Genomic DNA, 56,047 nt, shown 5'->3' with positions numbered 1-56,047 from the left:
TTGGGGATGCGCTTGTGGATTTCCTTGATGCGGTCGATCGCCAGCACGTCGCCGGTAGGCGGCTTGGTGACCTTGTAGGCGCCGTGGCTGGTGCCGAGGGCGATGGCCAGCGCATCGACTAGGGTCTTCTTGACGAAGTCGGCGGCTTCTTCCGGGTCGGTCAGCATCTGGCTGTGGTCCAGCACGCCTTCGGCGCCGATGCCGTCTTCTTCACCGGCCATGCCGGTTTCCAGCGAACCCAGGCAGCCCAGCTCGCCTTCGACCGAAACGCCGCAGGCGTGCGCCATGGCCACGGTTTGTTGGGTAACGCGGACGTTGTACTCGTAGTCGGTCGGGGTCTTGCCGTCTTCGCCCAGCGAGCCGTCCATCATGACCGAGCTGAAGCCCAGCTGGATCGAGCGCTGGCAGACGTCAGGGCTGGTGCCGTGGTCCTGGTGCATGCACACCGGGATGTGCGGGAATTCTTCGATGGCGGCCAGGATCAGGTGGCGCAGGAATGGGGCGCCAGCGTATTTGCGGGCACCGGCCGAAGCCTGGACGATCACGGGGGAGTCGGTCTTGTCGGCCGCTTCCATGATGGCGCGCATCTGCTCAAGGTTGTTGACGTTGAAAGCCGGAACGCCGTAACCGAACTCGGCGGCGTGGTCCAGCATCTGGCGCATGCTAATGAGTGCCATTGTGTATCTCTCTCCCGACAAGCGTCGTTTGTTTCGTGCAAGCCTGCCGCAGGGGCGGTTGCTGTTCAAGTAGTGTGGGCCACCAGCGCGGCCCGGCCATTCACGGTGCCTTGCAGCCCCGCCCAATCAGATCGTCTGTTGCCACCCAGTACACCAGGCCTTCGTCGCCCTTGGTGTGCAAGGCCAGCACGCCATCGCTGTACATCGCGCCTGAAGCGCTCGGCTCGGATTTGAGCCGGTAGACCTGGTCGCCGCCGCCGAGGCGTACGTCGACCGCGTCCTGTTGCGCGTCAGCGAAGCGCCATAGCACCTCGGTCTGGCTGTCGCAGACCCAACGGGTCCAATTGTCTGCCGGGGCGGGTTGCGCCGGCTGCAGCAGCGAGCATCCTGCCAGTGTCGCCAGGGCCACGGAGGCCATCAGCGCTTTCATTACATATCCTCTAGATGACCACACAACGCTCGCTTGGTTGCCCGCGCCGACCAAATGCATCGGTCAAGGGCAACCCGGCGCTTTGCGCTGGTGGTCTTCGTCATACTTTTCCAGGCCTTCCGGGCCCACGCGCTTATTGATGACCGGCACGGTTTCAGCCTGCCACTCGGACTGGTAGCAGCCGCCCTTGGGCGGCTGCGCCGGATCATCCGAGGACGGGCTGGCGGAGCAGGCGCTCAGCAGACCGGCCAGGATCATCACAGGCAATTGCTTGACCATCAGGTCGCTCCCTTTGCCAGGCGCTGCCATTGTCAGGCTTTTGCCCGCTCTTCCAGGATCGCCACGGCCGGCAGCACCTTGCCTTCGACGAACTCGAGGAAGGCACCGCCACCGGTAGAAATGTAGGAGATATCCTTGCTGACGCCATATTTGTCGATGGCCGCCAGGGTATCGCCACCACCGGCGATGGAGAACGCGGCGCTGTCGGCGATGGCCTTGGCCAGCACTTTGGTGCCGTTGCCGAACTGGTCGAACTCGAACACACCCACCGGGCCGTTCCACAGGATGGTTTTCGACGATTTCAGCAGTTCGGCGAAGTTGGCTGCGGTCTGTGGGCCGATGTCCAGGATCATGTCGTCAGCGGCAACGTCGGCGATGGCCTTGACGGTGGCTTCGGCACTTTCAGCGAATTCTTTGGCGACCACCACGTCGACCGGCAGCGGCACGTTGACCTTGGCGGCGATGGCCTTGGCGGTGTCGACCAGGTCAGGCTCGTACAGCGACTTGCCCACCGGGTGGCCGGCAGCGGCCAGGAAGGTGTTGGCGATGCCGCCGCCGACGATCAGCTGGTCGCACACCGAACTCAGGCTGTTCAGCACGTCCAGCTTGGTGGACACCTTGGAGCCGGCAACGATGGCGGCCATCGGCTTGGCCGGGGCCTTCAGGGCCTTGCCCAGGGCGTCCAGTTCAGCGGCCAGCAGCGGGCCAGCGGCAGCGACCTTGGCGAACTTGGCAACACCATGGGTCGAGCCTTCGGCGCGGTGGGCAGTGCCGAACGCGTCCATGACGAACACGTCGCACAGGCCGGCGTACTTCTGCGCCAGCTCGTCGGCGTTCTTCTTTTCGCCCTTGTTGAAGCGCACGTTCTCGAACAGCACCAGGTCGCCGGCCTTGACCTCGACACCGTCAAGGTAGTCGGCGACCAGCGGCACGTCACGGCCCAGGGCCTTGCTCAGGTAGTCGGCGACCGGCTTGAGGCTGTTCTCGGCCGAGAACTCGCCTTCGGTCGGGCGGCCCAGGTGCGAGCAGACCATTACCGCCGCGCCCTTCTCCAGGGCCAGCTTGATGGTCGGCAGCGCTGCCAGGATACGCGCGTCACTGGCTACCACACCGTCCTTCACAGGCACGTTGAGGTCTTCGCGGATCAGTACGCGCTTACCTTGCAGGTCGAGGTCGGTCATCTTCAACACGGTCATGAATGCAGTCCTTCAGGGCTGTTTGGTGCGGGTTGGGTGGACGACGCGCAGAAAGTGTTCGGCAACGTCGAGCATACGGTTGGCAAAACCCCATTCGTTGTCGAACCAAGCCAGCAGGTTCACCAGGCGGGGGCCTGAAACGCGGGTCTGGCTGGCATCGACGATCGCCGAATGCGGGTCGTGGTTGAAATCACAGCTGGCGTGCGGCAGCTCGGTGTAGGCCAGCAAACCTTTCAGCGGGCCGTCCAGCGCCGCCTCGCGCAATACCCGGTTGACTTCGGCCGCGCTGGTGTCGCGGGCGGTCTGCAGGGTGATGTCCAGGCACGAGACGTTGACCGTCGGTACGCGTACCGCTTTGGCCTGAATTCGCCCGGCAAGTTCCGGCAGCAGACGCTCGATGCCGCGCGCCAGACCAGTGGACACCGGGATCACCGACTGGAAGGCCGAGCGCGTGCGGCGCAGGTCTTCGTGGTGATAGGCGTCGATCACCGGCTGGTCGTTCATCGCCGAGTGGATGGTGGTGATCTGCACGTACTCGATGCCGAACGCCTGGTCCAGCACTCGCAGCAGCGGTACGCCGCAGTTGGTGGTGCAGGAGGCGTTGGACACCAGCTGTTCGGTGCCGGTCAGGCAATCCTGGTTGATGCCGTAGACCACCGTGGCATCGACATCGGCCTCGCTGGCCATAGGCTGCGAAAACAGCACGCGCGGGGCGCCGGCATCGAGGAAACGCTGGCCATCGGCGCGGGTGTTGTAAGCACCGGAGCACTCCAGCACCAGGTCGATGTCCAGGGCAGCCCAGTCGACGCCTTCGGGGGTGGCACTGCGCAAGACTTTCACGCAATCGCCGTTGATATGCAGACAATCGCCGTCGACCCGCACTTCGCCGGGGAAGCGGCCGTGGGTGGAGTCGAAGCGTGTCAGGTATTCCACGCTGGCCTGGTCGGCCAGGTCGTTCAGCGCGACGATCTCGAAGCCGGCCTTCGCCCCACGCTCGAACAGTGCGCGCAGGACACAGCGGCCGATGCGGCCGTAACCGTTGAGTGCAACTTTGTAGGGACGCGGGTGGGGCATTCGTAGGCTCGCTAACGCATGATGGTCGTGGGGCCGCGATGCGGCCCATTCGCGGCACAAGGCCGCTCCCACAAGGTACGGCGGCGTACACATATCCTGTGGGAGCGGCCTTGCGCCGCGAACGAGGGCGAAAGGCCCTCGCCTAACGCCTGTATCAGTCTTCCAGCAGCTCTTCGGCGGTACCGAGGATGTTGTCCAGGGTAAAGCCGAATTCCTCGAACAGTGCGCTGGCCGGAGCCGATTCACCGTAGGTGGTCATGCCGATGATACGGCCTTCCAGGCCGACGTATTTGTACCAGAAGTCGGCGTGGGCGGCTTCGATGGCGATGCGCGCACCGACTTCCAGCGGCAGCACGGACTGCTTGTAGGCAGCGTCCTGGGCGTCGAACACGCTGGTGCTCGGCATCGACACGACGCGCACCTTGCGGCCTTGCTCGCTCAGTTTGTCGAACGCCTGCACGGCCAGGCCCACTTCGGAACCGGTGGCGATCAGGATCAGCTCAGGCTCGCCAGCGCAGTCTTTGAGCACGTAACCGCCACGGGCGATAGCGGCGATCTGCTGGGGGGCGCGGTACTGATGCTGCAGGTTCTGGCGCGAGAAGATCAGCGCCGACGGGCCGTCCTTGCGCTCCAGGGCATGCTTCCAGGACACCGCCGATTCGACGGCGTCGGCTGGGCGCCAGGTGTCCAGGTTCGGCGTGCTGCGCAGGCTGGCCAGCTGCTCGATTGGCTGGTGAGTCGGGCCGTCTTCGCCCAGGCCGATGGAGTCGTGGGTGTAGACGTGGATCACGCGCTGTTTCATCAGGGCGGACATGCGCACGGCGTTGCGCGCGTATTCCATGAACATCAGGAAGGTCGCGCCGTAAGGCACCAGGCCGCCGTGCAGGGCAACGCCGTTCATGATCGCGGTCATGCCGAACTCGCGCACGCCGTAGTACATGTAGTTGCCGTTGGCATCTTCATGGCTGACGCCCTTGCACCCTTTCCACAGGGTCAGGTTGGAACCGGCGAGGTCGGCCGAGCCGCCGAGCAGTTCCGGCAGCAGCGGGCCGAATGCGTTCAGGGTGTTCTGGCTGGCCTTGCGGCTGGCGATGGTTTCGCCCTTGGCGGCGACTTCATCGATGTAGGCAGCGGCTTTTTCGGCGAAGTCGGACGGCAGGTCGCCGCTCAGACGGCGCTTGAGCTCACCGGCCAGTTCCGGGAAGGCGGCGGCGTAGGCGTCGAAACGCTGGTTCCAGTCGGCTTCGGCCTTGGCGCCAGCTTGTTTGGCGTCCCATTCGGCGTAGATGTCGGCAGGCACTTCGAACGGGCCGTGGTTCCAGTTCAGCTCTTTACGGGCCAGGGCGATTTCGTCGTTGCCCAGCGGAGCACCGTGGCAGTCTTCCTTGCCCTGCTTGTTCGGCGAGCCGAAACCGATGATGGTCTTGCAGCAGATCAGGGTTGGACGGTCGCTCTTGCGCGCGGTCTCGATGGCGGTGCGAATTTCATCGGCGTCGTGGCCGTTGACGTTGCGGATCACCAGCCAGTTGTACGACTCGAAGCGCTTTGGCGTGTCGTCGGTGAACCAGCCTTCGACTTCACCGTCGATGGAGATGCCGTTGTCGTCATAGAAGGCGACCAGCTTGTTCAGGCCCAGGGTGCCGGCCAGCGAGGCGACTTCGTGGGAAATGCCTTCCATCATGCAGCCGTCGCCGAGGAACACATAGGTGTTGTGGTCGACGATGTTGTGGCCGTCACGGTTGAACTGAGCGCCCAGCACCTTTTCCGCCAGGGCGAAGCCCACGGCGTTGGCCAGGCCCTGGCCCAGCGGGCCGGTGGTGGTCTCGACACCTGGGGTGTAGCCGAACTCAGGGTGGCCCGGGGTGCGGCTGTGCAGTTGACGGAACGACTTGAGGTCATCGATGGTGACGTCGTAGCCGGTCAGGTGCAGCAGCGAATAGATCAGCATCGAGCCGTGGCCGTTGGACAGCACGAAACGGTCGCGATCGGCGAAGTTCGGGTTGCTCGGGTTGTGTTTCAGATAGTCGCGCCAAAGCACTTCGGCGATATCCGCCATGCCCATGGGGGCACCTGGGTGGCCGCTGTTGGCCTTTTGCACGGCATCCATGCTGAGGGCACGAATGGCGTTGGCACGTTCACGACGGCTGGGCATCGCTTATCTCCTGGGGCTTGAATAGGTGGTGTTACGAAAAAAGGCGACCATTTTCGCCCACTGCGGGGGCCGGGGGCAATGACGGATGGTCGCAGTTGGAGGAATTTCCTGTGATTGGCTACCAATCTGGAGGAAAAACCGGTCAAGTACCCCGCCCATCAGCCAATATCAAAACTTTTTGATATTGACCTTGCGGGTGCCGCCTTGCCTGTCTAGACTGCCGCCCCATGAACCTCCGTGCGCAACCCATCCCCCAGCAAAGCGACACCCTGGCCGCCCTGTGCAAAGCCAGTGGCGACGAGTTGCGCCTGAACGTGTTGCGCGCGCTGGCCAGCGACTCGTTCGGCGTGCTGGAGCTGGCGCAGATTTTCGACATCGGCCAATCGGGCATGAGCCACCACCTCAAGGTGCTGGCCCAGGCCGAGCTGGTGGCCACGCGTCGGGAAGGCAACGCGATCTTCTACCGCCGCGCCCTGCCCGACTACCACCGCCTCGGCGGACGGTTGCACACGGCGCTGCTCGAAGAGGTGGACGAACTGAGCTTGCCGCAGGACGTGCAGGCGCGTATTGCCCAGGTGCAACTGCGCCGCGCCGCCACCAGCCAGGACTTCTTCCTGCGCGTGGAAGAGAAATTCCGCGCCCAGCAGGACCTGATCGCCGGCCTGCCACAGTACCGCGAAAGCCTGTTGGCCTTGCTCGACACGCTGAATTTCGCGCCGAGCGCCAGCGCGCTGGAAGTCGGCCCCGGCGACGGCGGTTTTCTGCCCGACCTGGCCCGGCGCTTCGCCACCGTCACGGCCCTGGACAACAGCCCGACCATGCTTGAACTGGCGCGTCAGGTCTGCGAACGCGAACAGCTGAATAATGTAAACCTGCAGTTGGCCGATGCACTGGGTGCAACGGATGTGGAAGCCGACTGCGTAGTGCTGAACATGGTCCTGCACCATTTCAGCGACCCGGCCCTGGCCCTGCGTCAGCTGGCCAAACGGGTGAAAGCAGGCGGCAGCCTGCTGGTCACCGAACTGTGCAGCCATGACCAGGGGTGGGCGCGGGAAGCCTGCGGCGACCTCTGGCTCGGTTTCGAACAGGACGACCTGGCCCGTTGGGCCAACGCTGCCGGGCTGGCCCCGGGGGACAGCCTCTATGTGGGCTTGCGTAACGGTTTCCAGATCCAGGTCCGCCATTTTCAGCGGACGGCTGGCGACACACACCATCGGTAAATTTTAGGAACCCGTCGAGATGAGCGAATACTCCCTTTTCACCTCCGAGTCCGTGTCCGAAGGGCATCCGGACAAGATCGCCGACCAGATTTCGGACGCGGTCCTGGATGCCATCATCACCCAGGACAAATATGCCCGCGTGGCCTGTGAAACCCTGGTCAAGACCGGTGTCGCCATCATCGCCGGCGAAGTCACCACTTCGGCCTGGGTCGACCTGGAAGAGCTGGTGCGTAAAGTCATCATCGACATCGGCTACAACAGCTCCGACGTCGGCTTCGACGGCGCCACCTGCGCCGTGATGAACATCATCGGCAAGCAGTCGGTGGACATCGCCCAGGGCGTCGACCGCTCCAAGCCGGAAGACCAGGGTGCGGGCGACCAGGGCTTGATGTTCGGCTACGCCAGCAACGAAACCGACGTGCTCATGCCGGCGCCGATCTGCTTCTCGCACCGCCTGGTCGAGCGCCAGGCCGAAGCGCGCAAGTCCGGCCTGCTGCCGTGGCTGCGCCCGGACGCCAAGTCGCAGGTCACCTGCCGCTACGAGAACGGCAAGGTCGTCGGCATCGACGCCATCGTCCTGTCGACCCAGCACAATCCTGAAGTCTCGCAGAAAGACCTGCAGGAAGCGGTGATGGAGCTGATCGTCAAGCACACCCTGCCGGCAGAGCTGCTGCACAAGGACACCCAGTACCACATCAACCCGACCGGCAACTTCATCATCGGTGGCCCGGTGGGTGACTGCGGCCTGACCGGCCGCAAGATCATCGTCGACAGCTACGGCGGCATGGCCCGTCACGGTGGTGGCGCGTTCTCCGGCAAAGACCCGTCCAAGGTCGACCGTTCCGCCGCCTACGCCGGCCGTTACGTGGCCAAGAACATCGTCGCCGCCGGCCTGGCCGAGCGTTGCGAGATCCAGGTGTCCTACGCCATTGGCGTCGCCCAACCGACCTCCATCTCGATCAATACCTTCGGCACCGGCAAGGTCTCCGACGACAAGATCATTCAGCTGGTGCGCGAGTGCTTCGACCTGCGTCCGTACGCCATCACCAAGATGCTCGACCTGCTGCACCCGATGTACCAGGAAACTGCTGCCTACGGCCACTTCGGCCGCGAGCCGCAGCAGAAGACGGTCGGCGACGACACCTTCACCACCTTCACCTGGGAGCGTACCGACCGCGCCCAGCAGTTGCGTGGCGCTGCCGGCCTGTAATTTCCTACAGCGGTAAACGAAAGCCCTTGCCGAGTGATCGGCAGGGGCTTTTTTGTGACATATCGGCTGACAACTGCGCAGGGCATGGACAGTTTCATTTGCCTAGGCTGAGGCTTCCACTCTGCCACGCAAGGATGCTGGCCATGCCGTTCGTACTGCTGATGCTGTTGTTATTCCTGAGCTCCACGGCCCAGGCCTTCGAGTGCCCAGCGTGGCCGCCGGCCCGGGCGCAAATGGAGGTCAGCCAGCTGCGCGAAACCCTTGATCGATGGGACGACCACTACCATCGCCTGGGTGAGTCTCCGATCCCCGATGAGCTTTACGACCAAAGCCGCCAGCGCCTCCTGCGCCTGCAACGCTGCTTTGCAATCGATGGCGAGCTGGATTCACTGGCCAGCGCGCGCGGCCCGGTTGCCCATCCGGTTGCGCATACGGGCGTTGAAAAACTGCCTGACGACAAGGCGGTCAATCGCTGGCTGGCCGGCAAGCAAGACGTGTGGCTGCAGCCGAAGGTCGACGGCGTAGCCGCCACGCTGATTTACCGGCAAGGTCGGCTGGTACGGCTACTCAGCCGTGGCGATGGCATTCACGGGCATGACTGGAGCCGCCACCTCCCCGCGCTGGGCAGCATCAACCAGGAATTGCCGCAATCGCTCGACCTGGTGCTGCAGGGTGAACTGTATTTGCGCCTGGAGGGGCATGTGCAGGGCCAGGCTGGCAGCGCCAACGCCCGTGGCGGGGTGGCTGGGCTGCTGGCGCGCAAGCACCTCAGCCTTGAGCAAGGTGCTGGCATTGGCCTGTTCGTCTGGGACTGGCCGCAAGGCCCCGATCATCAGGCCGAGCGCCTGGCACAGCTGGCTGCCTTGGGTTTCCCCGACAGCCAGCAATACAGTGTCGCCATCAGCAAAACGGACGAGGCCGAATACTGGCGCCAGCACTGGTACCGCACGCCGCTGCCCTTCGCTACGGACGGCGTGATCCTGCGTCAGGACGGCCGCCCGGCCGCTGAACGCTGGAAGGCCAATACGCCGTATTGGATCGCCGCCTGGAAATACCCCTTCGCCCAGGCACTGGCCGAGGTACGCGACGTACACTTTCGCATCGGCCGCACCGGCAGAATCACCCCGCTGCTCAAGCTGCAGCCGGTCACCCTGGATGATCGCCGCATCAGCCAGGTCAGCCTCGGCTCGATGGCCCGCTGGCAAGCGCTCGATATCCGCCCGGGTGATCAGGTTGCGATCAGCCTCGCCGGACTAACCATCCCTCGCTTCGACCAGGTGGTCCACCGCGCCGTCGAGCGCCAGCCCCTACCTGCTCCCGACATGGAACGCTACGGCCCACATACCTGCTGGCAAGCCAGCGAAGGCTGTGAAGAACAGTTCATCGCCCGCCTGGTCTGGCTCGGTGGCAAGCAAGGGTTGGCCTTGCCAGGCATCGGCCCAGGCACCTGGCGGCGGCTGGTAGAGGCCGGGCTGGTGACCTCGCTGACGGACTGGTTGGCACTGGATACCGCACAGCTGGAAACGGTACCCGGCATCAGTGAGAAAAGCGCCACGCAACTGCGGCGCAGCTTCGACATTGCCCACAGCAGGCCTTTCGCTCAATGGCTGAAGGGGCTGGGCGTACCCGCCCCTGCTCAGGTGCCGAAGGGAGAAAACTGGCTAACGCTAGCCAGCCGGTCCAATAGCGATTGGCAGGCGTTGCCTGGCATCGGCGCAACACGCGCAGATCAACTCGCGATGTTTTTCAGCAATGCGCAGGTGCAAGGCTTCGCTACGCTGCTGGGCACCCGTGGAATTGATGGTTTTCAGGTGCAAAGCGCAATCGGCTCGCTTGAAAAACCGACCAAGGGTTTATAAATCGGCAAAACCAAGGCAGGATTTCTCCACTTTTTGCTGCCGCGCCCCTTTCAGGAGGCTTTTCATGAAACGCATTTCCACCCTTTTCCTGCTAGCAACGCTCGCTCTGTCGGCGCATGCCGCCGAAGAACAACCAGGCCTTACCGGTTGCGCCGCCAAGCGTCAAAACATCAGCGAACAGATCGAACAGGCCAAGGCGCACGGCAACAGTGAACAGCAGGCTGGCCTGGAAAAGGCCCTGAGCGAAGTGGAGGCTAACTGCACCGACGCCGGCCTGCGCAAAGAGCGTGAACAGAAGGTGCTGGAAGCGCGCCATGAGGTCAATCAGCGCACCAAGGACTTGGACAAGGCGATGAAGAAGGGCGACCCGGAGCGCATCAATAAGCGCAAGGACAAACTCGCCGAGGCGAAAAAGGAATTGCAGGAAGCCGTAGACGATCTGGAACGTTGACAGCAAGTTATTACTCAACTTGGCTTGTAGGACTTTTCTGAAGTTAACCACCGAAGGGTTCACTAAGTTGTAGGAAGGGGGCACCATCGCAGCACTTACTGCCATATGCCCCTACAAGGAGGCTCCTATGAAACTCGTTTCTTCCGTAGTCATGCTGGCCGTTTTGGGGATGAGCACTTTCGCAGTACAAGCTGCTCAGCCAACTCCAGGTTTGACCGGCTGCGCAGCCAAGCGCAGCGCCATCGAAAACCAGCTTCAATATGCCAAGGCGCACAACAACGCGGGTGAAATCCGCGGCCTGGAAAAGGCCCTGCAGGAAACCACCGAGCACTGCACCGATGCCAGTTTGAAAGAAGAGCGTGAGCAGAAAGTGCGCAAGGCCGAAGCGGAAGTCAGCGAGCGCGAAGCGGACCTGAAAAAGGCACAGGCCAAGGGCGACACAGGCAAGATCGCCAAGCGCGAACAGAAACTGGCCGAATCGAAAGCAGAACTTGACGCCGCCAAAGCCGAACTGAGCAAGTGACCTGAAACTTCAGTTATGCGTTCCAGCCAGTGCCCCACAAGCCACTGGCTGGCGCATCAGTGATTGCGAAACTCCGTATGGCAGGCTTTGCAGGCCGCCTCGACCTTATCCATCGGTGCCTTGAGCATCGCCGCATCCAACGGCTGCTTTCGTGTAACCGCCAGCAGTTCCCCCGTCACCCCTTCCAAATCCCGCGCCAGATCATGGAAACGCGCCTGGCGTTCCCAGACCTCAGGCCGTGCACTACTTTGACCCTCATCCTTGACCTGCGGGAAATGTTGCCAAGGCGCATGTGCCAGGCCATCAAGCTTCACGGCGCCCTCGGCGAATTTCACTCCATCGAACGGCAACCGCCCACGCAGCATGCCGCCCATGTCTTCGCTGGTCTTGAGCATCTGCTTGAAGATCGCCTTGCGCTGCCCCAGCGGTGAGTTAGGATCGACACGGTCGCAGGCCACCAGGGACAGGCTGATCAACAGCACGGCGGTGAAACATTTGAACATCACGGTCACATTGGCAGCCCAAAGGGGCCACAGTATCCTCGCCTGCTCGACAAAGACCAATACCCTTACGAACGCTACGGGCAACTTTCATCTTTTGCCCTCCAAGGATTCATTCATGAAATCTGCTCTGCGCCATCTCGCCTGGGCGCTGCCGGCATTGGCCTTGCTGGCCGGCTGCAATGGCGGCGAAAACGCCAAGCCCGAGCCTCACGCCATCGCAACCTATGCCCCCGCCACCTGGCAAGACCTGCCTGCGGTCAGCGACGACGATCTGCTGGGCGGCTTCTACGCCTGGCGCAGCGGTTGCGAAAAGCTCAAGCGTGACCCGGTGTGGGCAGCCACGTGCGAAGCGGCCGGCAGCGATACCGCAAGCGCCGATCAGGTGCGCACGTTCCTTGAACAGAACCTGCAGGTGTACGGCCTGCGCTCGGCCGAGAACAACTCCACTGGCCTGATCACCGGCTACTACGAGCCGGTCTACCCCGGCAGCCTGCAACGCACCGACGCCGCCCAGGTGCCGGTGTATGGCATCCCGGACGACATGATCGTGGTCGACCTGGCCAGCGTCTATCCCGAGCTCAAGGGCAAGCGGCTGCGCGGGCGCCTCGATGGTCGGGTGCTCAAGCCCTACGACACCGCCGAAACGATCTACCGCGATGGCGTCAAGGCGCCGGTACTGGCCTGGCTGACTGACCCCATGGACCTGCAGTTCCTGCAGATCCAGGGCTCCGGGCGGGTCGAGCTGGAAAATGGCCGGCAACTGCGTCTGGGTTACGCCGACCAGAACGGCCACCCGTACCGCCCGATCGGCCGCTGGCTGATCGAGCAGGGCCAGCTGAAGAAAGAAGACGTAAGCATGGGCGCCATTCACGCCTGGGCCCAGGCCAATCCACAACGGGTGCCGGAACTGTTGGCCAGCAACCCCAGCTACGTATTCTTCAGCACCCGCCCGGACAGCAACGAAGGCCCACGCGGGTCGCTCAACGTGCCGCTGACCGCAGGCTACAGCGTGGCCATCGACCGCAAGGTGATTCCATTGGGCAGCTTGTTGTGGCTGTCCACCACCCGCCCTGACGGCACCCCGGTGGTACGGCCAGTGGGCGCCCAGGATACCGGCGGTGCGATTACCGGCGAGGTGCGCGCGGACCTGTTCTGGGGCACCGGGCCTGAGGCCGGTGAACTGGCGGGCAACATGAAGCAGCAGGGGCAGATCTGGATGCTGTGGCCAAAAGGCAAACCCCTGCCTGAAGTGCCAAAGGTCCCATGATTGACCGCTGCCCTCTTCGCCTGAAGAGGGCAGCCGGACTTCAGACCGAAACCACGAAGAACGACACGATCAAGGCCAACCCGGCAAACCAGACCAGCGAGCGCAACGCCGCCCAGTCCGCCAGGTAGCAGATGATGTAAAGCAGCCGGCTGGTGATGTACATCACCCCTAGCACGTCCTGCGTCACCTGCTCGGCATTGCCGACGATATCCGCCACCAGCACCGCCGCCGCAAACGCCGGAAACGCTTCGTAGCTGTTCTGCTGCGCAGCATGGGCGCGGCGCGGCAGGCCCGACAGCGTGTCAAGGAAAGCACGAGGGTCGTGATTGTCCTTGAGGCCGAAACGGCCGCTGGACACCTTGGCAATCAACGCACAGAGCGGCGCCAGCAACAATGCAATCAGGATGCACCACAGGGCAACGGTCATGGACAGGACTCCTTGTTCAATCGAGAGGTTAGAGCTTCATCACCAGCATGCCTGCCAGCACCAGCCCGCAAGCTAGGAGTCTCGGCCCGCCAAAAGGTTCTTTGAGGTAACGCATGCCCAGCAGCACCACCAGGATCACACTCACCTCACGCAAGGCCGCCGCCTCGGCCACCGAACCCAGATGCATGGCCCATAGCACCAGCGCGTAGCTGAACAACACGCAAAAACCCACCCCCAGCCCCAGCCGCCACTGCGTGCGCCAGAACAGCACGAACGGCGCCCGCCGCGCCACGCCGGCCAACAGCGGAAACGGCCAGGCACTGAGCAGGGTCAGCCACACCAGGTAGTCCCAGGGTTTGCCCCACAGACGCACGGCCTGCCCGTCGAACCAGGTATAACAACCAATGCAAAGGCCGATCAGCGCCACCACCGGCAGCATCGACCAGGGCAACCGATCGCCCCCACCGCCCTGCCACAGCAGGCACGCCATGCCACAAGGGATCAGCAGGATGCCGATGATCTGCTGCTGGCTGAGCGACTCGCCAGCGAACGCCAGGGTCAACCCCAGCACCACCAGCGGCGACAGCCCGCGCATCAGAGGATAGACCAGCCCAAGATCACCGACCCGGTAGGCCTTGATCAGCAGGACCCGATACAACTGCTCCGCCAGCGCCGAGGCGATCAGCCAGGGCCAGATCTCGGCAGGTGGCAGGTCGACGAAGGCCACGGCGAGCACGGCGAACGCCAGCGCCACCAGGTCCATGCTGGCGATGACCAGCAGGCGCTCGCCACTGAATTTGATCAGGGTGTTCCACGTCGCGTGCAGCAGGGCGGCGACTAATACCAGGGAAGTTGCCAGCACGGCTTTGGGGGTCCTTGTGTATGTCGAAAGTTTTTTGGCGCTCTTGAGATCGAGCGCCGCGCGGGCGGCGCTCGATCTCAAGGGCGCAACAAGGCTCAAGACAAGCAAATGGAACATTCCCACTAATTCCAGTCAAATCCTGTGCCCCGAACCACTCGCCAGGTCATCAAAGAACTGCCCGAGCCATTCGGGTTACGACTTGGAAGCCATTTGTACAGGACCTGGGATGCTTGAATTAGTTGCCGCGTTTATCTGCCTCACCACCCTCCTCACCTACGTAAACTACCGTTTCATCGGCCTGCCCCCCGCCATCGGCGTGATGGTCACCGCATTGCTGTTCTCGCTGATTCTGCAGGGCCTGAGCCTGATCGGCTTCCCTGGCCTGGAAGAACGCGTCGAAGGGCTGATGAACCAGATCGACTTCAATGACCTGCTGATGCACTGGATGCTGGCGTTCCTGCTGTTCGCCGGCGCACTGCACGTCAACCTCAACGATTTGCGCAGCTACCGCTGGCCGATCGGGCTGCTGGCAACGATCGGCGTGCTGATCGCCACCGTGGTGATCGGCTACCTGTCGCATTGGGTGTTCGGCCTGTTCGGCTGGAACGTGCCGCTGATCTACTGCCTGCTGTTTGGTGCTTTGATCTCCCCCACCGACCCGATCGCCGTGCTCGGCGCGCTGCGTACCGCCAACGCTTCCAAACCGCTGAAGACCACCATCGTCGGCGAATCGCTGTTCAACGACGGCACCGCAGTGGTGGTGTTCACCGTGCTGCTCGGCATCATCCAGTTGGGTGAAACGCCCAGCATCTCCGACACGGCGATCCTGTTCGCCCGCGAAGCCATCGGCGGCGTGGTGTTCGGTGGCCTGATCGGCTACGCCACCTATCGCATGATCAAGAGCGTCGAGCAGTATCAGGTTGAGGTCATGCTGACCTTGGCATTGGTCATCGGCGGCTCGGCGATGTGCTACGAGCTGCACGTTTCGGCGCCGATCGCGATGGTCGTGGCCGGCCTGATCATCGGCAACCTGGGACGCAACCTGGCGATGAACGACATGACCCGTCGCTACATGGATGGTTTCTGGGAGTTGATCGACGACATGCTCAATGCCCTGCTGTTCGCCCTGATCGGCCTGGAACTGTTGCTGCTGCCGTTCAACTGGCTGCACCTGGCGGCAGGCAGCGTGCTGGCACTGGCGGTACTGCTGTCGCGGCTGCTGACCGTGGCCCCGGCGATTCTGCTGCTGCGCCGCTGGCGCAGCGTGCCCAAGGGCACCATCCGAGTGCTGACCTGGGGTGGTTTGCGGGGTGGCGTGTCGGTAGCGCTGGCGCTGTCGCTACCACTGGGTGAGGAACGGGACCTGTTGCTGTCGATCACCTACATCGTGGTGCTGTCGTCGATCCTGGTGCAGGGGTTGAGCGTCGGCCGCGTCGTGCGCAAGGTCAGCGCGCAGCCTTGAAAACGCTGGGGCCGCATTGCGGCCCCAGTGTTCTTACTCCACCGCCGAATCCGGGAACTGGTCCTGCACGTACTTGATCTCGGTCCGCCCGTGCGCCGCCGGCATGCCATCCTCGCCCAGGTTGACGAAGACCATCTTGTCGACCGTCAGGATGCTCTTGCGGGTGATCTTGTTGCGCACTTCGCACTTGAGGGTGATCGAGGTACGGCCGAATTCGGTGGCGGTGATGCCCAGTTCGATGATGTCGCCCTGGCGCGAGGCACTGACGAAGTTGATCTCCGACATGTACTTGGTCACCACGCGCTGGTTACCGAGCTGGACGATGGCGTAGATCGCCGCCTCTTCGTCGATCCAGCGCAGCAGGCTGCCACCAAACAATGTGCCGTTGGGGTTGAGGTCTTCGGGCTTTACCCATTTGCGGGTGTGAAAGTTCATCTGTACTCCTGACCGGCTTGGCTAACGTGCAGTAATGATGGCAGAGCGGCCGGCGCCGCTCCATTGAACATCGACTATCGTCTCGATTAATCGACAGAAAACCTTGGGCGATGACTCACCCCGAGGCTATAATCTGCGCCGATTCACATGGCCACCCGCCGCGGTGCCATGCCCGCCACCTGTCCGAGGGGCGCTGCAGCAGGGTCACCCTGTCAGGCTCGGATGGGGCGTTGTCCGCTCCTGCGGGCGCTTAAACGCACAACGGCGCCCATTCGCACACTACGAATGGAGGCTCTCATGAGCGCTGTAAACACGCCTGCAGGTTTTACCGATTTCAAAGTCGCCGACATCTCCCTGGCCGCCTGGGGTCGTCGCGAAACCATCATCGCCGAATCGGAAATGCCTGCCCTGATGGGCCTGCGTCGCAAGTACCTCGCTGAGCAGCCGCTCAAGGGTGCGAAGATTCTGGGCTGCATCCACATGACTATTCAGACTGCCGTGCTGATCGAAACCCTGGTTGCCCTGGGTGCCGAAGTGCGCTGGTCGTCCTGCAACATCTTCTCCACCCAGGACCAGGCCGCAGCCTCCATCGCCGCCGCCGGTATCCCGGTTTTCGCCTGGAAAGGTGAAACCGAGGAAGAGTACGAGTGGTGCCTGGAGCAGACCATCCTCAAGGATGGCCAGCCATGGGACGCCAACATGATCCTCGACGACGGCGGCGACCTGACCGAGCTGCTGCACAAGAAATACCCGGCCGTCCTGGACCGCGTCCATGGCGTCACCGAAGAGACCACCACTGGCGTGCACCGCCTGCTGGACATGCTGGCCAAGGGCGAGCTGAAAGTCCCGGCGATCAACGTCAACGACTCGGTCACCAAGAGCAAGAACGACAACAAGTACGGCTGCCGTCACAGCCTCAACGATGCCATCAAGCGCGGCACCGACCACCTGCTGTCCGGCAAGCAGGCGCTGGTGATCGGCTACGGTGACGTGGGCAAGGGCTCGGCCCAGTCGCTGCGTCAGGAAGGCATGATCGTCAAGGTCACCGAAGTCGACCCGATCTGCGCCATGCAGGCCTGCATGGACGGCTTCGAGCTGGTTTCGCCGTTCATCGACGGTATCAACGACGGCACCGAAGCCTGCATCGACAAGGCGCTGCTGGGCAAGATCGACCTGATCGTCACCACCACCGGTAACGTCAACGTCTGCGATGCCAACATGCTCAAGGCCCTGAAGAAGCGTGCCGTGGTCTGCAACATCGGCCACTTCGACAACGAGATCGACACCGCCTTCATGCGCAAGAACTGGGCGTGGGAAGAGGTCAAGCCACAGGTGCACAAGATCCACCGCACCGGCGCTGGCGACTTCGACCCGCAGAACGACGACTACCTGATCCTGCTGGCCGAAGGCCGCCTGGTCAACCTGGGTAACGCCACCGGCCACCCAAGCCGCATCATGGACGGCTCGTTCGCCAACCAGGTACTGGCGCAGATCTTCCTGTTCGAGCAGAAGTACGCCGACCTGTCGGCCGAGAAGAAAGCCGAGCGTCTGACCGTTGAAGTGCTGCCGAAGAAACTCGACGAAGAAGTGGCCCTGGAAATGGTCCGCGGCTTCGGCGGCGTGGTCACCCAGCTGACCAAGCAGCAAGCCGACTACATCGGTGTGACCGTCGAAGGCCCGTTCAAGCCGCACGCCTACCGCTACTAAGCAGTGGCGAGCGCCAGGTGCATGCCGCCTGGCGCTTGTAGTCGTTGAATCTTGATCGATGCCCAAGCCAGGCCGGCCCCCACCGCCCTGGCTTTTACTTGCAGCGCGCGGCCGATGGCCTGCAGCTGAGGAAACAGAGATGTCACAAGAACGCCGCTACAGTTTCGAATTCTTCCCGACCAAGACCGATGCCGGTCACGAAAAGCTCATGGGCGTCGCCCGCCAGCTGGCCACCTACAACCCGGACTTCTTCTCCTGCACCTACGGCGCCGGTGGCTCGACCCGCGACCGCACGCTGAACACCGTGCTGCAGCTGGAAAGCGAAGTGAAGGTTCCGGCCGCGCCACACCTGTCGTGCGTCGGCGACACCAAGGACGAGCTGCGCACGCTGCTGGCCCAGTACAAAGCTGCAGGCATCAAGCGCATCGTCGCCCTGCGTGGCGACCTGCCGTCCGGCATGGGCATGGCCAGCGGTGAACTGCGCTACGCCAGCGACCTGGTCGAGTTCATCCGCCAGGAAAGCGGTGACCACTTCCACCTGGAAGTCGCCGCCTATCCGGAAATGCACCCGCAGGCACGCAATTTCGAGGTCGACCTGGCCAACTTCGTGCACAAGGTCAAGGCCGGTGCCGACAGCGCCATCACCCAGTACTTCTTCAACGCCGACAGCTACTTCTACTTCGTCGAGCGCGCGCAGAAGCTGGGTGTGGACATCCCGGTGGTGCCCGGCATCATGCCGATCACCAACTACAGCAAGCTGGCGCGCTTCTCCGATGCCTGCGGTGCGGAAATTCCGCGCTGGATCCGCAAGCAACTGGAAGCCTATGGCGACGACACCGCCAGCATCCAGGCCTTCGGCGAAGAAGTGATCACCCGCATGTGCGAACAACTGCTGCAAGGCGGCGCACCGGGCTTGCACTTCTATACCTTGAACCAGGCCGACGCCAGCCTGGCGATCTGGAACAACCTGAAGCTGCCTCGCTGAAACTTTTTGGCAAAGTCCCGTTCAGAAATGCTTAAGGCTTTAGTCATAGACTAAGGCCTTATTTATTTCTGGGTCCCACAGGTCTTGCCAGCCATGCAGTCTCTCTCTTCTTCGCGCCCTCAGCTGGTCTACCTGGCCTTCGGCCCGGCCACCTATCATCAGGAAGCCTGCTTCAGCATCGTCAGCGCCTTGGCCCACCTCGACGCGGCGGCTGGCGAGGCGATGGACATCCAGGTCTACACCGACAACCCGCAGCCTTATGAACAGCTGCCGGTTACCGTTCATCTGCTCGATGAAGCAACACGCCAGGCCTGGAACGAACCCCACGGTTACCACTTCCGCAGCAAACATGTGCTGATGCGCCACATGCTGCAGCAATATCCCCTGGCCGTACTGATCGATACCGACACGTTCTTTCGCAAGTCACCGCTGCAGCTGTTCCAGCGGGTCAAATCCGGCACGCTACTGTGCAACGCGATCGGCGGGCGCTACGGCGAAAACCAGAAGTGCCTGCTGTACAAGAACCTGCTGACTCTTCTCCAGTCGCGTGGCCTGGCAGACTGCCAGATGCCCCTGGTCAATTCCGGGGTGATCGGCCTTACTGCCGAAGATGCCGGCATACTCGACCACTCCATCGCCATGATGGACGAGTTCCATCCCCTGGCCCGCGCAGCCTACACACTGGAAGAGTTCTGCCTGGCCGTGGCGGCCTATCGCACGCTGGCACTGGCCGAATGCACCGACGTGATCCATCACTACTGGAGCCGCAAGGCCCAGTTCCGCGCCAAGATCCAGGCTTGGCTGCGCAAGCACGGGCACCAACCCCTGAGCGCTGCCGCCCTGGCCGATGTGCTGCTGGTAAATGACCAGCTGCCTCGGCCGCCCACCCTGCAGCGCCTGGGCTACAAGGCCCTGAGCATGACCATGCCCAGCCGCGAACGGCAGTTCGCTCGCGAGTTGCTGTATGGCAGCTACCCCTACCCCAACGAGTTCGACCGCGCCTGTGCGCCGGCATGGTGGGACAAGGCGCTACAAAACCTCAACGAGCGCTACGGCCGCATGGAGCCCGAGCAACTGCGCCAGTGCCTGCGCCATCCAGGCCTGCGCTTGTCGCTCGGTGCTCGGCGCAAGGACATCGAGGCACATTTGTTGAGAGCCTCCCAACCCTGAGCCACACCACTGGTTTTGGCATGGCCGAGCGCGTAATCTCGCGCCATGCCCCATTTCGTTCACCTGTTCTGCATCCTGCTGCTCGCCTGCCTGAGCCCGTTGGCGCAGGGCGAACGCCTGCGCCTGGTCACCGACGATTGGGCACCTTACGTGTATCGGGATGCCGGCCAGACCAAGGGCATCGACTACGAAGTCACCACTGAGGTGTTCAAACGCCTGGGTATCGAAGTGGACTGGGAATTCCTGCCCTGGAAGCGCTGCCTGGCCATGATCGAGCAAGGCCAGGCCGACGGGGTAATGGACATCTTCATGGTCGACTCGCGCAAGGCCTACCTGGTCTACCCGCTCGAACCGATGTCGGATGTCGAGTTCGTGTTGTACCAGTCCAGCCGCCGCCGCCATGCCATCGAGCAGTTGAACGACCTCACCGGCCTGACCGTGGGCACGTCGCCCGGTTATGCCTACGGCGCCGAATTCAATGATGCGCCGGGCTTTCGGCGCGAAGCCGCCCCCAGTCATGAAGCCAACTTTGGCAAGCTGAAGCTCGGGCGCATCGATTTGCTGGTCACCGATCGCCTGGTCGGGCGTTACCTGCGCCGACAACTCGGCCTGGAGCAGCAAGTCGAAGAATTGCCGCTGGTGATCAGCCGCCAAGCACAATATCTGGGGCTGGCGCGCAAACCCGGCCGCGAGGAACTGGCCCAGGCGTTCAGCACAGAGTTGCGTCGCTTCAAGCAGGAACCCACCTACCTGGCGATAATCGAACGCTACATCGGCGACACCGGCCATCTTCCTGACGCCGTTGAGCAGCAGGAAAGCAGCACGCCGCGATAGCTCTGTTATACTCGGGCCTTCCCGCCCGGCTCACGCCCGGACGCTCGGCCTCGCAACAGGCATCCCGATCGGCATCGACGCCCTCCTTGGCGTCCACCCTCCGTTTTCCGGATGTGCAGTGAAAGCCCAGCTGGACCGGACGCGATCGCATCCCTCCGATGCCCGTCGCGCCAGGCAGAACATCCCTACGGGCCCAGCCCACACGAGAACAGGATTGCCCATGTCCTTTGCTTCCCTCGGTCTCTCCGAGGCTCTTGTCCGCGCTATCGAGGCTGCGGGCTACACCCAGCCGACTCCGGTGCAACAGCGGGCGATTCCCGCCGTGTTGCAAGGCCGCGACCTGATGGTCGCCGCACAGACAGGTACTGGTAAAACCGGCGGTTTTGCACTGCCGATCCTGGAGCGCCTGTTCCCGGCAGGCCACCCGGACAAATCCCAGCGCCATGGCCCACGCCAACCGCGCGTACTGGTCCTGACCCCGACCCGCGAACTGGCGGCGCAGGTACATGACAGCTTCAAGGTGTACGCCCGCGACCTGCCACTGGTAAGCGCCTGCATCTTCGGCGGTGTTGGCATGAACCCGCAGATCCAGGCCATCGCCAAAGGCGTCGACGTCCTCGTGGCCTGCCCGGGCCGCCTGCTTGACCTGGCCGGTCAAGGCAAGGTCGACCTGGCCCACGTGGAAATCCTGGTCCTCGATGAAGCCGACCGCATGCTCGACATGGGCTTCATCCACGACGTCAAGAAGGTCCTCGCCCGCCTGCCGGCCAAGCGTCAGAACCTGCTGTTCTCGGCGACCTTCTCCAAGGACATCACCGACCTGGCCGACAAGCTCCTGCACAACCCGGAGCGTATCGAGGTCACCCCGCCGAATACTACGGTCGAGCGTATCGAGCAGCGCGTGTACCGCCTGCCCGCCAGCCACAAGCGCGCGCTGCTGGCGCACCTCATCACCCTGGGCGCATGGGAACAGGTTCTGGTGTTCACCCGCACCAAGCACGGCGCCAACCGCCTGGCCGAGTACCTGGAAAAGCACGGCCTGACTGCTGCGGCGATCCACGGCAACAAGAGCCAGAACGCTCGCACCAAAGCCCTGGCCGACTTCAAGGCCAACAGCGTGCGCGTGCTGGTCGCCACCGACATCGCAGCACGTGGCCTGGACATCGACCAACTGCCGCACGTGGTCAACTTCGAGCTGCCGAATGTCGAGGAAGACTACGTTCACCGCATCGGCCGTACTGGCCGTGCCGGCCGCTCGGGAGAGGCCATTTCCCTGGTCGCGCCGGATGAAGAAAAGCTGCTCAAGAGCATCGAGCGGGTCACCAAGCAGAAGATCGCCGATGGCGACCTGATGGGCTTCGACGCAAGCCAGGTTGAAGCCGAGAAGCCAGAAGTACGCGAACGCCCGCAGAACAACGGCCGCGGTGGCCGCAATCAGCAGGCGCGTGGTGACGGTGGCAAAGACGCCAACGGTGGCCGCAAGGACAAGGGCAAGGATAAAGGCAAGGCCAAGCAGCACGCCGCCGACAAACCTGCCGACAAGGAAAAGGCCGCCGACAAGCAGCAACAGCCGCGCAAACCGCGCGACAAGAAGCCGCGTCAGCAGCAAGCCGGCCAGAGCAGCGTACCGAAGGCGCAAGATGACCGTGCGCCCGATGAGTTCCGCGACGACGACATCGACAACTTCGGCAACCGCGCCGACTATGTCAGCCCGTACCAGAACGGCAAAAATCAAGGTCGCAACCGTCGTCCAGGTGCAGGCCAAGGTCAGCAGGGCCAAGCCAACAGCCAACGCAGCAGCAACGGTGGTGGCCAAGGCCGCAATGGCAGCCAGCCGCGCAGTGCCAGTGGTGAGAAACGCCCACCACGCAACAACAATGGTGGTGGTGCACGTCGCGACAACAATGGCGGCGGCCGCAACCGTTCGGCGGGTCGCGATGACGCTTTGCGTCAGGAACCCGCAGTGCGCAGCTCGCGTGAGCCGCAGAACCAGCCAGTGATCATCCGCAAGGAATCCAAGCTCGATCGTTACCCGACGCCTGAGCAGTTGGACGACCTGCCAAGCCGCCCGCGCGGTGAGCGCCCAGCGCTGCTGACGCGCAAAGGCTCGTAAAGCCGCCACAAAAAAACGCCGCCCCAAGGGGCGGCGTTTTTTATGGCTCAAGCGTTGTGTTACTTCTGCTTCACGCCTTCGACGCTGATATCCAGGTCCAGGGTCTGCGAGGTAGCGCCTGGGCCTTTGATGCCGAAGTCGTTCAGGTTAAGCGTGGTGGTGGCGTTGAAGCCAGCACGCTCACCGCCCCACGGGTCCTTGCCTTCGCCGTTGAAGGTGGCCTTGAAGGTGACCGGCTTGGTCACACCGTGCAGGGTCAAGTCGCCGGTCACGTCGGCGGTCTTCTCGCCGGTCGATTTGACGGCGGTGGACACGAACTTGGCATCTGGGTACTTCTTCACGTCGAGGAAGTCTTTGCTGGCGATGTGCTTGTCACGCTCGGCGTGGTTCGACCACAGGCTGGCGGTTTTCAGGTCGACGTTGATCTTGCTGGCTTCAGGCTTGGCGCTGTCCCAGGTGAAGGCGCCATCGAAGTCCTTGAAGGTACCGTGAATGAAGCTGTAGCCCAGGTGGCTGATTTTCCAGTCGACGAAGGCGTGCTGGCCTTCCTTGTCGATCTTGTACTCGGCCGCCATTGCCTGGCCAGCGGAGAGCAGTGCGGTACCGAGCGCCAGAGCGGCAAAAGTCTTTTTCAACATCCTTTCTATTCCTTGCAATTGAGGTTGAGAGTCAAGCTTTGCGGCCCAGCATGCGGGTCAGGGTCGCGTCACGGTCGATGTAATGATGCTTCAGCGCAGCCAGCGCATGCAGCACGGCGAATATCACCAAGCCCCAGGCCAGCCACAGATGAATCACGCCAGCCAGGTCTGCCTGATCAGGCAGGTCGCTGATCAGCGCAGGTACTTCGAACAGGCCGAACACTGGAATACCTACACCGTCGGCAGTTGAGATCAGATAACCAGCGATCATCACTGCAAACAGCCCCAGGTACAGCGCCAGATGCCCCAGCTTGGCCGCCACGCGGGTCAATGCCCCGTGGTTGGCCGGCGCCGGAGGCGGTGGGCTGATGAAGCGCCACAGCACACGCAGCAGCATGACGGCCAGCAACACCAGGCCGATGCTCTTGTGCAGGTCCGGGCCGGACTTGCGCCAAGGGCTGTAGTAGTCGAGGCCGACCATCCATAGGCCCAGGCCGAACAGGCCAAAGACCGCCAGCGCAACGCCCCAGTGCAGGACAATGCTGACCACGCCATAGCGAGAAGATGAGTTGCGCAGTTGCATGATGCCGTGTTTCCCCGTGAAAGCTGTGCACAGACTAACGCGTAACGTATCGAATAAAAGCACAAAAAATTGCTTTGGATGATCGAAAAATCCGATAGTTAGTGTGCTAGTTCGCTATTAAGGAAACATTAACGATAGTAGGAGAGTTTGCGCTTGTCAGTAGCGGCCTCTTCGCGGTTCGACCCGCGAAGAGGCAGGTGGAGCAACTCAGCTCGCCATACCGAACAGGCGCGAGAAGAACCCAGGTTTGTCATTCGCAGACGCTTCAGTCTTTACCGGCTCGGGCTTGGCAGGCGCCGCATCGGCCTTGTCACCTTTGTCCGCCCCACCGCCGAACATGTTCGAGAAGAAGCCGCCCTCTTTCTTCGACGGCACAGCCGGGGCCGCGACAGATGGCGCCTTGAACAGGTCGAACGATTTACCAGCCAACAGATCCTGCACCTGACCGGCAGCACGCTGACCACTGCGCAGAGCACCTTCGAGGGTGCCTGGGTAAAGCGCGTCGGTATGCTCGCCGGCAAACGCGATGCGCTGCACCGGACGCTCCCACAGCCGCCAGTACTTGCTGATCTGCCCTGGCCCATAGGCCAGGTAGGCACCGCCCATACCCGCATCGGCGCTGTAGCGCTTGACCTCATAGCCGGTAAACGCACCGCGTGCCTGTGGATAAAACGCATGCAGGCGGATCAGCACCTGGTCGACCATCTGCTTGTCGCCGAATGCCTGCAACAGGCGAGCGTTATCACCCGACAGGTTTATCACCACGTTGGCGCCACCCTTGAGCGCCGGCTCGATCCACAGCATGCCCAGCCCGGAGTTGCTGAAGATTTCACCCGACATCCGCGCCCGGCTTTCCCACACCGGCTGCTTGAACTTGAGCATCAGCTGGTCACGCCAACCGTAGTTGGTGGCTCTCAGCGCCGCCACGTGCTGGGTGTCCAGACCGGGGGTGATCTGGATCTTTGCCAGGGCACGCAGGGGCACGGCCAAGACCAGATAATCGGCCTGGTAGCTGGTGCTGCCGACCTTGACCGTCACAGCATCCTTGTCCTGCACGATGGCAGTGACCGGCGAGCTGGTCTTGATGGTTTTCAGCTGTTTGACGAAGGCCTGGGCCAGCACCGGGCTGCCGCCTGGAAGGCGCGCGGCGCGCAGGTCGCGGTCGCTGACGCCACGGTAGACGCGGTTTTGCTGGGCGAAGTACAGCAGCGACAGGCGCGATGGCTCATCGTAGCGGGTACGAATCTGCTGGTTGACCAACTGCCGCGCGGTGCTCGGCAGTTGCAGTTTGTCGAGCCACGTGGACACGTTCATCTGATCGAGGGCGAACAGCGTACTGGTGGCCTGAGGCTTGAGCGGGTCATCGATCGAGCGAGCCAGGTCGTCGAGGGTTTTCTCGTAGCGTTTGAGGGCTTCTGCGGTCGCAGGCTGCTTGGTGGACAGATCGCTGGCGCTGAAATATTCACCATCGATCAGGTAACCGGGGGTACGCACGAATTCGGGCGCTGGCAGTGTTTCCAGCTTGAAACGGTCGAGGTACTGGTTAAGCACCGGCTGGGCCTTGCTATTACCGATCCATTCGCTGGTCGCCAGGCCCGAGCGGCCACCCATGCCCGCCTTGGCTTCCAGCAGGGTCACCTGCCAGCCCTTGCTCTGCAGCTCGTAAGCTGCAGTCAGGCCTGCAAGGCCGCCACCCACAACGATTGCCGTAGGTGTCTTGTCCTTAGCCAGCGCGGCCCCGCTGGACACACCGATCAATACGAACGCGCACAGGCGCACCCAAGCAGCAGCCATGATGGCGAACTCCAAGTTGACTTGCAGAAATGGGAAGAGGCAGGACTGCCCCGAACGATGATGCGTTAAGAATACGTCAGGTCTGGGCACCCTGCCACCACAGCAGCAACAAGTGCCTTTGGCAACTGGCATTTTTGTCAGTAGCGAAAGACAGAGGCGCTGGGTAAAGCTGTTGCGAGCGGGGGAAAAACCGACAAAAGGAACTGCACATGACCTATGAAGAGCATTTCGCCCAAGTCCAACGGCAACCTCTGTCACATAAAGAGCCATTTTTTATGCCTTCAGGGTTGTGTATCCGCGCAAACGGCACATCCTTGACGGGCTTTCATGAGGCATTCAAAGGCGACGACGGTACGGAACTGGTAATAGGTGAGCACAGCGATGTGGAAATCGCCTTCGCAGAGGAAGTCGAAAGCCTGCTGATCGAATACTACGTGGTCAGCGATCAGCATTTCGACGATGTACAGATGCTGCTGGACACCGATGGTTACGACATGGACCTAATCGCCCCGCCGCCGCGCAACTTTTATTGGTTAACCCTTTCCGGCAGCGGCTATACCGAATTCATGCCCGGCCCGATCTCCACACAGCCGTACCTGCAGCATTTGGCCGGGCCGTTCCGCCGGCTTACCATTTCCACTTCGCAAGCCGGTACCGTGCACATCCGCAAGCTCAAATGGTCCCGCACCTGCCGCCATTGAACTGCAGCGGTTGTTCTGCTTCCCGGCATTGCTTAGGCTTACGCGGTCAAACCAAGCCGTAACGCCAGGAGAAGTGCCGATGGGCCTCAACGATCAGTGGATGCAGCGTGACCTCAAGGTCCTGTGGCACCCCTGCACCCAGATGAAAGACCACGAGCAGCTGCCGCTGATCCCGATCAAGCGAGGCGAAGGGGTTTGGCTCGAGGACTTCGAAGGCAAGCGCTACCTGGATGCGGTCAGCAGCTGGTGGGTCAATGTGTTCGGCCACGCCAACCCGCGCATCAACCAGCGCATCAAAGACCAGGTCGACCAGCTCGAACATGTGATCCTGGCGGGTTTCAGCCATCAACCGGTGATCGAGCTGTCCGAGCGCCTGGTGGCCATGACCCCGGCCGGGCTGGACCGGGTGTTCTATGCCGACAACGGCTCGTCGTGCATCGAAGTGGCACTGAAGATGAGCTTCCACTACTGGCTGAACATCGGCAAACCGGCGAAAAAACGCTTCGTCACCCTGACCAACAGCTACCACGGCGAAACCATCGCTGCCATGTCGGTCGGCGACGTGCCGCTGTTCACCGAAACCTACAAGGCGTTGCTGCTCGATACCATCAAGGTGCCGAGCCCCGACTGCTACCTGCGCCCGGAAGGCATGGGCTGGGAAGAACACTCGCGAAATATGTTCCAGGCCATGGAACAGACCCTGGCCGAACACCACGAAACCATTGCCGCCGTGATCATCGAGCCGCTTATTCAGGGCGCTGGCGGCATGCGCATGTACCATCCGGTTTACCTCAAGCTGCTGCGCGAGGCCTGCGACCGCTATGGCGTGCACCTGATCCACGACGAAATCGCCGTGGGCTTCGGCCGCACCGGCACGATGTTCGCCTGCGAACAGGCCGGCATCCGCCCGGACTTCCTCTGCCTGTCCAAGGCGTTGACCGGCGGTTACCTGCCGCTGGCCGCCTGCCTGACCACCGACACGGTGTACCAGGCGTTCTACGACGACTATCCGACTTTGCGCGCGTTCCTCCATTCACACAGCTACACCGGCAACCCGCTGGCCTGCGCGGCGGCGTTGGCGACCCTGGATATCTTCGAACAGGACAACGTCATCGAGGCCAACAAGGCCTTGTCCGCGCGCATGGCCAGCGCCACGGCACACTTGGCCGACCATTCGCATGTTGCGGAAATCCGCCAGACCGGCATGGCCCTGGCGATCGAGATGGTCAAGGACAAGGCCGGCAAGGTCGCCTATCCGTGGCAGGAACGCCGTGGCCTGAAGGTGTTCGAGCATGCACTGACGCGGGGCGCCCTGCTGCGTCCGTTGGGCAGCGTGGTGTATTTCCTGCCGCCGTACGTGATCACCCCGGAACAGATCGACTTCCTCGCCGAAGTGGCCAGCGAAGGGATCGACATCGCGACACGGGATAGCGTCAGCGTTGCCGTTCCGGCCGACTTCCACCCTGATTTCCGCGATCCGGGCTAAGCCGGATTGGCGCCGTCATTCGACCCCTTTTCAGTTTGAGCAGAACCATGAGACTGTCCCGCTTCTTCATCTACGCCCCTCTGAGCCTCGGCGAGCACGACTTGCCCGAGGCCCAGGCCCACTACATTGGCCGCGTATTGCGCATGGCTGCCGGCGATGCCGTGCAGCTGTTCGACGGCAGCGGCCAGGAATACCTCGGCCATCTCCTGGAAGTGGGCAAGAAAACAGTGCGCGTCAGCCTCGACCAGGTCCTCGCCGGCCAGGCCGAGTCACCGCTGCATATCCACCTCGGCCAGGGCCTGTCCCGTGGCGAGCGCATGGATTGGGCAATCCAGAAGGCCACCGAACTGGGCGCCAACGAAATCACTCCGATCGTCAGCGAGCGCTGCGAAGTGCGCCTGAAGGACGAGCGCGCCGACAAACGCCTGGCCCACTGGCGCCAGGTAGCGATCAGTGCCTGTGAGCAGTGCGGCCGTTCGACATTGCCGGTGATTCACCCGCCCGTGATCCTGGCCGAGTGGATCAAGGGCAGCGATGCCGACCTCAAGCTGGTGCTGCACCCGGTCGCAGAGCCGCTGAGCAGCCACAACAGGCCGGCGCGCCTGGCCTTCCTCATCGGCCCCGAAGGTGGTTTGAGCGATGCCGAGGTCGAGCAGGCCAAGGGCGCCGGTTTCCACGCCGCCCGCCTTGGCCCGCGCGTACTGCGCACCGAGACCGCGCCAGTCGTAGCGCTGTCGGTGGCGCAGCAGCTGTGGGGGGATTTTTCATAAACAGCTAACGCACGTACAGCGACACCGCCACAAAGTGCATCAGGCTGCCAACGATCACAAACAGGTGCCAGATACCATGTGCGTGGCGCAGCCGGCTGTCCAAAGCGAAGAAGATGATGCCCACGGTATAGAACACCCCGCCGGCCGCCAACCAGGCAAAGCCGGCGGTACCCAGGCTGTGCAGCAGCGGCTTGACCGCCACCAGCACGATCCAGCCCATCACCGCGTAGATGATGATCGACAGGATTCGCGCCTCGGAGCGCGGCTTGATTTCCTGCAGCATGCCGATCACCGCCAGCCCCCATACCACTCCGAACAGGCTCCAGCCCCAGGGCCCACGCAGGCTCACCAGGCAGAATGGCGTGTAGCTGCCGGCGATCAGCAGGTAGATCGACAGGTGATCGAGCTTGCGCATGATCACTTTCGCCCGGCCACGAGTGCTGTGGTAGAGGGTCGAGATGCTGTAGAGCAGCAGCAGTGTGCCGCCGTAGATGGAGAAACTGACGATCTTCCACGGATCGCCCTGCAGGCCCGCGACGACGATCAGCCAGATGGCGCCGATGCTGGCGAGGACAGCACCGACCAGATGGGTCCAGGCGTTGAAGCGTTCACCGTAATACATGCAGACACAGACCTCCTGTGGTGGGCTGGGTTCCAGATGTTCACCATCCTACCCAAGCACAGGTTGCAGTTGCGCGTCACGCACCAGCCTTTCCAGCCCGACCAGGTCCGGCACCCGCGCCACCTGCTCCCCTACTTGCACCGCCGCCAATTCCAGGCAACCCAGCGCCACATCCACATAGTTCAGCTGGCTGTCGAGCTTGCACGAACGCGGGATGTCCTGCAGCAGCACCGCCAGGTAACGCAGCCCGGTATCCCCCAGGGCGTTCAGCACGACGATGCGCGCCCGCTCGCCGCAGGGGGTGTCGCCGCCACATGCCGCCTCGAAACCGATCAACGGCAAATGCTGCTGACGCCAGTCGATCCACCCGAGGTGCCAGGCCGGTTCGCCGCGTTGGCACACCAGGTTGCGCTGGCCAATCAATTCCGCCACCGCCACGTTGGGCAGTACCAACGTGCGGTCGCCCAGCGGCAGTAGCAGGCCAGTCAGGCTGCTTCGTTGGCCTGCGATCAGTTCAAGCATGAGTCTGGCTCCAATGGGCGATGCTCTGCAGCAACACCGACTCCTGATAGGGCTTGCCCAGGTAGTCGTTGACGCCGATGGCCATGGCCCGCTCGCGGTGCTTCTGCCCAGTGCGCGAGGTGATCATGATGATCGGCAGGTCTTTCAGGCGCTCGTCGCGGCGAATACGGGTGGCCACCTCGAAGCCGTCCATGCGCGGCATCTCGATGTCCAGCAGCAGCACGTCAGGGCGGTGCTCTTCCAGCAACGCCATGGCATCGACGCCGTCCTTGGCGGTCAGCACGCTCATGCCGTGGCGTTCGAGCAGGCGGCTGGTGACCTTGCGCACGGTCACCGAGTCGTCCACCACCATCACCAGCGACGCTTTGCGCGGGGCCGGCCCGAATAACGTGCGCTGCACCCCGCTGCCCCCTGGCAGGCGCGCCAGGCGACGCTGCTGGCCACGCAGCTGGCCGAGCAGGTCGAGAATCAGCACCACCCGGCCATCGCCGAGCAAGGTCGCGCCCGACAGCCCGGCCACGGCAGCGAACTGAGGGCCAAGGCTCTTCACCACGATTTCGCGGCTGGGCGACAGGCTGTCGACCTGAATGGCGAACGACTGCTCCTGGGAGTGCACCAGCAGCACCGGCAATGGCACGCTCTGCCCCAGTAAACCTGGGCGTGGCAGCCCTTGTACCAACTCGCCCAGGTAGCGCAGCTCGTACTGGTGACCGGCATAGGTGTAACGCGGCTGATCCAGCTGGTAGCAGGCGGCAAGCTCGGCCGGTGGCACGCGGACGATGCCCTCGATGGTGTTGAGCGGGATGGCGTACTGCTCGTCGCCCAGGTGCACCATCACCGCACGGTTGATCGACACCGTGAACGGCAGTCGAATCAGAAAGCGCGCGCCCTTGCCCTGGGCCGACTCGATACTCATCGAACCGCCCAGTTGCTTGACCTCTTCGTGCACCACATCCATGCCCAGGCCGCGCCCGGAAATCTGGGTGATCTTCTCGGCCGTGGAAAAGCCCGGGCGCAAGATGAACTGCAGGATCTCGTGGTCGCTCAGGTGCGCCTGCGGATCCAGCAGGCCACGCTTGATTGCCTTGCGCCGCACGGCCTCCAGCGGCACGCCTGCGCCATCGTCGGTCATTTCGATGACGATGTCGGCACCCTCGTGGAGCAGATTCAGGTGAATGGTGCCCTGCTCTGGCTTACCGGCAGCCAGGCGCACTTCGCGAGCCTCCAGGCCATGGTCGACGGCATTACGCAGCATGTGTTCGAGCGGCGCCACCATGCGTTCGAGCACACTGCGGTCAAGCTCGCCCTCAGCGTTTCCGACCACCAGCTCGACCTGCTTGCCCAGCTCGCTGGCCACCTGGCGCACCACCCGCTGCAAGCGCGGCACCAGGCGCTCGAACGGCACCATCAAGGTCGCGGTCAGGCCTTCCTGCAACTGGCTGTTCACCCGCGCCTGCTGCTGCAGGAGGCTGTAGGACTCCTGAGCACGCTGGGCCAGGGTTTCCTTCAGGTCGAGCAAGTCGGAGGCCGACTCGAACAGCGCCCGAGACAGTTGCTGCAGCTGGGAATGGCGGTCCATTTCCAGCGGGTCGAAGTCTTCGTAGGCATCACCCTCGAACGGCTGGCGGCTGCTGAGCCGGCCCTGGGTCTCCATGTCCAGGCGCAGCAGCTGGTCGCGCATACGCTCCAGGGTGGTTTCCATTTCGTTCAGGGCAAACTGGGCGTCGTTGACCTGTTGCTCGATACGCCCCCGGATGACCGAGTGTTCGCCGGCCAGGTTGCCGAGGTCGTCGAGCAGTTCGGCGTCGACCTTGACCATGTCGCCAGGCGCGCGCTCCGGCGCTGCGGCAGGCACCTCGGCGGGTATCGCCTCGGCCTGCGACTGCCCGGCAGCGCTATCGGTCAACGCGGCGCTGCTGAAATTGCGGATGTAGTCGATCAGCGCGCTGGCCGCATGCAGCGGCTGGCCCAGCCGTACGGCATCGAGCATGTGCGCCAGGCGGTCATGGCAGTTCTGCAGCAGGGCGAACAGTGGCGCACTCGGCGGCAAACGCCCGGCGGCCAGCAGCTCGTAAAGGAATTCAAGTTCGTGGGCCAGGTCGCCAATGGCGGCGATCTCGACCATGCGCGCACCGCCTTTGAGCGTGTGCAGGTCGCGCAGCAGGTTGTCCACCTCGACGCTGCTGCGCGGATCGGCCTGCCAGCGCGCCAGCGCGGCACCGGCGCTTTCGACGATGTCCGAGCTTTCTTCGAGGAAAACCTCCAACAGCTCCTTGTCACCGGGGTTGTCGGCTTCTTCGGCCAGCTCTAGCGGTGCGTCCAGCCGTGTGATCGAGCCAGGCGCCACCAGGCCGGTGGCGTCGGGTGCCAAGGCGTCGTCGAGCAAGCCGCGCAGGCCGTCGATGCAGTCGGGGCGGGCCGTCAGCTCCTGGCCGGCGGCCACCTCGTCGAGCATGTCGAGGAGCACTTCGTGGGCCTGCCGGGCCTGGGCGAAGAAGCGGGCATCGGCGGCCAGGCTGCCTTCCTCGACCGCACCGTACAGGTCCAGCAGTGCTTCGCAGACATCGTCCATCTGCCACAGGTCGGCCAGGTGGGCGCCGTGGCACAGGGTGGTCAGTTCATCGAGCAGGGTATCCAGCGACTGGCGCTGCCCCGGTTGTTCCTGCCAGCGCGACAGCAGCGACTCGGCATCCAGCAGAATATCCATGGCCTGGGCCAGGAAGTTGGCGATCATCTGCGGATCGCGCTTGCCACGGCGCGCAGGCTGCGCATCCCCATGCAGGCTGGCCAGCCGTGCATCAACCGCCTCGCCGACCTGCTCGATCAGCTCCGCCGCACCTTCAATAGGCGCCAACGGCGTACTGCCCAGTTGCGCCAGGCCCCGGTGGAACAAGGCGCGCGCCGCTTCGAGCCACTCGATTTCGGCCATCTGCAAGGGCAATTGATGGCTGCGATACTCGCGCACCAAGCGGTCGAATGCGGTGGCCAGCTCGGCGATCGGCAACACGCCGGCCATCGCGGCGCTGCCCTTGAGCGTGTGCAGGGCGCGCTGCAGGCCATCGCTGACCTCGCTGTCCTGGCCGTTGGCGCCTTGCAGAAACGCTTCAAGGCTGGCCAGGTGGCCCTGCGCCTCGTTGCGGAAGATATCCAGCAACAGCGGGTCGAGGCCATCGATTTCGGCACTGGCCGGCGCATCGTTTTCCGCCAGTGCATGCAGGTGGCTGGCCAGCTGTTCGATCTCGGTCACCTGCGGCATCTGGCCAGCAGCAAAGTCGGCCAGCAGGTCGGGCAAGTGCACCACCACCTGCTGCAGCGCCACCACCCCCTCCGGGGCCAGCGTCATGCGCCCTTCCAGCACTCGGTTGAGCAGATGCTCGCCGCCCCATGCCAGCTCGGCCACCGCCTGGGCATGGACCATGCGACCACTGCCCTTGAGCGTATGCAGGTCGCGGCGCACCTCCAGCAAGGCATCGCGCAGGGTGTTGTCGGCGCGCCAGCGCAGCCAGTGGCGCTCGATTTCGGGCAGCAGCTCGCCTGCCTCCTCAAGAAACACTTCGCGTAATTCGTCGTCGATGCCGTCGCTGCTGCCATCCTGAGCAATGTCGGATGCGCCAAGCGAGCATTGCACCCCCAGCGCCGCCAGGCTGGCGCGGGCCATGTCGAGGAAGGGTTGGCCATCGGCCAAGGGGTCGGCAACCCGCCATTGCAGGTAACACTCGCCGGCGCTGAGGGCATCGGCCAGGTGGTTCAGTTCGTCCGCTGGCGGTTCCACGTCCAGATGCTGCAGCCAGCGTTGCACATAGCCCGCGCAGCCAGCGAAGACCTCGGCGGCGGCCGGCAGCATCAGCATCGCCAAGGCCCCACGCACCTGCTGCACAAGCCCCGGCAACGGTTGCAGGCGCTGGCGCGGCCAACCGGACTCCAGGCAATCGCCGATCAGGTCCTTGGCCTGCTGCAGCACGTTCAGCGATTCATTCAGTACCAGCTGGCGTATCTCGGCCAGGTCCGAGCCGGGCATACCGCCCTGCCCGCCTTCCTCCAGCGGGCCGACCATGCCATTGAGGCTGGCTTCCACGTAGAGCAAGGCGCCCGCGACATCCATGAGCACCGCGTCATCCGCCGCTCGCTCCCCCTGGGCCAGGGCCTGCAGGGCCAACACCTGGTCGATGATCACCCGCCGGGGTTGCTGAAAGCCCAGTACCGCGAGGGTATCGGCCACATGGCGCAACGGCGCCAACAGGCTGTCCAGCTCTTCGCTGTGCTGGCGATCACCGCGCACGAACTGGTCGAGGCGCTCCTTGATGCGCATCAGGTCGTCGCACAAGGCGCTGATCACCGAACGCAAGGCGTCACGCCCAGGCCCAGCCTGAACCTGCTCACGCCAGTTGCCCAGCGACAGGTCGAGGTTGGCCAGATCGTCAGAGCCAGCGAAACGCTGGGCCGCGCCGCTGATCAAGCTGCCCTGGGCCAAGGGCTCGACACCGCGGCAGGCGCGCAACTGGTTGAGCAGCGGCAGCATCACCAACGGCAGATCGTGCCGCGCACCGCGTAGCCGCTCCAGGTACGACGGCAGCTGCTCCAGCCCGCGAAACAGCGGCCCCAGGCAATCGCCACGCGGGCTGACCTGGCCCTCGGCCAGCGCTTTGGCCAGCAGCTCCAACTCTTCGGCCAGGCGCGTGGCACCGCGCAGTTCGAGCATGCGCAGGCAACCGTGCACCTGATGCAGGTTGTCCACCACGAATGCCAGCATGGACAAGTCGTCGGTTTCCCCGGCAAAGCGCTCCAGGGCCTGGCGCGCCTGGCCCAGGCAGTCGAGGATGGCGGCCCGGGTCCAGGCCAGGGCCACGGTATCGTGGCGTTCGGGGCTAACTGCAGCTGCCATGACCATTCCTCAGCGCCGCTCGGCGGGTGCCGGCAGGGTAAAACCAGACACCGAGCGGCGCATCTCGCTGGCCATTCGCGCCAAGTGGCGAATGCTGTCGGCGGTGGCGCCGGAGCCGGCGGAAGTCTGCGCGGTGATCTGCTGGATTACGGCCATGGTGTGGGAAATCTGCCCGGCGGACGACGTCTGCAACTGGGCGGCATCCGAGATGCTGTGGATAAGTTCAGCGAGGTTCTGCGAAACCCCTTCGATTTCCGCCAGCGCCACCCCGGCGTCCTGCGCCAGGCGCGCGCCGCGCACCACTTCGGCGGTGGTCTGCTCCATGGAAATCACCGCCTCGTTGGTGTCGGCCTGAATGGTCCGCACCAGCGCTTCGATCTGCCGCGTTGCCGAAGAAGACCGCTCGGCCAAGCGCTGGACTTCGTCAGCCACCACGGCAAAACCACGGCCGGCTTCACCGGCCAACGAAGCCTGGATGGCCGCGTTGAGGGCGAGGATATTGGTCTGGTCGGCAATGTCGTCGATCAGGCTGACGATGTCGCCGATCTCTTGGGAGGATTCGCCCAGGCGCTTGATCCGCTTGGCCGTGTCCTGAATCTGCTCGCGGATGTTGTCCATGCCGTTGATGGTGTTGTGCACCACTTCGTTGCCCTTGTTGGCGATCGCCACTGAACGCTCGGCCACCTTGGCCGACTCGTAGGCATGCGCGGACACCCGGTCGATCGACTCGACCATATCGCCCACCGCCTCCGACGCCTCGCTGATCTGGTCGGCTTGATGCTCCGACGCCTTGGCCAGCTGGCGTGCGGTGTTCTGCGTGTCCTGCACGGCAGCGGCCACCTGCTCGGCACTGTGGTTGATGGTCGCCACCAGGTCGCGCAGCTGGTCTACGGAATAATTGATCGAGTCGGCGATGGCGCCGGTGAAGTCCTCGGTCACCGACACGGTCACGGTCAGGTCGCCATCGGCAAGTTCTTCGATTTCGTCGAGCAAGCGCATGATCGCCTGCTGGTTGCGTTCGTTCTTCTCAGCGGTTTCGTGCAGTTGGCGGTGCGTGGTGCGCACCATCACCAGGCCGATGAGGATGATCGAGGCCAGCGCCAACAGGCCCAGCACATAGCCACCGACCGTATCCAGCGTGCGCCCGGCGGCCAGATTTTCGAAGCCGTTGGCCAGGTGCGAGGCCTCGTCGAGCAGCGTCTGCGACAAGCTGAAAATGTTGCCGGCCGCCTCGCGTACGCGGAACAGCTCGGGCGAGGTTTCGAGGATTTCATCGACGGAGCCGGCGACGAACTGGAACAACTCGGCGATTTCGGCCAGGCGCGCGCGGGCGTCGGCATCCTCGACGCGGGTCACCTGGATCGCCGGATTACCCGCCAGCATGCCTTCGAGCACCTGGCCGAAACGGCTGGCATCGCGGCCAAAGGTATCGGCGGCTTGCGCAGCCGTGTCATCACCGGCCAGCACGGTGTTGACCGAACCCAGAATGCGCTCGGCAAGCAGTAGCTGACGCTGGGCAACCACCACCTGGCTGGCCGGGGCGCCGCTTTGCAACAGGATTTCGACCACCTTCTCGTACTCGACCTGCAATTGCGGCACGGTTTCGGCCAGGGTCGCCGCTACCTGGTGCAGTGAGAGCACGGTCTGTTCGCTGGCGAGGATGGTGTCGGTGTTCTTGCGCAGGTTTTCCCAGTCCTGAAGCACCGCGTCCATCTCGTCCTTCACTGCGACCGGCGCCGCAGGCAGGCCGGTGGACTTGTCACCTTCGCGCAGGTAACTCCAGCGCCGCTCGAAATCGTTGCGCGCATCGGACAGCAACTTGAACGCCAGCGCCTTGCCGGCCGCCGCCTCGGTGGCGTTCTTGGCGATGCGCTGGGACAGCACGCGCAGCTCGCCGGCATGACCGATGTACTGCTTGTCGTGGTTGGCCTGGGTGTTGAGGTAGGCGAAATTGGCGAACAGCAGGATGATCGACAGGATCAGGATGATGAACAGCACGGTGATCTGCACGATGCTGCGCGTGCGCGGGGTCATGCTGGCAGGGGGGACTGGAGTGGCCGGCTTGTTCACGGTCGAAAATCCTTATAGCGCCACATCGAGAAAGCCCGGCGCCTGGGCCAGGGCGAAGGGGCTGAAGATCGCCCAGTTGCGTTCACGCGGGAAATGCCCCTGGACGAAACGCGCCGCAGCGCGGATCAGCGGTTGCGGCGGGGCCAGCTCCAGGGTATCCAGGGCAAAGTGCTGCAGGCCCAATACTTCATCGACCAGCAGGCCGACGAACAGGTCTTCGTGGTCCAGCACCAGCACCCGCCGCTGTTTGCTCGGCGCCACCGGGCCAAGGCCGAAAAAACTGCTCAGGTCCATCACCGGCAGCAACCGGCCGCGCAGGTTGGCCACCCCGCAGACCCAGGGTTGCACACCTGGGACGCGGCTGCTGCGCGGCTCGCGCGACACTTCGGCGACCTCGCCCATCGGCGCGACGAACCACTGCCCGGCGACGCGAAAACCGATACCGCTCCATTGCTGCAGGCGGGTGTCCTGTGGCGGCTGGTCGGCCACCAGCAAGCGGCAGCGGCGGTCGATGTCCAGCAACAGCTCGAAGGCGGTCAGCGACGCACCCTGGGGGCGGGTGGTCAAGCGCCCAGCACTTCGTTGAGCTTGGCGATCAGCGCCTGTTCTTCCACCGGCTTGGTGACGAAGCCGCGTGCGCCCTGGCGCTGCGCCCAGATGCGGTCGGTTTCCTGGTCCTTGGTGGTGACGATGAGTACCGGAATGGCGCTGGTTTCCGGGTCCTTGCTCAATTGCCGGGTGGCCTGGAAGCCGTTCATGCCAGGCATGACAATATCCATCAGCACCGCGTCGGGCTTTTCCTGGCGGGCCAGGGCCACAGCGTCGGCGCCGTTGTTGGCCTTGAGCACTTGGTGGCCATGTTTTTCGAGCCATTCGGTCAATCTGTACATCTCTGTCGGCGAGTCGTCGACAATCAGAACTCGGGCCATGCTGTTTCCCCATCAGGAAAATAAAGGCCGCGCCACTTCGGGTGCGGTCAGGGTGCGTGTTGTTCGTGCGCGGCGAAACCGGGCACATGAGCCCTGATCGCATCGAGCAGTTCTTCCTTGCTGAATGGTTTGGTCAGGAACTGGTCGGAGCCGACCACCCGCCCGCGGGCCTTGTCGAACAGGCCATCGCGCGACGACAGCAAGATCACCGGGATGTCCTTGAAGGCACTGTTGTGCTTGATCACGGCGCAGGTCTGGTAGCCATCCAGGCGCGGCATCAGCACGTCGACGAAGATGATCTGCGGCTGGTGATCGACGATCTTGGCCAGGGCATCGAAGCCGTCGCTGGCGGTGACCACCTCGCAGCCCGCTTCGCCGAGCAACATCTGCGCGGTGCGGCGGATCGTGCGTGAATCGTCGATCACCATCACCTTCAGGGGCTGTTCCATAAGTTGCGCTACCATCGCTGCAGATTGTGGGCTGCCCGCCGCGAATGGCTTGCAGCTTGATGCTGAGGGCATTTTTAGCACACTCCGGGGGGGCATTCCATCTACTGCGCCCCTTGACCCGCGGCGTTAGCGGCGCCACCCTGAGCCACTTTTCTTTCGATTCGTCGCGGCCACCCGCCGCCAAGAGGAACCACCCCCATGAGCGTTCGCCTCGGCATTGTCATGGACCCCATCGCGTCCATCTCCTACAAGAAGGACAGCTCGCTGGCCATGCTGCTGGCCGCCCAGGCCCGTGACTGGAGCCTGTTCTACATGGAGCAGCGCGACCTTTACCAGGCCGAAGGCAAGGCCCGCGCGCGCATGCGCCCACTGAAGGTGTTCGCCGACCCGGCACACTGGTTCGAACTGGGCGACGAACAGGACAGCCCGCTGGCTGAACTGGACGTGATCCTGATGCGCAAGGATCCGCCGTTCGACATGGAATTCGTCTACAGCACCTACCTGCTGGAGCAGGCCGAAACCGACGGCGTGCTGGTGGTCAACCGCCCGCAGAGCCTGCGCGACTGCAACGAAAAACTGTTCGCCACGCTGTTCCCGCAGTGCACCCCGCCGACCTTGGTCAGCCGTCGCCCTGACATCATCCGCGAATTCGTTGCCAAGCACGGTGACGTCATCCTCAAACCACTGGACGGCATGGGCGGCACCTCGATCTTCCGCCACCGGGCCGGCGACCCCAACCTCTCGGTAATCCTCGAAACCCTGACCGTGCTGGGCGCCCAGCAGATCATGGCGCAGGCCTACCTGCCGGCGATCAAGGACGGCGACAAGCGCATCCTGATGATCGACGGCGAGCCGGTCGACTACTGCCTGGCGCGCATCCCGGCCAGCGGCGAGACCCGTGGCAATCTGGCTGCCGGCGGCCGTGGCGAAGCGCGCCCGCTGAGCGAGCGCGACCGCTGGATCGCCGCCCAGGTCGGCCCCACCCTGCGTGAAAAGGGCCTGCTGTTCGTCGGCCTGGACGTGATCGGCGAGTATCTCACCGAAATCAACGTCACCAGCCCGACCTGCATCCGTGAGATCGATGCCGCCTACAACACCGATATCGGTGGCAAGTTGATGGATGCCATTGATCGCAAGCTGCAGGCGCGCTGACCGCCGACGCGAAGCAATACCGCAGAGTGGGGTATGATGCCGGTCCTATTCGACTGAGCTGCTGCCCCGCCCTGCGGTTGCTGGATACCCGATGACGCTGCCCGCCGACATCCCCGCCGACCTGCTGCCACCCCGCGTTCGCCCGGTGGACCGGCTTGGCTTTACCCTGTTTCTGGCTGCCCTGGTGCACCTGGCGCTGATCCTTGGCGTGGGCTTCACCGTGGTCAAACCGGCGGAAATTCGCCAGACCATGGACATCACCCTGGCCACCTTCAAAAGCGAGAAAGCGCCCGAGAAGGCCGATTACCAGGCCCAGGCCAACCAGCAAGGCAGCGGCACCCTGGAAAAGAAAGCGGTGCCGACCACCACCGAAGTGGCGCCGTTCCAGGACAGCAAGATCAACAAGGTCACCCCGCCACCTGCGGCCAAACCCGAGGTGGTGCAGCCTGCCCCGCAGAAATCCGCCGTGGCTACCCAAGCGCCAAAAGCGCAGAAGGTCGAACCCAAGCCCAAGGAAAGCAAGCCGCAACCCAAGCCAGCGGCCACACCTGATTTCGACAGCTCGCAGCTGTCGAGCCAGATCGCCAGCCTTGAGGCGGAGCTTTCCAATGAACAGCAGATGTATGCCAAACGCCCGCGTATCCACCGCTTGAACGCGGCCTCGACCATGCGCGACAAGGGCGCCTGGTACAAGGAAGAGTGGCGCAAGAAGGTCGAGCGGGTGGGCAACCTGAACTATCCCGATGAGGCGCGCCGGCAGCAGATCTACGGCAATTTGCGGATGATGGTGTCGATCAACCGCGATGGTTCGTTGTATGAGGTGCTGGTGCTGGAGTCTTCCGGGCAGCCGGTGCTGGACCAGGCGGCGCAGCGCATCGTGCGGCTGGCGGCGCCGTTTGCGCCGTTTACCGGTGATCTGGCGGAATTCGACCGGCTTGAGATCATTCGGACCTGGCGCTTTGCGCGTGGGGATCGGTTGTCCAGCAACTGAGTGCCTGCCTTGGTGATGTAAGGCGTGGCGGAAATCGAGCGCCAGAAACCTCTCGGCATGCGCAAACCAGCGACACACAACCACCTTGTCAGCCTCGCCACCTGGCGCCACACTATCCCCCATGAAAACCCTCGCCCCGAGCTACCTCAAGCATCAGTTCCTGATCGCCATGCCGCACATGGCCGATCCGAACTTCGCCCAGACCCTCACGTACATCGTCGAGCACAACGCCAATGGCGCCATGGGCCTGGTGGTCAATCGACCTCAGGAGCTGAACCTGGCCGACATCCTTGAGCAGTTGCGCCCGGACGAGGAACCACCGGCCAGTACCTTGCAGGTGCCGATCTACCAGGGCGGCCCGGTGCAGACCGACCGAGGCTTCGTGCTGCACAGCAATGAATGCAGCTTCCAGGCCACCGTGGCGCTGGAAGGGCTGTCGCTCACCACCTCCCAGGATGTACTGCTTGCCATCGCTGCCGGGGTCGGCCCGAAACAAAGCCTCATCACCCTCGGCTATGCCGGCTGGGAAGCAGGCCAACTGGAAGCGGAGCTGGCCGACAACGCCTGGCTCAACTGCCCGTTCGATCCTGAAATCATCTTTGGCCTGGCCAGTGACCTGCGCCTGGATGCCGCCGCCGCCAGCCTGGGTATCAACCTGAGTCTGCTGACCAGCCAGGCGGGCCACGCCTGATGGCCGAATTGCGCCTGCTGCTGGGCTTCGACTACGGCAGCAAACAGATTGGCGTGGCCGTCGGCCAGGTGATCACCGGCCAGGCCCGCGAGCTTTGCACCCTGAAAGCCCAGAACGGGGTACCTGACTGGGCTCAGGTGGAAAAACTCATCAAAGAGTGGAAGCCCGACGCCATCGTCGTCGGCCTGCCGCTGAACATGGACGGCACGCCCAGCGAAATGAGCGAGCGCGCCGAAAAGTTCGCCCGCCGCCTGAACGGCCGCTTCAACCTGCCGGTACACACCCACGACGAACGCCTGACCACCTTTGAGGCCAAGGGCGAGCGCATGGCCCGTGGCGGCCAGCGCGGCAGCTACCGTGACAACCCGGTCGATGCCATCGCCGCTGCCCTGCTGCTGCAAGGGTGGCTGGAGGCCAATACTTAATTTTCCGCTTTGCCGTCGGGCCAACCCGGCGCCGCCCTCCAGGAGACACGCAATGAGCCTACCCAATCCCGCCGAGTTGATCCGGCAGATGGCTGTCGACCTTCGCGCCCATCTGGCCCGCCGCGGCATCAGCGAACCGCGCTTCATCGGCATCCGCACCGGCGGCGTCTGGGTTGCCCAGGCCCTGCAGGAGGAAATGGCCGACCAAAGCCCGCTGGGCACGCTCGACGTATCTTTCTACCGTGACGACTTCAGCCAGAACGGCCTGCACCCGCAAGTGCGCCCGTCGGAGCTGCCATTCGAGGTCGAAGGCCAGCACCTGGTGCTGATCGACGACGTGCTGATGAGCGGCCGCACCATCCGCGCTGCGCTCAACGAACTGTTCGACTACGGCCGCCCGGCCAGCGTGACCCTGGTCTGCCTGCTCGACCTGGATGCCGGCGAACTGCCGATCCGCCCCAACGTGCTCGGCGCCACCCTGTCGCTGGCCGCCCATGAACGAGTAAAATTGACCGGCCCCGCCCCGCTCGCCCTAGAGCGCCAGGACCTCGCCACCGCTTCCGCCCTTTAAGAGTCCACTCGCGATGACGCCAATCGACGCCAAGCGCCCGCTGCAGCTCAATGATCAGGGCCAGCTGCGCCACTTCCTCTCGCTCGACGGTTTGCCCCGCGAACTGCTGACCGAGATCCTCGACACCGCCGACTCGTTCCTCGAAGTCGGCGCCCGGGCCGTCAAGAAAGTCCCGTTGCTGCGCGGCAAGACCGTGTGCAACGTGTTCTTCGAAAACTCGACCCGCACCCGCACCACCTTCGAACTGGCCGCCCAGCGCCTGTCCGCCGACGTGATCAGCCTCAATGTGTCGACCTCGTCGACCAGCAAGGGCGAGACCCTGTTCGACACCCTGCGCAACCTCGAAGCCATGGCTGCCGACATGTTCGTCGTGCGCCATTCCGATTCGGGCGCCGCGCACTTCATCGCCGAGCACGTGTGCCCGGACGTTGCGGTGATCAACGGCGGCGACGGCCGCCATGCGCACCCGACCCAGGGCATGCTCGACATGCTGACCATCCGCCGCCACAAAGGCAGCTTCGAGAACCTTTCGGTGGCGATCGTCGGCGATATCCTGCACTCGCGCGTGGCCCGCTCCGACATGCTCGCGCTCAAGGCGCTCGGCTGCCCGGACATCCGCGTGATCGGTCCGAAAACCCTGATCCCGATCGGCATCGAGCAGTATGGGGTGAAGGTCTACACCGACCTCGCCGAAGGCCTGAAGGATGTCGACGTGGTGATCATGCTGCGCCTGCAACGCGAACGCATGGCCGGTGGCCTGCTGCCCAGCGAAGGCGAGTTCTACCGCCTGTTCGGCCTGACCACCGCGCGCCTGGCCGGCGCCAAGCCTGACGCCATCGTCATGCACCCCGGGCCGATCAACCGCGGCGTGGAGATCGAATCGGCAGTGGCCGACGGTAAACACTCGGTGATCCTCAACCAGGTCACCTACGGCATCGCCGTGCGCATGGCGGTACTGTCCATGGCCATGAGCGGGCAGAACGCGCAACGTCAATTCGACCAGGAGAACGCCCAGTGACCCTCAGCATTCTTGGCGCCCGGGTCATCGACCCCAAGAGTGGCCTGGACCAGGTCACCGATCTGCACCTGGACGGCGGCCGCATTGCCGCCATCGGCGCGGCCCCGGCCGGTTTCAGCGCCAGCCGCACGATCCAGGCCGATGGCCTGATCGCCGCGCCTGGCCTGGTCGACCTGGGTGTATCCCTGCGTGAGCCGGGTTACAGCCGCAAAGGCAGCATCGCCAGCGAAACCCGCGCGGCCGTGGCCGGCGGCGTCACCAGCCTGTGCTGCCCGCCGCAGACCAAGCCAATCTTGGATACCTCGGCAGTGGCCGAGCTGATCCTCGACCGCGCCCGTGAAGCCAGCAACAGCAAGGTCTACCCGATCGGCGCCCTGACCAAGGGCCTGGAAGGCGAACAACTGGCCGAACTGGTGGCCCTGCGCGACACCGGTTGCGTAGCCTTCGGCAACGGCCTCAAGGAAATCCCCAACAACCGCACCCTGGCTCGCGCCCTGGAATATGCCGCCACTTTCGACCTGACCGTGGTGTTCCACTCCCAGGACCGCGACCTGGCCCAGGGCGGCCTGGCCCACGAAGGCGCCATGGCCAGCTTCCTTGGCCTGCCGGGCATCCCGGAAAGCGCCGAAACCGTGGCCTTGGCCCGCAACCTGCTGTTGGTCGAGCAGAGCGGCGTGCGCGCACACTTCACCCAGATCACCAGCGCCCGCGGCGCTCGCCTGATCGCCCAGGCCCAGCAGCTTGGCCTGCCGGTGACTGCCGATGTGGCGCTGTATCAGCTGATCCTCACCGACGAGTCGCTGCGTGAGTTCTCCAGCCTCTACCACGTGCAGCCGCCGCTGCGCAGCGCCGCCGACCGCGATGGCCTGCGCGAAGCCGTGAAATCGGGGGTGATCCAGGCGATTTCCAGCCACCACCAGCCGCACGAGCGCGATGCCAAGCTGGCGCCGTTTGGCGCCACGGAACCGGGTATCAGCAGCGTTGAGCTGCTGCTGCCACTGGCCATGACCCTGGTCGACGATGGCCTGCTGGACCTGCCGACCCTGCTCGCCCGCCTTACCAGCGGCCCAGCTTCTGCCCTGCGCCTGCCGGCCGGTGAGCTGAAGGTCGGTGGCGCGGCAGACCTCGTGCTGTTCGATGCCAAGGCCTCTACCGTTGCGGGTGAGCAGTGGTTCTCACGCGGTGACAACTGCCCGTTCATCGGCCACTGCCTGCCTGGGGCGGTGCGTTATACCTTGGTCGATGGGCATGTCTGCCACGAGGGCTGACAGCTAGCTGCAAGCTGCAAGCTGCAAGCTGCAAGAAAATGCCGGCACTCCACCGATCTGCTTTTTCTTGTGGCTTGTAGCTTGAAGCTTGAAACTCTTCCCCCCTCCCCCCATATGAGTCTGCATCAGGCAATTTTGCCCCGCTGCGTGGAGACTCTCCCTTGACCACCATCGTTTCTGTCCGCCGTAACGGCAAAGTCGTCATGGGCGGCGACGGCCAGGTATCCCTCGGCAACACCGTGATGAAAGGCAACGCCAAGAAAGTCCGTCGCCTGTACCACGGCCAGGTCATCGCCGGCTTCGCCGGTGCCACCGCCGACGCCTTCACCCTCTTTGAGCGCTTCGAGGGCCAGCTGGAGAAACACCAGGGTCACCTGGTCCGCGCCGCCGTCGAGCTGGCCAAGGAATGGCGTACCGATCGCTCCCTGAGCCGCCTGGAAGCCATGCTGGCCGTGGCCAACAAGGACGCATCCCTGATCATCACCGGCAACGGTGACGTCGTTGAGCCGGAAGACGGCCTGATCGCCATGGGTTCCGGCGGCGCCTACGCCCAGGCCGCAGCCCGCGCCCTGCTGAACAAGACCGACCTCTCGGCCCGTGAAATCGCCGAGACCGCCCTGAACATCGCCGGTGACATCTGCGTGTTCACCAACCACAACCTGACCATCGAGGAGCAGGACCTGGCCGACTGATCAGCTGTTCTGGCGCCCCGCTCCGGTAGCGGGGTTTTTCCACGCTGACTTCATCTGCCCAAGGACCATTTTCATCATGTCCATGACCCCCCGCGAAATCGTCCACGAACTCAACCGCCACATCATCGGCCAGGACGACGCCAAGCGCGCCGTGGCCATCGCCCTGCGCAACCGCTGGCGGCGCATGCAGCTGCCGGCCGAGCTGCGTGCCGAGGTGACCCCGAAGAACATCCTGATGATCGGCCCGACCGGCGTCGGCAAGACCGAAATCGCTCGTCGCCTGGCCAAGCTGGCCAACGCGCCGTTCCTCAAAGTCGAAGCGACCAAGTTCACCGAAGTGGGCTACGTCGGCCGCGATGTCGAATCGATCATCCGCGACCTGGCCGATGCCGCGCTGAAGATGTTGCGTGAGCAGGAAATCATTCGCGTGCGTCACCGCGCCGAAGATGCCGCCGAAGACCGCATCCTCGATGCCCTGCTGCCGCAGGCGCGGGTGACCAGCTTCAGCGAAGAGGCCGCGCAGACCAGCAGCGATTCCAACACCCGCCAGCTGTTCCGCAAGCGCCTGCGAGAAGGCCAGCTGGACGATAAGGAAATCGAGATCGAAGTGGCCGAAACGGCAGGCGTGGAAATCGCCGCGCCACCCGGCATGGAAGAGATGACCAACCAGCTGCAGAGCCTGTTCGCCAACATGGGCAAAGGCAAGCGCAAGGCGCGCAAGCTCAAGGTCAAGGAAGCGCTGAAGATGGTGCGCGACGAAGAAGCCAGCCGCCTGGTCAACGACGACGAGCTCAAGGCCAAGGCCCTGGAAGCGGTCGAGCAGCACGGCATCGTGTTCATCGATGAAATCGACAAGGTGGCCAAGCGTGGCAACGTCGGCGGCGCCGATGTCTCGCGTGAAGGCGTGCAGCGCGACCTGCTGCCGCTGATCGAAGGCTGCACCGTCAACACCAAGCTGGGCATGGTCAAGACCGACCACATCCTGTTCATCGCCTCGGGCGCGTTCCACCTGAGCAAGCCAAGCGACCTGGTGCCTGAGCTGCAGGGCCGCTTGCCGATCCGTGTCGAGCTCAAGGCGCTGACGCCTGAAGATTTCGAGCGCATCCTGCAGGAGCCGCATGCCTCGCTGACCGAACAGTACCGCGAGCTGCTCAAGACCGAAGGGCTGAACATCGAGTTCCAGGCCGACGGCATCAAGCGTCTGGCCGAGATCGCCTATCAGGTCAACGAGAAGACCGAGAACATCGGCGCCCGTCGCCTGCACACCCTGCTTGAGCGCCTGCTCGAAGAGGTGTCGTTCAGTGCCGGCGACCTGGCCAGCGCCCATGATGAAGCGCCGATCCAGATCGATGCGGCCTATGTGAACAGCCACCTGGGTGAGCTGGCGCAGAACGAAGACCTGTCGCGTTACATTCTGTAAGCCATAAAGCGGGGCCGCTGTGCGGCCCCCTTGCACAATGGCCCGAATCTCTCGAAGCTAAGCACCATCAGCTCCCGAGAGATCCAGCCCATGGCCCGCCTGCCCACTGCCATCAACCTGCACAAAGCCTCCAAGACCCTCAGCCTCACCTACGCCCCCGGCGAGATCTACCACCTGCCCGCCGAGTTCCTGCGCGTGCACTCCCCCTCCGCCGAGGTCCAGGGCCACGGCAATCCCATCCTGCAATTCGGCAAGATCAACGTCGGCCTTGTCGGCCTCGAACCCGCCGGCCAGTACGCACTGAAACTGACCTTCGATGACGGCCATGACAGTGGATTGTTCACCTGGGAATACCTTGAGCAACTGTGCCTGCGCCAGGAGCAGCTCTGGGCTGAGTATCTGGACGAACTGCACAAGGCCGGAAAAGCCCGCGATCCTGCCGAATCTGTGGTCAAACTGATGCTCTAGCTCAAGCCATCCAAGAGTTAGAGCGCATTTTCTAATCTCATCTGTTTGAATGCCTGATAGACAGTTCGTCAAAGCACTGTCTTGCGCATTACATGAAGTCGGGTTACCAATGGGGCTGGCAAGTTCCCTGCATTGCTTTTCAGGCAAGCAGGACCAGGCCGGTTTGTAGAGGTCGCGAGCGAAAGCAGGCAGTCTTCACACGCAGATTCCCCCGCAGCTCATCGCCGAATGCATCCGGCCCGCAGCACCGCTGTTCCTTATCACTGGTCACCCGAGTAGCAGTACCGGGCTATCAAACCGGTACTCGTCTCAGGACAACGGAGCGTCGTAGATGAGTAACAAGAACAACGATGAGTTGCAGCGGCAGGCCTCGGACAACACCCTGGGCCTGAACCCGGTCATCGGCATCCGCCGCAAGGACCTGCTGAGCTCTGCGCGTACCGTGCTGCGTCAGGCCGTGCGCCAGCCGCTGCACAGCGCCAAGCACGTGGCGCATTTCGGCCTTGAGCTGAAGAACGTATTGCTGGGCAAGTCGAGCCTGGCCCCCGAGGGCGACGACCGTCGCTTCGTCGACCCGGCCTGGAGCAAGAACCCGCTGTACCGCCGTTACCTGCAAACCTACCTGGCCTGGCGCAAGGAACTGCACGACTGGATCGGCGAAAGCGACCTGTCCCCCCAGGACATCAGCCGCGGCCAGTTCGTCATCAACCTGATGACCGAGGCCATGGCCCCCACCAACACCCTGTCCAACCCGGCGGCGGTAAAGCGCTTCTTCGAAACCGGTGGCAAGAGCCTGCTCGATGGCCTGTCCAACCTGGCCAAGGACATGGTCAACAACGGTGGCATGCCCAGCCAGGTCAACATGGACGCGTTCGAAGTGGGCAAGAACCTCGGCACCAGCGAGGGCGCCGTGGTCTACCGCAACGACGTGCTGGAATTGATCCAGTACAGCCCCATCACCGAGCAGGTGCATGCCCGCCCGCTGCTGGTGGTGCCGCCACAGATCAACAAGTTCTACGTCTTTGACCTGAGCCCGGAAAAGAGCCTGGCGCGCTTCTGCCTGCGTTCGCAGCAGCAGACCTTCATCATCAGCTGGCGCAACCCGACCAAGGCCCAGCGCGAGTGGGGCCTTTCAACCTACATCGACGCGCTCAAGGAAGCGGTCGACGCCGTGCTGGCGATCACCGGCAGCAAGGACCTGAACATGCTCGGCGCCTGCTCCGGCGGCATCACCTGCACCGCGCTGGTCGGGCATTACGCCGCGCTGGGGGAGAAGAAGGTCAATGCCCTGACCCTGCTGGTCAGCGTGCTGGACACCACCATGGACACCCAGGTCGCGCTGTTCGTCGACGAGCAGACCCTCGAATCGGCCAAGCGCCACTCCTACCAGGCCGGCGTGCTAGAAGGCAGCGACATGGCCAAGGTGTTCGCCTGGATGCGCCCCAACGACCTGATCTGGAATTACTGGGTCAACAATTACCTACTGGGAAATGAACCGCCCGTATTCGATATTCTGTTCTGGAACAACGACACCACTCGCCTGCCGGCGGCCTTCCACGGTGACCTGATCGAAATGTTCAAGAACAACCCACTGACCCGGGCCGATGCACTGGAAGTGTGCGGCACCGCCATCGACCTGAAGAAAGTCGACTGCGACATCTTCAGCGTCGCCGGCACCAACGACCACATCACCCCGTGGCAATCGTGCTACCGCTCGGCGCACCTGTTCGGCGGCAAGATCGAGTTCGTGCTGTCCAACAGCGGCCACATCCAGAGCATCCTCAACCCGCCAGGCAACCCCAAGTCACGCTTCATGACCGGCGCGGACCGCCCGGGCGATCCGGTGGCTTGGCAGGAGAACGCCGACAAACACGCCGACTCCTGGTGGCTGCACTGGCAAACCTGGCTGGGCGAGCGCGCCGGCGACTTGAAAAAGGCGCCGACTCGCCTGGGCAATCGTGCCTATGCCGCAGGTGAAGCCGCACCGGGGACTTACGTTCACGAACGTTGAGTTGCAACGCCGTGGCCCCTGGAAGGGCCGCGGTGCTTCATTCATCACAGAGCCACGCGCATGCCGCTACCTTACATCTTCAGGACCGTCGAACTGGACGACCAGTCCATCCGCACCGCCGTGCGGCCGGGCAAGCCGCACCTCACGCCGCTGCTGATCTTCAATGGTATCGGCGCCAACCTGGAGCTGGTGTTCCCGTTCATCGAGGCCCTGGACCCGGACCTGGAAGTCATCGCCTTCGATGTGCCAGGCGTGGGCGGCTCGTCCACCCCGCGCCACCCCTATCGCTTCCCCGGCCTGGCCAAGCTGACCGCGCGCATGCTCGATTACCTCGACTACGGCCAGGTGAATGTGATCGGCGTGTCCTGGGGCGGCGCCCTGGCCCAGCAGTTCGCCCACGACTACCCGGAGCGTTGCAAGAAACTGGTGCTCGCCGCCACCGCCGCCGGTGCGGTGATGGTGCCCGGCAAACCCAAGGTGCTGTGGATGATGGCCAGCCCACGGCGCTACATCCAGCCTTCGCATGTGATCCGCATCGCCCCGCTGATCTACGGCGGTGGCTTTCGCCGCGACCCCGACCTTGCCATGCACCACGCGTCCAAGGTGCGCTCCGGCGGCAAGATGGGCTACTACTGGCAGCTGTTCGCGGGCCTCGGCTGGACCAGCATCCACTGGTTGCACAAGATCCAGCAGCCCACCCTGGTGCTGGCCGGCGACGATGATCCGCTGATCCCGCTGATCAACATGCGCTTGCTGGCCTGGCGAATTCCCAATGCCCAGCTACACATTATCGACGACGGTCACTTGTTCCTGATTACCCGGGCCGAGGCCGTCGCCCCGATCATCATGAAGTTCCTCCAGCAAGAACGTCAGCGCGCGGTGATGCACCCCCGCCCAGCCTCCGGCGGTTAGGGTGCTGTTTGCTGTTGTTCCGACCTGACCATGGCTTGACGAAGGAGTGCTGCCATGAAAGACAAACCGGCCAAAGGAACGTCAACGCTCCCCGCCACCAGCATGAACGTGCAGAACGCCATCCTCGGCCTGCGAGGCCGCGACCTGATTTCCACGCTGCGCAGCGTCGGCCGCCACGGCCTGCGTAACCCCCTGCACACCGCCCGCCATCTGTTGGCCCTGAGCGGCCAGCTGGGCCGGGTGATGCTGGGTGATACGCCCTATCAACCCAATCCACGCGACGCGCGCTTCAATGACCCGACCTGGAGCCAGAACCCGTTCTACCGGCGTGGCTTGCAGGCCTACCTGGCCTGGCAGAAGCAGACCCGCCTGTGGATCGAGGAAAGCCACCTGGACGACGATGACCGGGCCCGTGCGCATTTTCTGTTCAACCTGATCAACGATGCCTTGGCGCCGAGCAACTCACTGCTGAACCCTTTGGCGGTCAAGGAACTGCTCAATACCGGCGGACAGAGCCTGGTACGGGGCGTGGCCCATCTGCTCGACGACCTGCGCCACAACGACGGCCTGCCGCGCCAAGTGGATGAACGCGCCTTCGAGGTCGGCGGCAACCTGGCCTCGACCCCGGGCGCCGTGGTGTTTCGCAACGAGCTGCTGGAGCTGATCCAGTACACGCCAATGAGCGAGAAGCAGCACGCCCGGCCACTGCTGGTGGTGCCGCCACAGATCAACAAGTACTACATCTTCGACCTGCAGGCGAGCAACAGCTTCGTCCAGTACATGCTCAAGAATGGTTTGCAGGTGTTCATGGTCAGCTGGCGCAACCCCGACCCGCGCCACCGCGAGTGGGGCCTGTCCAGCTACGTGCAAGCGCTGGAAGAGGCACTGAACGCCTGCCGCAGCATCAGCGGCAACCGCGACCCGAACCTGATGGGTGCCTGCGCTGGCGGCCTGACCATGGCCGCGCTGCAGGGCCACTTGCAAGCCAAGCACCAGCTGCGCCGGGTGCGCAGCGCCACGTACCTGGTCAGCCTGCTCGACAGCAAGTTCGACAGCCCCGCCAGCCTGTTCGCCGACGAGCAGACCATCGAGGCGGCCAAACGCCGCTCGTACCAGCGCGGTGTGCTCGATGGCGGCGAAGTGGCGCGGATCTTCGCCTGGATGCGGCCCAACGACCTGATCTGGAACTACTGGGTCAATAACTACCTGCTCGGCAAGACGCCACCGGCCTTCGACATCCTCTACTGGAACGCCGACAGTACCCGCCTGCCAGCGGCCCTGCATGGCGACCTGCTGGACTTCTTCAAGCACAACCCGCTGACCCACTCCAACGGCCTGGAAGTCTGTGGCACCCCCATCGACCTCAAGCAGGTCGACCTGGACAGCTTCACCGTGGCCGGCAGCAACGACCACATCACGCCGTGGGATGCGGTGTACCGCTCGGCGCTGCTGCTGGGTGGCGATCGGCGTTTCGTGCTGGCCAACAGCGGGCATATCCAGAGCATCATCAACCCGCCCGGCAACCCCAAGGCCTACTACCTGGACAACCCCAAACTGTCGAGCGACCCGCGCGCCTGGTTCCACGACGCCAAGCGCAACGATGGCAGCTGGTGGCCGTTGTGGCTCGACTGGATCACCCCGCGCTCCGGCCCGCTCAAGGCGCCGCGCGAGACGCTTGGCAACGCCACCTACCCACCGCTGGGCCCCGCGCCAGGCACCTATGTCCTGACCCGATGAGCACCACGACTGGATGAAGACCCGCGACCGTATCCTCGAATGCGCCCTGCAGCTGTTCAACCAGCAGGGCGAGCCGAACGTCTCGACGCTTGAGATCGCCAACGAACTGGGCATCAGCCCGGGCAACCTGTACTACCACTTCCACGGCAAGGAGCCCCTGGTCATTGGCCTGTTCGAGCGTTTCGAAGAGGCATTGATGCCGCTGCTCGACCCGCCGCTGGAGGTGCGCCTGGATGCCGAAGACTATTGGCTGTTCCTGCACCTGATCGTCGAGCGCATGGCCCAGTACCGTTTCCTGTTTCAGGACCTGTCGAACCTGACCGGGCGCCTGCCGAAACTGGCGCGTGGCATGCGCAGCCTGATCAATGCGCTCAAGCGCACCTTGGCGGCGTTATTGGCCAGCCTCAAGGGCCAGGGGCAGGTGGTCAGTGAAACCCAGGCGCTGGGGCAACTGGTCGAACAGATCACCCTGACGCTGATGTTCTCGCTGGACTACCAGCGGGTGCTGGGGCGTGAGGGCGATGTGGGGATTGTGGTGTATCAGGTGATGATGCTGGTGGCGCCGCATCTGCAGGTAGAGGCACGAGAGGCAGCGGAGCAGCTGGCGGTGCGCTACTTGGAGGGATAAGTCTGTAATTTCGGCGGCGCCTTCTTCGCGGGGCAAGCCCGCTCCCACAGGATTTCCATCGACCTTCAGGGCTGTGGAAATCCTGTGAGAGCGGGCTTGCCCCGCGAAGGGCCCTATGCCGCTGTCAGATCAAGGTGCCGGTAGCCACGGGTGCCGACGGCGCGTTGCTGGCCGGCGCGGCGCTTGGCGCTGGCGCTGCGGTAGCGGCCGGGGCGGCGCTGGCCGCGGGTGCTGCCGGTTTGGCGGCGGCGGGTTTGGCCGGGGCCTTTTTCACCGCAGGCTTTTTCGCCGCAGCAGGTTTGGCTGCCGGCTTGGCGGCAACGGGTTTGGCCGCAGGCTTGGCTGCCGGCTTGGCCGCAGCGGTCTTGGCAGCAGGCTTGGCCGCTGCAGTTTTTGCTGCAGGCTTGGCAGCGGCCTTGGCCAGCGGTTTGGCCGCCGTCTTGCTCGCAGCCGGCTTGGCAGCAGCGCGCGAGGAGATCGGCGTAACCGAAGCACCGGTCAGCTTCTCGATCTGCTTGGTCAGGCTGTCCACCTGCTGGTGCAGGGCCTTGATCTCGTTGCGGCTCGGTACGCCCAGGCGCGAGATGGCGCTGTTCAGGCGCTTGTCGAAGGCTTCTTCGAGGTCGTTCCACTTGCCCAGCGCACGGTCCTTCACGCCGGATACGCGCGAAGTGGTCGAAGCCTTGGCGCTGTCGGCCACGTCTTCAGCGGTTTTCTTCGCCTGCTTCTCGGCCTTCTCGCCATCCTTCACCAGCGAGTCGAACAGCTTCGGGCCGTCCTGGTCGACTTTCGAGTAGATACCCAGCCCTGCCAGCCAGATCTTGCGGGAGTACTTTTCGATCCCGCCGATCCAGGAGCTGCTTTCTTTGTCGGAATTCTTCTTGCCAGCCATCCTGCTCTCCTTATGGTTTGTGCGCGACGCGCTCAAGCAGCTCATGCAGCTGTTCAAGCTTGATGGACAACGCCTCAACGTCATGTTTAGACGGAATGCCGAGGCGATTCAAGGCGCGACCGACCCGCGCGTCGAAAGCTTTTTCGATTTTGTCCAGTTGAACTTCGACTTTGCCACGTACGCGGCTGACTTCTTCGGTCGCTTCGTCGATCTGGTTGTTGGCGGCATCGAGCTCTTTATCGATACGTTTCTTGCCGCGCTTCTCGACACCTTCACCGGCTTTTACCAGTTCCTGAAAGTAATCGGAGCCTTCCTGGCCAACCCGCGCATAGGCGCCGATGCCAGCCAGCCAGATCTTGCGCGCGTAGCCACGCACTTCGCCCAGGGTGCTCTGGGCATCGTCCTTTTTCTTCACATTCACTTTGGCCATGCTCTGTACCTCATGCTCATGAGTGGAGAGGGATCGGCCCAGGGACCTCGGGCTTGGTCACTACGGTAGGCAGAAAAATTAGAATCTTCACCCTAGGGTTGACCAGATCTATCTACCACGGCCCAACGCTACAGCCGTTTAGCGTGTCGACTCTTCATCGACAGAAAGTCTGCGTCCCATGCCTCCATCACTCAGCACCGCCGCGTCGTCATTCAAGCAGCAGGTGAATGCCCATTTCGCCAATCGCCCCACCTTGCGCCAGGTACTCGCCCAAGAGGGGCTGCGCACGCTGACCCAGCGTTACCCGACCATCGCCACCCACAACCCCGGCCTGACAAGCCTTGAAGGCTTCAGCATCATGGAGGGTGTGGACGAAGACGGTCTGGTCAAGACCCGTTCGTTGGTAGACGTTCTCCTCGAACACTTTCTCAGTGGCCAGCCTTTGGCGTTGGAAGCGTCTGTGCAATTCAGCCTGGCCCCGCCAGCAACGTTCAGGGCCCAGGAGCAAGGCATCGACCCCGCCGCGACGCCAGAAATCAACCTGGACCCCGTGCGCCTGAACGCTGACTTCGACGACATGCTGATGTTGTTGGTCGAATCCTATCAACGCGCCCAGGTGAGCTTCTGGAACGCTTGCCGGGAGGGGTCGAGCATCTCGCGATTACGTTGGCTGCAGCAGACGATAAGGTCCGCTGTCCTGATCAGCCTTGCGGACGTGCGCTTGGACAACGACGAAAAAGCGGCGGTGTACGCCATGCTCGACGGCAACGATCCGAGCTTGAGCATCTACGGCCTGCACGTCACGCTGGCCAGCGACGCCGGGGCGCACTCGCTAATCCTGCCTGACATTCTGCTTGCCGCAGAGCGCGACGAGCGCCGTTTGTTGTTGTGGTGCAAGCCGTCGGGTGAGTTGCGCGGGTACGAAAGCACGCAGGCTTTCGCTGCGGCACTGCGCGACCAACTGGCAGCTAACTTTCAATTCGATACCCTCAGTTGGTCGCGCACTGTGCTTAAGATAGATGCTTTCGCTTACCAGGCCGTGCAGCTTCTCAAAACCCTGCTCGACACCATCGGCCGAGCGCGTCTGGCTAACCTGGACAGCCTTGATCAACTGCCCCCCCTCTTCGACCAGCTAAGTGACCCCGCAGCGCACTTTGACGATTTACCCTACCTGACGCTTCCGACCAACCGCATAACCCTGCCGGCATGGCTTGCCAGCAGCGGTGCGGACGACCGTTTCAGCTACCAACAAGCCTTGCTCGCGGCATCGGCCAGGCAAGCGCTGAGCGAGGGCCGCAGTTCACTGGACGACATTGAAGACATCCACCGCTATGCCGCACGCCGCTTGCGTGAGCAGATGCGCGCCGACCAGCCAGGCGCTACACCCTATGATCCCGATCAGTTGACGGTGTGGATCGCAGGCCCTGACCCGCTACCGGACCCAGCATTGCCGGCAACGCTCAAGCCAAGGCGCGCATTGACACTGACCGAACTGGCGGTTTCGCGAGTGCACCTGCAAGAACTTGAAGTGCTCAGCCACATCACCGGCCCCGGTGCCCAGCGGATCGATGGCTGGATGAATGTGCGATACGCCAGTGCACTCATCGAAACACTCGACATTGGCGGCCAATATCCCAGCTATGTCGACGCCAGGCTCAACGATGCGTCCGAGCGGCCCATGCGCTTGCAACGTTTCGCTCACAAATGGCGCGCGTGCCTGCTGTTCGATGCACTCAAGGCCAAGATCGATGGGCATCTGTGTGAACAGTCAACGCAGGCGATCATCCGCTTCTGCCTGGGCACAGCGCCTGAAAGCGAGCAGCTTGATTTCGCTCCGTTGGCTTTTCGCTGCGCACCCGGGGTTACCGCACTGGACCAGGTGCGGGGCATGTTCTTGATAAAAGTTCGGCCGAGTGCCTCCTGGATCGTCTACCGCCCCCTCTTCAACCATCGACCCATTTTCGAATTCGCAAGCCTCGCCGCACTGGCAGGGAAGATTCGAGAAGGCGGTGAGCTGCAACAGAGCATCCTCGGCTGGCTGGACGATGACGCCCGGCCCATTTATGACGACGGCGGGTTCACCCACCCCCATCTTCATCCTCGCCTGTCGCAACTGGTGCGGCTCCTTCCAACGACCGCAAGCCTCCTGGACAGCGCCTTGCAAAAACTCGTACAGCCAGTGGCCGTCGTCTTTGACGCCTGGCAGACGGACCTCGACCTGGCGATGTACCAGGCCAGGAACAAGGCGACCCTGATCCTGGCATCCCGCGCCGGCGTATCCAGCGCGCAGCAACGCTGGCAAACCGTCAAGCAGTTCGCCTGGCTGCTGCTCAATTTCACGGCCCCCATACTGCCCCCTCCGCTTGCCGGGGTGGCGTGGCTGGCAATCAGCGTGATCGCCCTGAAAGAGGACATTCCCCAGCTGCTGCACGGCGATGATGCACAGAAATCACTGGCAC

Annotated in this window: 51 protein-coding genes, 1 pseudogene and 1 riboswitch (1 of these 53 running past the window's edge); of the genes and pseudogenes, 30 read left to right on the top strand and 22 right to left on the bottom strand. The window is 63.5% G+C overall.

Translation table 11 applies throughout. The features are described 5' to 3' along the window. The 6 genes from ACIQUF_RS18805 to tkt form a co-directional block, all read right to left on the bottom strand. Positions 1–677: ketose-bisphosphate aldolase (locus ACIQUF_RS18805; protein WP_403134104.1), on the bottom strand; the 677-nt coding region annotated here is incomplete at its 3' end. A gap of 100 nt (positions 678–777) precedes the next feature. Continuing rightward, positions 778–1,107, bottom strand: a complete 330-nt coding sequence (locus tag ACIQUF_RS18800) for an MliC family protein (protein WP_403134102.1) — start codon at positions 1,105–1,107, stop codon at positions 778–780. 63 nt (positions 1,108–1,170) lie between these two features. Beyond that, positions 1,171–1,386: a hypothetical protein gene (locus tag ACIQUF_RS18795; protein ID WP_403134099.1), complete on the bottom strand. Its 216-nt coding sequence runs from the start codon at positions 1,384–1,386 to the stop codon at positions 1,171–1,173. 32 nt (positions 1,387–1,418) lie between these two features. Then, entirely contained in the window at positions 1,419–2,582 is a 1,164-nt protein-coding gene (locus ACIQUF_RS18790; protein ID WP_403134097.1) for a phosphoglycerate kinase, read from the bottom strand. A 12-nt stretch (positions 2,583–2,594) separates the two neighbouring features. Continuing rightward, the gene (gene epd, locus ACIQUF_RS18785; RefSeq protein ID WP_403134095.1) at positions 2,595–3,656 is read right to left on the bottom strand and encodes an erythrose-4-phosphate dehydrogenase; all 1,062 of its coding nucleotides are present in this window, start codon (positions 3,654–3,656) and stop codon (positions 2,595–2,597) included. Between the two features lie 154 nt (positions 3,657–3,810). Beyond that, on the bottom strand, positions 3,811–5,808 hold the full coding sequence (tkt, locus tag ACIQUF_RS18780) for a transketolase (RefSeq protein ID WP_403134092.1): 1,998 nt from the start codon (positions 5,806–5,808) through the stop codon (positions 3,811–3,813). 227 nt (positions 5,809–6,035) lie between these two features. Here tkt and ACIQUF_RS18775 point away from each other — a divergent pair, with 227 nt between their 5' ends. From ACIQUF_RS18775 to ACIQUF_RS18755, 5 genes are all read left to right on the top strand, one after another. Further along, complete coding sequence (locus tag ACIQUF_RS18775; RefSeq protein WP_403134090.1) at positions 6,036–7,028, top strand: ArsR/SmtB family transcription factor; 993 nt, start codon at positions 6,036–6,038, stop codon at positions 7,026–7,028. 19 nt (positions 7,029–7,047) lie between these two features. Then, a complete protein-coding gene (gene metK / locus ACIQUF_RS18770; RefSeq protein ID WP_403134088.1) occupies positions 7,048–8,238 on the top strand; it encodes a methionine adenosyltransferase in 1,191 nt (396 codons plus the stop codon). Positions 8,239–8,381: 143 nt separating this feature from the next. Further along, positions 8,382–10,097 carry an NAD-dependent DNA ligase LigB gene (ligB, locus tag ACIQUF_RS18765; protein ID WP_403134087.1) on the top strand — a complete coding sequence of 572 codons (1,716 nt, stop codon included), beginning with the start codon at positions 8,382–8,384 and terminating at the stop codon, positions 10,095–10,097. A gap of 64 nt (positions 10,098–10,161) precedes the next feature. After that, positions 10,162–10,548, top strand: coding sequence for a DUF1090 domain-containing protein (locus ACIQUF_RS18760; RefSeq protein ID WP_403134085.1), 387 nt, complete (start codon positions 10,162–10,164; stop codon positions 10,546–10,548). 127 nt (positions 10,549–10,675) lie between these two features. Continuing rightward, positions 10,676–11,071 (top strand): DUF1090 domain-containing protein, encoded by a 396-nt coding sequence (locus tag ACIQUF_RS18755; RefSeq protein ID WP_403134084.1) that lies wholly within the window; start codon positions 10,676–10,678, stop codon positions 11,069–11,071. Between the two features lie 56 nt (positions 11,072–11,127). Here ACIQUF_RS18755 and ACIQUF_RS18750 read toward each other — a convergent pair whose 3' ends face one another. After that, positions 11,128–11,574: a c-type cytochrome gene (locus ACIQUF_RS18750; RefSeq protein WP_403134083.1), complete on the bottom strand. Its 447-nt coding sequence runs from the start codon at positions 11,572–11,574 to the stop codon at positions 11,128–11,130. A gap of 115 nt (positions 11,575–11,689) precedes the next feature. On the opposite strand from ACIQUF_RS18750, the gene ACIQUF_RS18745 reads away from it, so the two are divergent. Beyond that, the gene (locus ACIQUF_RS18745; protein WP_403134081.1) at positions 11,690–12,841 is read left to right on the top strand and encodes a murein transglycosylase A; all 1,152 of its coding nucleotides are present in this window, start codon (positions 11,690–11,692) and stop codon (positions 12,839–12,841) included. 40 nt (positions 12,842–12,881) lie between these two features. Here the strand turns inward: ACIQUF_RS18745 and ACIQUF_RS18740 are convergent, their stop codons facing one another. Further along, positions 12,882–13,268, bottom strand: coding sequence for an MAPEG family protein (locus ACIQUF_RS18740; protein ID WP_403134079.1), 387 nt, complete (start codon positions 13,266–13,268; stop codon positions 12,882–12,884). 28 nt (positions 13,269–13,296) lie between these two features. Next, entirely contained in the window at positions 13,297–14,130 is an 834-nt protein-coding gene (locus ACIQUF_RS18735; protein WP_403134077.1) for an EamA family transporter, read from the bottom strand. A 226-nt stretch (positions 14,131–14,356) separates the two neighbouring features. Between ACIQUF_RS18735 and ACIQUF_RS18730 the strand changes: the two genes are divergently transcribed. Further along, positions 14,357–15,592 carry a cation:proton antiporter gene (locus tag ACIQUF_RS18730; protein WP_403134076.1) on the top strand — a complete coding sequence of 412 codons (1,236 nt, stop codon included), beginning with the start codon at positions 14,357–14,359 and terminating at the stop codon, positions 15,590–15,592. A gap of 33 nt (positions 15,593–15,625) precedes the next feature. Here ACIQUF_RS18730 and ACIQUF_RS18725 read toward each other — a convergent pair whose 3' ends face one another. Next, complete coding sequence (locus ACIQUF_RS18725) at positions 15,626–16,027, bottom strand: acyl-CoA thioesterase (RefSeq protein WP_027592453.1); 402 nt, start codon at positions 16,025–16,027, stop codon at positions 15,626–15,628. 179 nt (positions 16,028–16,206) lie between these two features. Further along, a riboswitch (S-adenosyl-L-homocysteine riboswitch) is annotated at positions 16,207–16,304 on the top strand. A 20-nt stretch (positions 16,305–16,324) separates the two neighbouring features. On the opposite strand from ACIQUF_RS18725, the gene ahcY reads away from it, so the two are divergent. The 5 genes from ahcY to ACIQUF_RS18700 all read left to right on the top strand — a co-directional run bounded on the left by ahcY (position 16,325) and on the right by ACIQUF_RS18700 (position 22,836). Further along, positions 16,325–17,734 carry an adenosylhomocysteinase gene (gene ahcY, locus ACIQUF_RS18720; protein WP_403134072.1) on the top strand — a complete coding sequence of 470 codons (1,410 nt, stop codon included), beginning with the start codon at positions 16,325–16,327 and terminating at the stop codon, positions 17,732–17,734. A gap of 139 nt (positions 17,735–17,873) precedes the next feature. Further along, positions 17,874–18,719, top strand: a complete 846-nt coding sequence (gene metF / locus ACIQUF_RS18715) for a methylenetetrahydrofolate reductase [NAD(P)H] (protein WP_403134071.1) — start codon at positions 17,874–17,876, stop codon at positions 18,717–18,719. 93 nt (positions 18,720–18,812) lie between these two features. Then, complete coding sequence (locus ACIQUF_RS18710) at positions 18,813–19,889, top strand: hypothetical protein (protein WP_403134070.1); 1,077 nt, start codon at positions 18,813–18,815, stop codon at positions 19,887–19,889. A 45-nt stretch (positions 19,890–19,934) separates the two neighbouring features. After that, complete coding sequence (locus ACIQUF_RS18705) at positions 19,935–20,723, top strand: substrate-binding periplasmic protein (RefSeq protein ID WP_403134066.1); 789 nt, start codon at positions 19,935–19,937, stop codon at positions 20,721–20,723. Between the two features lie 220 nt (positions 20,724–20,943). Further along, positions 20,944–22,836, top strand: coding sequence for a DEAD/DEAH box helicase (locus ACIQUF_RS18700; RefSeq protein ID WP_403134063.1), 1,893 nt, complete (start codon positions 20,944–20,946; stop codon positions 22,834–22,836). A 59-nt stretch (positions 22,837–22,895) separates the two neighbouring features. Here the strand turns inward: ACIQUF_RS18700 and ACIQUF_RS18695 are convergent, their stop codons facing one another. The 3 genes and pseudogenes from ACIQUF_RS18695 to ACIQUF_RS18685 all read right to left on the bottom strand — a co-directional run. After that, positions 22,896–23,474 (bottom strand): YceI family protein, encoded by a 579-nt coding sequence (locus ACIQUF_RS18695; protein ID WP_403134062.1) that lies wholly within the window; start codon positions 23,472–23,474, stop codon positions 22,896–22,898. Between the two features lie 31 nt (positions 23,475–23,505). Then, positions 23,506–24,057: a cytochrome b gene (locus ACIQUF_RS18690; RefSeq protein ID WP_403134060.1), complete on the bottom strand. Its 552-nt coding sequence runs from the start codon at positions 24,055–24,057 to the stop codon at positions 23,506–23,508. Between the two features lie 213 nt (positions 24,058–24,270). Further along, positions 24,271–25,851: pseudogene (locus ACIQUF_RS18685) on the bottom strand (flavin monoamine oxidase family protein); the annotation flags it as partial. A gap of 209 nt (positions 25,852–26,060) precedes the next feature. On the opposite strand from ACIQUF_RS18685, the gene ACIQUF_RS18680 reads away from it, so the two are divergent. The 3 genes from ACIQUF_RS18680 to ACIQUF_RS18670 all read left to right on the top strand — a co-directional run bounded on the left by ACIQUF_RS18680 (position 26,061) and on the right by ACIQUF_RS18670 (position 28,808). Further along, a complete protein-coding gene (locus ACIQUF_RS18680; protein ID WP_403134058.1) occupies positions 26,061–26,552 on the top strand; it encodes a hypothetical protein in 492 nt (163 codons plus the stop codon). Positions 26,553–26,631: 79 nt separating this feature from the next. Further along, complete coding sequence (locus tag ACIQUF_RS18675) at positions 26,632–28,038, top strand: adenosylmethionine--8-amino-7-oxononanoate transaminase (RefSeq protein ID WP_403134056.1); 1,407 nt, start codon at positions 26,632–26,634, stop codon at positions 28,036–28,038. 47 nt (positions 28,039–28,085) lie between these two features. Further along, a complete protein-coding gene (locus tag ACIQUF_RS18670; RefSeq protein ID WP_403134055.1) occupies positions 28,086–28,808 on the top strand; it encodes a 16S rRNA (uracil(1498)-N(3))-methyltransferase in 723 nt (240 codons plus the stop codon). Positions 28,809–28,812: 4 nt separating this feature from the next. Here ACIQUF_RS18670 and ACIQUF_RS18665 read toward each other — a convergent pair whose 3' ends face one another. From ACIQUF_RS18665 to ACIQUF_RS18635, 7 genes are read right to left on the bottom strand one after another with little or no spacing between them, the layout of a single operon-like run. Beyond that, positions 28,813–29,430, bottom strand: coding sequence for a hemolysin III family protein (locus ACIQUF_RS18665; protein ID WP_403134054.1), 618 nt, complete (start codon positions 29,428–29,430; stop codon positions 28,813–28,815). 48 nt (positions 29,431–29,478) lie between these two features. Continuing rightward, a complete protein-coding gene (locus ACIQUF_RS18660; RefSeq protein ID WP_403134052.1) occupies positions 29,479–29,952 on the bottom strand; it encodes a chemotaxis protein CheW in 474 nt (157 codons plus the stop codon). Next, positions 29,945–34,834 carry an Hpt domain-containing protein gene (locus ACIQUF_RS18655; protein WP_403134049.1) on the bottom strand — a complete coding sequence of 1,630 codons (4,890 nt, stop codon included), beginning with the start codon at positions 34,832–34,834 and terminating at the stop codon, positions 29,945–29,947. Before ACIQUF_RS18655 ends, ACIQUF_RS18660 begins: the two co-directional genes overlap by 8 nt. 9 nt (positions 34,835–34,843) lie before the next feature. Beyond that, a complete protein-coding gene (locus tag ACIQUF_RS18650; RefSeq protein WP_403134471.1) occupies positions 34,844–36,868 on the bottom strand; it encodes a methyl-accepting chemotaxis protein in 2,025 nt (674 codons plus the stop codon). A 48-nt stretch (positions 36,869–36,916) separates the two neighbouring features. After that, positions 36,917–37,471, bottom strand: a complete 555-nt coding sequence (locus ACIQUF_RS18645; RefSeq protein WP_403134046.1) for a chemotaxis protein CheW — start codon at positions 37,469–37,471, stop codon at positions 36,917–36,919. Beyond that, the gene (gene pilH / locus ACIQUF_RS18640) at positions 37,468–37,833 is read right to left on the bottom strand and encodes a twitching motility response regulator PilH (RefSeq protein WP_400796611.1); all 366 of its coding nucleotides are present in this window, start codon (positions 37,831–37,833) and stop codon (positions 37,468–37,470) included. Before pilH ends, ACIQUF_RS18645 begins: the two co-directional genes overlap by 4 nt. Before the next feature lie 47 nt (positions 37,834–37,880). Then, positions 37,881–38,282, bottom strand: coding sequence for a PleD family two-component system response regulator (locus ACIQUF_RS18635; protein WP_403134042.1), 402 nt, complete (start codon positions 38,280–38,282; stop codon positions 37,881–37,883). A gap of 198 nt (positions 38,283–38,480) precedes the next feature. On the opposite strand from ACIQUF_RS18635, the gene gshB reads away from it, so the two are divergent. The 14 genes from gshB (at position 38,481) to ACIQUF_RS18565 (ending at position 52,266) form a co-directional block, all read left to right on the top strand. After that, a complete protein-coding gene (gene gshB / locus ACIQUF_RS18630; protein WP_403134040.1) occupies positions 38,481–39,434 on the top strand; it encodes a glutathione synthase in 954 nt (317 codons plus the stop codon). A 91-nt stretch (positions 39,435–39,525) separates the two neighbouring features. Further along, positions 39,526–40,425, top strand: coding sequence for a TonB family protein (locus ACIQUF_RS18625; RefSeq protein WP_403134037.1), 900 nt, complete (start codon positions 39,526–39,528; stop codon positions 40,423–40,425). Positions 40,426–40,546: 121 nt separating this feature from the next. Further along, the gene (locus tag ACIQUF_RS18620) at positions 40,547–41,116 is read left to right on the top strand and encodes a YqgE/AlgH family protein (protein ID WP_403134035.1); all 570 of its coding nucleotides are present in this window, start codon (positions 40,547–40,549) and stop codon (positions 41,114–41,116) included. Beyond that, complete coding sequence (gene ruvX, locus ACIQUF_RS18615; protein ID WP_400796596.1) at positions 41,116–41,541, top strand: Holliday junction resolvase RuvX; 426 nt, start codon at positions 41,116–41,118, stop codon at positions 41,539–41,541. The genes ACIQUF_RS18620 and ruvX overlap by 1 nt, the downstream gene beginning before the upstream one ends. 52 nt (positions 41,542–41,593) lie before the next feature. After that, entirely contained in the window at positions 41,594–42,112 is a 519-nt protein-coding gene (gene pyrR, locus ACIQUF_RS18610; RefSeq protein WP_403134033.1) for a bifunctional pyr operon transcriptional regulator/uracil phosphoribosyltransferase PyrR, read from the top strand. Positions 42,113–42,125: 13 nt separating this feature from the next. Beyond that, positions 42,126–43,130 (top strand): aspartate carbamoyltransferase catalytic subunit, encoded by a 1,005-nt coding sequence (locus tag ACIQUF_RS18605; protein WP_008099987.1) that lies wholly within the window; start codon positions 42,126–42,128, stop codon positions 43,128–43,130. Continuing rightward, the gene (locus ACIQUF_RS18600) at positions 43,127–44,398 is read left to right on the top strand and encodes a dihydroorotase (RefSeq protein WP_403134030.1); all 1,272 of its coding nucleotides are present in this window, start codon (positions 43,127–43,129) and stop codon (positions 44,396–44,398) included. The genes ACIQUF_RS18605 and ACIQUF_RS18600 overlap by 4 nt, the downstream gene beginning before the upstream one ends. Before the next feature lie 161 nt (positions 44,399–44,559). After that, the gene (gene hslV, locus ACIQUF_RS18595) at positions 44,560–45,090 is read left to right on the top strand and encodes an ATP-dependent protease subunit HslV (RefSeq protein ID WP_003249309.1); all 531 of its coding nucleotides are present in this window, start codon (positions 44,560–44,562) and stop codon (positions 45,088–45,090) included. A 76-nt stretch (positions 45,091–45,166) separates the two neighbouring features. Then, positions 45,167–46,510: an ATP-dependent protease ATPase subunit HslU gene (gene hslU / locus ACIQUF_RS18590; RefSeq protein ID WP_400796588.1), complete on the top strand. Its 1,344-nt coding sequence runs from the start codon at positions 45,167–45,169 to the stop codon at positions 46,508–46,510. Positions 46,511–46,600: 90 nt separating this feature from the next. Next, a complete protein-coding gene (locus tag ACIQUF_RS18585) occupies positions 46,601–46,978 on the top strand; it encodes a gamma-butyrobetaine hydroxylase-like domain-containing protein (RefSeq protein ID WP_403134027.1) in 378 nt (125 codons plus the stop codon). A 331-nt stretch (positions 46,979–47,309) separates the two neighbouring features. After that, positions 47,310–48,989 carry a class II poly(R)-hydroxyalkanoic acid synthase gene (gene phaC, locus ACIQUF_RS18580; RefSeq protein ID WP_403134024.1) on the top strand — a complete coding sequence of 560 codons (1,680 nt, stop codon included), beginning with the start codon at positions 47,310–47,312 and terminating at the stop codon, positions 48,987–48,989. A 60-nt stretch (positions 48,990–49,049) separates the two neighbouring features. Then, complete coding sequence (gene phaZ, locus ACIQUF_RS18575; RefSeq protein ID WP_403134022.1) at positions 49,050–49,901, top strand: poly(3-hydroxyalkanoate) depolymerase; 852 nt, start codon at positions 49,050–49,052, stop codon at positions 49,899–49,901. A 54-nt stretch (positions 49,902–49,955) separates the two neighbouring features. Further along, positions 49,956–51,638, top strand: coding sequence for a class II poly(R)-hydroxyalkanoic acid synthase (gene phaC / locus ACIQUF_RS18570; RefSeq protein ID WP_403134020.1), 1,683 nt, complete (start codon positions 49,956–49,958; stop codon positions 51,636–51,638). Positions 51,639–51,651: 13 nt separating this feature from the next. Next, positions 51,652–52,266 carry a TetR/AcrR family transcriptional regulator gene (locus tag ACIQUF_RS18565; RefSeq protein WP_403134018.1) on the top strand — a complete coding sequence of 205 codons (615 nt, stop codon included), beginning with the start codon at positions 51,652–51,654 and terminating at the stop codon, positions 52,264–52,266. A gap of 124 nt (positions 52,267–52,390) precedes the next feature. Here ACIQUF_RS18565 and ACIQUF_RS18560 read toward each other — a convergent pair whose 3' ends face one another. Both ACIQUF_RS18560 and ACIQUF_RS18555 read right to left on the bottom strand, forming a co-directional pair. After that, positions 52,391–53,158 carry a phasin family protein gene (locus tag ACIQUF_RS18560; protein ID WP_403134015.1) on the bottom strand — a complete coding sequence of 256 codons (768 nt, stop codon included), beginning with the start codon at positions 53,156–53,158 and terminating at the stop codon, positions 52,391–52,393. A 10-nt stretch (positions 53,159–53,168) separates the two neighbouring features. After that, positions 53,169–53,588, bottom strand: coding sequence for a phasin family protein (locus ACIQUF_RS18555; RefSeq protein WP_403134014.1), 420 nt, complete (start codon positions 53,586–53,588; stop codon positions 53,169–53,171). 178 nt (positions 53,589–53,766) lie between these two features. Between ACIQUF_RS18555 and ACIQUF_RS18550 the strand changes: the two genes are divergently transcribed. Next, positions 53,767–56,047: the 5' portion of a hypothetical protein gene (locus ACIQUF_RS18550; protein ID WP_403134013.1), read on the top strand. 2,492 nt of this gene lie beyond the right edge of the window; only the first 2,281 of its 4,773 coding nucleotides appear in the window; it begins with the start codon at positions 53,767–53,769; its stop codon lies beyond the right edge, outside the window.

The sequence above is a fragment of the Pseudomonas sp. NPDC090233 genome (assembly GCF_044772285.1).
Taxonomy (GTDB): Bacteria; Pseudomonadota; Gammaproteobacteria; order Pseudomonadales; family Pseudomonadaceae; genus Aquipseudomonas.
This window is presented reverse-complemented; position numbering and strand designations above follow the sequence as displayed.

What these genes read in the sequence shown, in the direction of transcription:
- ACIQUF_RS18705 (WP_403134066.1), top strand. Translation starts at nt 19,935, where the DNA reads ATGCCCCATTTCGTTCACCTGTTCTGCATCCTGCTGCTCGCCTGCCTG.
- ACIQUF_RS18565 (WP_403134018.1), top strand. Translation starts at nt 51,652, where the DNA reads ATGAAGACCCGCGACCGTATCCTCGAATGCGCCCTGCAGCTGTTCAAC.
- ACIQUF_RS18620 (WP_403134035.1), top strand. Translation starts at nt 40,547, where the DNA reads ATGAAAACCCTCGCCCCGAGCTACCTCAAGCATCAGTTCCTGATCGCC.
- ACIQUF_RS18625 (WP_403134037.1), top strand. Translation starts at nt 39,526, where the DNA reads ATGACGCTGCCCGCCGACATCCCCGCCGACCTGCTGCCACCCCGCGTT.
- ACIQUF_RS18585 (WP_403134027.1), top strand. Translation starts at nt 46,601, where the DNA reads ATGGCCCGCCTGCCCACTGCCATCAACCTGCACAAAGCCTCCAAGACC.
- ACIQUF_RS18670 (WP_403134055.1), top strand. Translation starts at nt 28,086, where the DNA reads ATGAGACTGTCCCGCTTCTTCATCTACGCCCCTCTGAGCCTCGGCGAG.
- ACIQUF_RS18775 (WP_403134090.1), top strand. Translation starts at nt 6,036, where the DNA reads ATGAACCTCCGTGCGCAACCCATCCCCCAGCAAAGCGACACCCTGGCC.
- ACIQUF_RS18730 (WP_403134076.1), top strand. Translation starts at nt 14,357, where the DNA reads ATGCTTGAATTAGTTGCCGCGTTTATCTGCCTCACCACCCTCCTCACC.
- ACIQUF_RS18690 (WP_403134060.1), bottom strand. Translation starts at nt 24,057, where the DNA reads ATGCAACTGCGCAACTCATCTTCTCGCTATGGCGTGGTCAGCATTGTC.
- ACIQUF_RS18760 (WP_403134085.1), top strand. Translation starts at nt 10,162, where the DNA reads ATGAAACGCATTTCCACCCTTTTCCTGCTAGCAACGCTCGCTCTGTCG.
- epd (WP_403134095.1), bottom strand. Translation starts at nt 3,656, where the DNA reads ATGCCCCACCCGCGTCCCTACAAAGTTGCACTCAACGGTTACGGCCGC.
- ACIQUF_RS18655 (WP_403134049.1), bottom strand. Translation starts at nt 34,834, where the DNA reads ATGGCAGCTGCAGTTAGCCCCGAACGCCACGATACCGTGGCCCTGGCC.
- phaC (WP_403134020.1), top strand. Translation starts at nt 49,956, where the DNA reads ATGAAAGACAAACCGGCCAAAGGAACGTCAACGCTCCCCGCCACCAGC.
- ACIQUF_RS18790 (WP_403134097.1), bottom strand. Translation starts at nt 2,582, where the DNA reads ATGACCGTGTTGAAGATGACCGACCTCGACCTGCAAGGTAAGCGCGTA.
- ACIQUF_RS18675 (WP_403134056.1), top strand. Translation starts at nt 26,632, where the DNA reads ATGGGCCTCAACGATCAGTGGATGCAGCGTGACCTCAAGGTCCTGTGG.
- ruvX (WP_400796596.1), top strand. Translation starts at nt 41,116, where the DNA reads ATGGCCGAATTGCGCCTGCTGCTGGGCTTCGACTACGGCAGCAAACAG.
- ACIQUF_RS18680 (WP_403134058.1), top strand. Translation starts at nt 26,061, where the DNA reads ATGACCTATGAAGAGCATTTCGCCCAAGTCCAACGGCAACCTCTGTCA.
- tkt (WP_403134092.1), bottom strand. Translation starts at nt 5,808, where the DNA reads ATGCCCAGCCGTCGTGAACGTGCCAACGCCATTCGTGCCCTCAGCATG.
- ACIQUF_RS18555 (WP_403134014.1), bottom strand. Translation starts at nt 53,588, where the DNA reads ATGGCCAAAGTGAATGTGAAGAAAAAGGACGATGCCCAGAGCACCCTG.
- ahcY (WP_403134072.1), top strand. Translation starts at nt 16,325, where the DNA reads ATGAGCGCTGTAAACACGCCTGCAGGTTTTACCGATTTCAAAGTCGCC.
- ACIQUF_RS18750 (WP_403134083.1), bottom strand. Translation starts at nt 11,574, where the DNA reads ATGTTCAAATGTTTCACCGCCGTGCTGTTGATCAGCCTGTCCCTGGTG.
- ACIQUF_RS18755 (WP_403134084.1), top strand. Translation starts at nt 10,676, where the DNA reads ATGAAACTCGTTTCTTCCGTAGTCATGCTGGCCGTTTTGGGGATGAGC.
- ACIQUF_RS18740 (WP_403134079.1), bottom strand. Translation starts at nt 13,268, where the DNA reads ATGACCGTTGCCCTGTGGTGCATCCTGATTGCATTGTTGCTGGCGCCG.
- ACIQUF_RS18650 (WP_403134471.1), bottom strand. Translation starts at nt 36,868, where the DNA reads ATGACCCCGCGCACGCGCAGCATCGTGCAGATCACCGTGCTGTTCATC.
- gshB (WP_403134040.1), top strand. Translation starts at nt 38,481, where the DNA reads ATGAGCGTTCGCCTCGGCATTGTCATGGACCCCATCGCGTCCATCTCC.
- ACIQUF_RS18665 (WP_403134054.1), bottom strand. Translation starts at nt 29,430, where the DNA reads ATGTATTACGGTGAACGCTTCAACGCCTGGACCCATCTGGTCGGTGCT.
- metF (WP_403134071.1), top strand. Translation starts at nt 17,874, where the DNA reads ATGTCACAAGAACGCCGCTACAGTTTCGAATTCTTCCCGACCAAGACC.
- ACIQUF_RS18725 (WP_027592453.1), bottom strand. Translation starts at nt 16,027, where the DNA reads ATGAACTTTCACACCCGCAAATGGGTAAAGCCCGAAGACCTCAACCCC.
- pilH (WP_400796611.1), bottom strand. Translation starts at nt 37,833, where the DNA reads ATGGCCCGAGTTCTGATTGTCGACGACTCGCCGACAGAGATGTACAGA.
- ACIQUF_RS18745 (WP_403134081.1), top strand. Translation starts at nt 11,690, where the DNA reads ATGAAATCTGCTCTGCGCCATCTCGCCTGGGCGCTGCCGGCATTGGCC.
- ACIQUF_RS18560 (WP_403134015.1), bottom strand. Translation starts at nt 53,158, where the DNA reads ATGGCTGGCAAGAAGAATTCCGACAAAGAAAGCAGCTCCTGGATCGGC.
- ACIQUF_RS18800 (WP_403134102.1), bottom strand. Translation starts at nt 1,107, where the DNA reads ATGAAAGCGCTGATGGCCTCCGTGGCCCTGGCGACACTGGCAGGATGC.
- ACIQUF_RS18635 (WP_403134042.1), bottom strand. Translation starts at nt 38,282, where the DNA reads ATGGAACAGCCCCTGAAGGTGATGGTGATCGACGATTCACGCACGATC.
- ACIQUF_RS18700 (WP_403134063.1), top strand. Translation starts at nt 20,944, where the DNA reads ATGTCCTTTGCTTCCCTCGGTCTCTCCGAGGCTCTTGTCCGCGCTATC.
- ACIQUF_RS18795 (WP_403134099.1), bottom strand. Translation starts at nt 1,386, where the DNA reads ATGGTCAAGCAATTGCCTGTGATGATCCTGGCCGGTCTGCTGAGCGCC.
- ACIQUF_RS18695 (WP_403134062.1), bottom strand. Translation starts at nt 23,474, where the DNA reads ATGTTGAAAAAGACTTTTGCCGCTCTGGCGCTCGGTACCGCACTGCTC.
- pyrR (WP_403134033.1), top strand. Translation starts at nt 41,594, where the DNA reads ATGAGCCTACCCAATCCCGCCGAGTTGATCCGGCAGATGGCTGTCGAC.
- ACIQUF_RS18710 (WP_403134070.1), top strand. Translation starts at nt 18,813, where the DNA reads ATGCAGTCTCTCTCTTCTTCGCGCCCTCAGCTGGTCTACCTGGCCTTC.
- ACIQUF_RS18605 (WP_008099987.1), top strand. Translation starts at nt 42,126, where the DNA reads ATGACGCCAATCGACGCCAAGCGCCCGCTGCAGCTCAATGATCAGGGC.
- hslU (WP_400796588.1), top strand. Translation starts at nt 45,167, where the DNA reads ATGTCCATGACCCCCCGCGAAATCGTCCACGAACTCAACCGCCACATC.
- phaC (WP_403134024.1), top strand. Translation starts at nt 47,310, where the DNA reads ATGAGTAACAAGAACAACGATGAGTTGCAGCGGCAGGCCTCGGACAAC.
- ligB (WP_403134087.1), top strand. Translation starts at nt 8,382, where the DNA reads ATGCCGTTCGTACTGCTGATGCTGTTGTTATTCCTGAGCTCCACGGCC.
- metK (WP_403134088.1), top strand. Translation starts at nt 7,048, where the DNA reads ATGAGCGAATACTCCCTTTTCACCTCCGAGTCCGTGTCCGAAGGGCAT.
- ACIQUF_RS18660 (WP_403134052.1), bottom strand. Translation starts at nt 29,952, where the DNA reads ATGCTTGAACTGATCGCAGGCCAACGAAGCAGCCTGACTGGCCTGCTA.
- phaZ (WP_403134022.1), top strand. Translation starts at nt 49,050, where the DNA reads ATGCCGCTACCTTACATCTTCAGGACCGTCGAACTGGACGACCAGTCC.